The sequence below is a fragment of the Microbulbifer litoralis genome (genome assembly GCF_023634065.1).
Taxonomy (GTDB): Bacteria; Pseudomonadota; Gammaproteobacteria; order Pseudomonadales; family Cellvibrionaceae; genus Microbulbifer; species Microbulbifer litoralis.
Genome location: NZ_JALKCV010000007.1, coordinates 1 through 57,671, shown reverse-complemented (window position 1 = coordinate 57,671; position 57,671 = coordinate 1). Strand labels below are relative to the sequence as shown.

Below are 57,671 nucleotides of genomic sequence, written 5' to 3'. Positions count from 1 at the left end.
GAAATCCAGCGAGTACTCCACCCCGGTTCTGGGGCTGATCTTCCTCAAGTTCGCCGACAATAAATACGCCCTGGCGGAAGACGAAATTCTCAAGCAGCACGCCAAGCTCAAAGGCGGCCGCCGGGAAAAGGCCATCAGCGAAATCGCCATCGAGAAATGCGGCTTCTATCTGCCGGATCACGCCCGCTACGACTACCTGCTGAACCTGCCGGAAGAGAAGAACATCGCCAAGAAGATCAAAGAGGCGATGCAGGATATCGAGAAGTACAAACCGGAACTGGACGGCGTACTCCCCAAAGACGAGTACATCCCGCTGGCGCGTACCGACAAGACCCTGCCGGCGCAGCTGCTGAAAACCTTCTCCGACATCCCCCGCGACGCCTCCGGCGATATGCTGGGCAAGATTTACGAGTACTTTCTCGGCAACTTCGCCCTCGCCGAAGGCCAGGGCGGCGGCGAGTTCTTTACCCCCACCTCGGTGGTGCGCCTGATGGTGGAAATCATTGAGCCCTACCAGGGCACCGTGTACGACCCGGCCTGCGGTTCCGGCGGTATGTTTGTGCAGTCGCAGCATTTTGTGGAGAGCCACCGCCAGGAACTGGAAGCCCTCGGCGAAGACCAAGACCAGGATCAGCTGTTTGTGTACGGCCAGGAAAAGACCCTGGATACGGTCAAGCTGGCCAAAATGAACCTGGCGGTAAACGGCCTGCGCGGCGAGGTACGCCAGGCCAACAGCTACGCGGAAGACCCCTACGACGGCTTTGGCAAGTTCGACTATGTAATGGCGAATCCGCCGTTCAACGTGGACGATGTGCCGCTGGCCACCGTGGAAAAGGACCCGCGTTTCAACACCTACGGCGTGCCGCGCAAGAAGACCAAGGCCAAGAAAAGCGAGCAGGGCAAGGAGACGGTACCGAACGCCAACTACCTGTGGATCAACCTGTTCGCCACCTCCCTCAAAGACAAGGGCCGCGCCGCGCTGGTAATGGCCAACTCCGCCAGCGACGCCCGCCACAGCGAGGCGGATATCCGCCAGACCCTGATCGAGCACAACCTGATCTACGGTATGCTGACGCTGCCGTCGAACATGTTCTACACCGTCACATTGCCGGCCACTCTGTGGTTCTTCGACAAAGCCAAACAGGACGACCGCATCCTGTTTATCGACGCGCGCAATATCTTCACCCAGATCGACCGCGCCCACCGGGAGTTCTCGGAAGAGCAGATCCAGAACATCGCCATCATCAGCAAGCTGCACAAGGGCCAGCGCCGCAGCTTTGTGCGTTTGGTGGACCGCTATTTTGAGCAGGGCATGGCGCTGCTGGCGGAAAACGAACAGCAGGTAAAGCCGGTGAGCGAGCAGCTGCTGGACGTGCTGGACGACGACGCCGGCAAACTGGCGGTGCGCGAACTGGTCAAACAGTGGAAGGCCCTGGGGCGGCTGCGCGGGCATTTCGACAAGTACCGCGACGAGGTCAAGGGCAAATTCCGCATCCACAAACAGGTGAACCCGATCAACAGGGCCCAGCACAAGCTGCAGAAAAAGTTCGAGCCGTTTTTCGCCGCCCTGCACGACAACCTCAAGCAGCTGGACAAGACCGTGCGCCAGCACGAAGAGGCCCAGGCGGAAATCGCAAAAAAAGCCGGCAAACGCGGCACCAGCGACCGCCAGACCAGGCAATTAAAAGAGGCTCTGGAACTGCTGCACACCGAAGTGAAAAGTGCGGAAAGCTATTTCAAACATATCCACTGGCTGCAGGAGCGCTTCCCCAACGCCGAGTACGAAGACGTTACCGGGCTGTGCAAGCTGGCGACGCCGGAGGAAGTGAAGGAACAGGATTATTCGCTGAATCCAGGGCGCTATGTGGGCGTGGTGATTGAGGAGGATGGCAAGACCGAGGAAGAATTTTTAAGTGAGCTTCTCAAGCTAAATGAGACAATCAAAACTCTCAACAAAGATTCTAACCACTTATCAAAGATAATTAGTGACAATTTATTAGCCATCACAAATGAATAAAGCAAAAAAGAAAAACTTAACTCTAGGTGACATTGTTAGTTTTAAGCGGGGCTATGACCTCCCTCATAGGGACAGAGAGCCCGGAAATTACCCTATCATTTCATCAAGCGGGCAAACGGGGTGGCATAAATATCCAATGGCTATTGGCCCTGGGGTGGTAACTGGACGATACGGAACTCTAGGAGAGGTTTTTTATATTCCCAGCGATTATTGGCCACTAAACACAAGCCTTTATGTGGAAAATTTCAAAGGAAACAACCCCCGATTTGTTTACTATTATTTGAAAACTGTGCTGAATGAGAACTTCAACTCTGCTGGCGCTGTCCCAGGAGTTAACAGAAATTATTTGCATAAAATACGTGTTCCGCCACTACCTAAATCGCGTGAAAAAGTTGCAGCAATTTTAACTGCATATGAGGAACTGATTGAAAACAATAATCGTCGTATTGCCCTGCTGGAAAAAATGGCTGAGGAAATCTATCGCGAGTGGTTTGTGCGTTTTCGTTTTCCCGGCTATAAAAAGGAAAAGTTCGTAAAGGGAATACCTAAAGATTGGCAACTGATTAAGCTGGAAAAAGCATTCCAATTTACCGGCGGTGGTACCCCATCAAAAGAACGGAATGCTTATTGGAAAGAAGGGTCGGTTAACTGGTTTACTCCCTCAGACATCACCACCGCGAAGGGAATGTACCTGACCGAATCAAAAGACAAGCCAAATGAAGAAGGCATTAGCAATTGTTCCGCCAAGATGTTTCCAGCGTACTCAATTATGATGACCAGCCGGGCGACGATTGGTGAAATTGGCATTAACAGAACACCAGCCTGCACCAATCAAGGCTTCATCACCTGCATACCAAATTCTACATATTCACTGCCATATCTATATTTCTGGCTGAAACTGAGCAGGAGTCATTTTATATCTCTATGTGGTGGAGCCACTTTTCCGGAGCTAAATAAGGGTACCTTCAAGCGGATAGAAATCCTGACGCCTGCAGAAGAAATCATGGCTCAGTATAAAAAACTGGTCGATCCAATTTTCGATCAAATCGAGAGCCTTCTGATACAGAATGAAAATTTGACAAAAACCAAAGATATGCTACTCCCCCGCCTAATCAGCGGCAAACTCTCGGTAGAAGACCTGGATATCCAGTTCCCACCCGGCATGCGGGAAACGGGCGCGGCCTGACACCCGGGCCGCGCAAGGACAGCCAAGGAAACCCTTATGGGCGATCACATGGACGAACAGCAGATACAGCTCTACACCAGCGCCGACGGTGAGGTGCACCTGGAAGTAATCACCGAGGCCGAAACCCTGTGGCTGACCCAGGCGCAGATGGGCGAGCTGTTTGCCACCAGCACCGACAACGTCGGCCTGCACCTGAAAAATATCTACGCCGAGGGTGAGCTGCACGAGGGGGCAACTACCGAGGATTTCTCGGTAGTTCGCCAGGAGGGCAAACGCCGGGTGCGCCGCCAACTGCGGCACTACAACCTGGATGCGGTCATCTCCGTGGGCTACCGGGTCAGCTCCGCCCGCGCCACCCAGTTCCGTATCTGGGCCACCAATACCCTGCGCCAGCACCTGTTGCAGGGCTACACCCTGAACCGGCAGCGCCTGGAGCGCCGCGGCATCGAGTTTGAACAGGCAGTCAGTCTGCTGTCCCACACCCTCAGCAGCCAGCAACTGGTGAACCCGGCCGGGGAGGCGGTGCTCGGCGTGATCCACGAGTACGCCCGCAGCTGGAGCCTGCTGCAGGGCTACGACGAACAGAGCCTGGCGGAACAGAGCGACCGCCAGTCGCAGATGCGCCCGTTGCCACTGAGTGAGGCACTGGCAGCCATCGCCGAACTTAAACAAGAACTGATACACAAGGGCGAGGCCACCCCGCTCTTCGCGCAGCTGCGCGGCGACGGCCTGGCCTCGGCCCTGGCCACCATCGAACAGGGCTTTGGCGAGGAGTTGTTTTACCCCAATGTTGCCAGCCGCGCCGCCCATCTGCTCTACTTTGTGATCAAGAACCACCCGCTGGCGGACGGCAACAAGCGCACCGGCTCGTTTCTGTTCCTGTGGTATCTGCGCCGCAACCAGCACCTGCTGGCGCGACCGGTGGAGCGGATGATCAACGACAACACCCTGGTGGCGCTGGCGCTACTGGTAGCGGAGAGCCTGCCGGAACAGAAAGAACTGATGATCCGCCTGGTGGAGCACTTTGTATTGCTGAAAAAAGAGACCCCGCAAGAATAACCACAGCGGGCATTTGAGGCTGCGGAGGTAGCGGCAGCGCGAATTTGGGGGCCAAGTGGTAAAGAACTTTATCTCTGAAGACGATATCGAGCAGGCACTGCTACAGCAATTGCAGCACCTGTACGGTTTCGATGTGCTGGACTGCTATACCGCAAAGCCGGAAGACCTGAACGACGGCTCCGGGCGCAACGACAAGCGCGATGTCATTCTCACCGATCGCCTGCGCGAAGCCTGTCTCACCATCAACCCGCATATTCCCGCCGAGGTGATCGACACCCAGGTACTGCCGCGCATCGGCGACCGCCGCGCCGCCATGCACTCGCTGGCGGCGAACCGCGAGCTGGACGGTCTGATCCGCGGCGGCGTGCCGGTGGTCTATGAAGACACGGAGGGGGTAAAGCAACAGGAGCTGGTGCGGCTGATCGACTTCCACCGTCCCTCCCCCAAAGACGGCGCCAACCGGTTTCTCGCCGTTTCCCAGCTGTGGATCAAAGCCTCGGTGCAGGCCCCCAGAGCCGGCTACCGCCGTCCGGATGTGATCCTGTATGTGAATGGACTGCCGCTGGTGTTTGTGGAGCTGAAAAACTCCAATGTAAAACTGCGCTCGGCCTATGAAGACAACCTGAAGAACTACCTGCACGATATTCCCCAACTGTCCCACTGCAATGTGTTCTGCCTGCTATCCAACGGGCTGGAGACCCGGGTGGGCAGCTTTACCGCTGGCTGGGAGCATTTCTTCAGCTGGCTGCGGGTGACTGACGAAAAGGAAGCGGTGAACCGGGAAAAAATAAGCGCCGAGGGCATCAGCGTGGAGCGCGCGGTGCACGGCCTGCTGGCGCCGCACAAGCTGCTGGATTACCTGGAAAACTTTGTGCTGTTCCACAAGGAGAGCACCAAAATCATCGCCCAGAACCACCAGTTTATCGGCGTCAACCAGGCCTATGCGCGCTTCTTAAAGCGCGAAGAGCTGGACGGCAAGCTGGGGGTTTTCTGGCACACCCAGGGCTCGGGTAAGAGCTTCTCGATGATCTTTTACGTGCGCAAGATCTTCCGCAAGGTGCCGGGCAATTTCAGTTTTGTAGTGGTCACCGACCGCCAGGATCTGGACGGCCAGATCTACCGCAACTTCTTGAACACCGGCACCGTACGCGAGAGCGATGCCGCGCAGCCGGCGGATTCCGACGAGATGCGCCAGTTCCTGGGTCAGAACAAGAAGGTCGTGTTCACCCTGATCCAGAAATTCCGCTATGCCAAGGGCAAGCAGTATCCGCAGCTGTTCGACCCGCAAAAGGAGCGGCGCGAGGTGGTGGTGATCGTGGACGAGGCCCACCGCACCCAGTACAAGAGCCTGGCGGAGAATATGCGCGCGGGGCTGAAGGGCGCCCACTTTATCGCCTTTACCGGCACTCCACTGCTGGGCAAGGAGCGCAAGACCAACGCCTGGTTTGGCGGCTATGTGTCCGAGTACAACTTCCAGCAGGCCATGGAAGACGGCGCCACGGTGCCGCTGTTCTACGAAAAGCGCGTGCCGGAGATGCTGATTCAGAACGACGACCTCAGCGAGGAGTTCTACGAGCTGCTGGAGGACGAGAACCTGGACGATGCCCAACAGGAAAAACTGGAGAAGCGATTCGCCAAAGAGATGCAAGTGATCGTGCGCGACGACCGCCTGGAGACCATCGCCAGGGATATTGTCTATCACTTCCCCCGCCGCGGCTACCTGGGCAAGGCCATGGTGATCTCCCTGGACAAGTTCACCACGGTCAAGATGTACGACAAGGTGCAGGCCCACTGGAAGACGGAACTGAAACGCCTGCGCGGGCTGGTGAAGACCACGAGCAACGATATCGAGCGCGCCCGCTTCAAGAAAATCATCGCCTATATGAAGTCGGTGGAGATGGCGGTGGTGATCAGTGATCCGCTGGCGGACGAGGAAAAGTTCGAGCGCGCAGGGCTGGATATCTGCCCCCACGCCAAGCGTATCGATCAGCTGGATGCCCACGGCCACGATATCGAAACCAACTTCAAAGACCCGGAGCACCCGCTACAGCTGGTATTTGTGTGTGCCATGTGGCTCACCGGCTTCGACGCGCCCACGGTGTCGACCCTGTACCTCGACAAGCCGATGAAAGACCACACTCTGATGCAGACCATCGCCCGCGCCAACCGGGTGGCCAGCTATCGCATCCGCGGTTACAGCGGCGGGCTGATCGAGAAGAAAAACGGCGAGATCGTCGACTACTACAACGTCTTCCGCAATATGAAAAAGGCCCTGCGGGATTACGCCCAGGGTGAGGATGGCAGCGAGCCGCCGGTGCAGGAGAAATCCGAGCTGTTCCGCCTGCTGGACGACGCCATTGCCCAGACCAATGCCTGGTGCCGGGAGCAGGATATTCACTTGGCGGCCATTCTCGAAACCGACAACACCTTCCAGAATATTTCGCTGTTTGAACAATATGCCGACATTCTGCTGGGCAGTGATGCTCTGCGCAAAACCTTCTATGTCTACGACAATACCGTCTCGTCGCTGTATGAGGCGTGCAAGCCGGAGGTTCTCAGCCAGAAGCCCCGCCCGCTGATTGCCGTCATCCAGTACCTGCGCGGCGTGATTGATATGCATCTGGAACAGGTGGATATCGACCAGGTGACCGAGAAAATCTCGGAACTGCTGGATGAAAGCATGGTGGTGGAGAACGCCGACAAATTTCTGGTCAAGGAGCACCAGGCGGAATACCAGATCGTGCAAAAGGGGCGCACCTGGGACCTCAGCCGATTGAACTTCGACAAGCTGCGGGAGGAGTTTAAAGACGCCCAGTACAAGAATATTGAGATCGCCGAGCTGAAGGCATTTATCGAGGACAAGCTGCGCCAGATGATGCAGCAGAACCACACCCGCACGGACTTCGCCCTCAAGCTGCAGGAAATCGTCGACCGCTACAATGCCGGCGGCAGCTCCACCGAGAACTACTTCGAAGACCTGATGAAGTTCGCGGAGAGCATGCAACAAGAAGATGAACGCCACGTGCGCGAGGGGCTGAGCGAGGACGAACTGGAGCTGTTCGACCTGCTCAAGAAAGACAAGCTGACGAAGAAGGAAGAGCAGCGCGTCAAACTCGCCGCCAAGGACCTGATCGTCAGCCTGCTACAGGCGCACCCCAAGGTCCTGGTGCAGGACTGGTGGAAGGACGGCCAGACCCGGCAGCGGGTCAAGGCGGAGATCGAGAAAGTTCTGGATCAGGACCTGCCGGATAGCTATGGCCGTGTGGAATTCAAGGAAAAGTGCGACAAGGTATTCGATCTGGTGGTTGAATTTGCCGCTCATAAAATGAAATGGGCGGCCTGACACATTTCCCACTCGGTGATGTATACGATAAGTGTATTCGGGCAGCTCTTGCGTCGCGTCACCCGACCCAGGTTGCTATGCGCATTCGGACAAACCGGATCGGCTAAGGAGGCGTATACCAGCGCGTCATCGCGTCTCTGATGGCGGTTATTTACATTTGTCTTTTGCGTCTTTAACCGCAGCTTCTCCCTGCTGGCAAAGGCTCTTGCCTTGGCAGCGGCATCCCGTGGATCGGTTTCTCCGGCCACCGGCGTAAATTGTTTTTCTCGCTCTGAAAGCGGCTTGCTATTCGTCATCACCCGTTCCCTTCTCTGCTTTATCCATATCGCCCGAGACTAGGTCTTTAGGCTCTTTTTTGCTCAAGCCCTTCATCCTTTTCAGGTCTTTGGTTGCCTGTTGGCGAACTTCTTCAGTAGTCCATTTACGCTTTTCACGCTTGAACTTCCTGGCCGATTCCAGATCGGTGACTTTTTTAGCGCACATCAGTCAACCTCCGCATACAGGTAATCACCATTTTGGACATATTTATAGCCGAATGATTCGTAGTAGGTCCTAACCTGCTCATTCAAGGAGTGCATGATCCTGATCTGCCGAGCGTTGATCAGGCGGGCATAGATGCCGTACGCCAGTAACACGGTTTCAAAGATACCTTCCCGCTGCCCCAGATCAGCAGGGGCCGCCTCTACAACATCCAGTCGCATATGCTGGTTATGGTAGGTTGGGCGCCCCATGGACAAGCCAATCAATCGGTTGTGTTCCCAGATCGCCAGCTCGAATCGCTTTGGATATCGGAACCTGAAGATACGGTACCCTTCTTGCCAGTCCCAATCCACCTTGCGTGCGTTAGAAAGTGACCAGCGCCTGGACAAGTTCAAGGCCTCAACAGTAATCGCGCTCAGTTGAATATTATCAATATCTTGCGTACGTAAAGTTTCCACTGCGATCTGCAGTGCCTCACGCCTAAGCACATCGTACCGCTGCTCGGCATCCATGTGTGTTGCCAGCATCCTTGCCTCCTTGTCTTTCAATTGATTTGGTTAGCGTTACTTTCCCGTGTCTGGTAGTAGGCCTCCTCGCTGATGCGGTGGTACGGAATCACCTCGCGCTCGAATTCCTTGAACGCCCGGTAGACGCGCTCGAATTGCGGGTCCTCGGCCGCCGTTTCCTCCATGATCTGCGTATTGATTTCCTTGAGATAGGCCAACACCTCGTCCGGCAGGCGTCGTAGCTGTACACCGTGCTCTTCCACCAGTTCCTGCAAGGCGCGATTGTTGCGCGCGGTGTATTCGTCGAGCATATCCTGGTTGGCGTCGCGCGCTGCGCTGCGGACGATGGCCTGCAGGTCGTTGGGCAGTTTCTCGAAGGCGCTCTTGTTGACGATAAACTCGAGGATCGAGCCCGGCTCGTGCCAGCCCGGGTAGTAGTAGTAATCCGCAATCTGGTAAAAGCCGAAAGCCAGGTCGTTGAACGGGCCCACCCATTCGGTGGCATCGATGACACCGGTCTGCAGCGCGGTATAGAGTTCGCCGCCGGGGATGGTCACCGCGGTGCCGCCGGCGCGGTTCAGCACTTCGCCGCCGATGCCCGGCATGCGCATTTTCAGGCCCTTCAGGTCCTCGACGGAATTGATTTCCTTGTTGAACCAACCGGCCATCTGCACGCCGGTGGAACCGCCGGCCATGGGGATCAGGTCGAAGGGCGCATAGAGTTCCTGCCACAATTCCATACCGCCGCCGTAGTGCAGCCAGCCATTCATTTCCTGGGCATTCAGGCCGAAGGGCACGGCGGTGAAAAACTGCGCGGCCGGCACTTTGCCTTTCCAGTAATAGGCGGCGCCGTGGCCGATCTGTGCGGCCCCCTCGGAGACGGCACCGAATACACCCATGGCGGGTACCAGCTCGCCGGCACCGTAGACCCGAATTTTCAGGCGGCCGCCGGACATGGCCTCGACTTTCTCCGCAAAGCGCACCGGTGCGCTGCCCAGACCGGGGAAATTCTTCGGCCAGGTGGTGACGAGTTTCCACTCGAAAGTTTCCCGATTGCTGCCCTCGGCAAAGTGCTGGGCCGGCCCGCGGGAGGCCATGGAGACCACCAGCGCACCGAAGGTGATGACCAGCAGGGCGAGCAGGCCGAGGATGACGGCGGGGTACCAGTTGGTTGTTCTTTTCATCTAAGCCATCTGTTGTCTTTCAATATATCGTGGAGTACTTCACTGGTTCAGTATGCTCATTGCGGCTTGTAAGTTGCCAGTTCAAGTTGCAACTTCACGTATTCATAGAGCTCCGCCACATATCCGAATTTTAGTGCCACTAAAAATCCAATGCTGCAGAAGATCATCAAGGGCACTAGCACTGTGCTGAGTCGGCTCAAAGGCGCGACCTCCAGATAGGCCACCTGCCCAGTCCTAGGATGGACTCTTGCATTTACCAGATCACCAACCCGATATTTCTTCGTCAAGTCCCATTCGTAATTCAGATCCGGAAACAGGTCATGCCCGCGCAGTGCAGGAGTTTCCGATCTGTACGATTTGCCGCAAAACTCGTACTCAAATGCGATCACTGCTTCGATCACTCTTCGCCCCTCCACATCCAGCTGATTCAGCAGGCGCGAATGGATTATTTTTGCAGCAACGGTCGGCCAACTTTGAAAGTTTTTCCTGAACTTCAGATAAATGATTGTCTGCAGGAAACCGGCAGCCATTAAGAATAGTGGGATTAGTATCGAGAATAACTTGAAAAGCATCGTTTATTTTGACTATCAATGGCAGGCTTGGCGTCCGCAAGCGGAGCTGGAGCTCCGCGCACCCAGGTCCCGAGTCCCGAGTCCCGAGTCCCGAGTCCCGAGTCCCGAGTCCCGAGTCCCGAGTCCCGACGACATTAAAGCGGCTGCAGTTTGGCCATGGCAACGACCAGCCACTTGCTGCCGGCATCGTCGAAGTTGACCTGCACACGGGTGCGGGGGCCGTTGCCCTCGAACTGCACCACGGTGCCCTCGCCAAATTTTTTGTGTTCGACGCGGCCGCCCAAAGCCAGCGGCGGCAGGTCGTCGAAATCCGGCGGCGGATCCGAAAGGTCGCCGACTTTTCCCCATTTGTTTTCTGCAAAACCGGGTTTAAACAGCGGCCGCGAGATCTCGGTTTTCAGCCGCACCTCGTGTACCAGCTGCGCCGGTATCTCGCTGACAAAGCGCGACGGTGTATTGAAATTCTCGGTGCCGAACAGGCGGCGACTCTCGGCGTAGGTGATGTACAATTTCTGCATCGCGCGGGTAATGCCCACGTAGCAGAGGCGGCGCTCCTCCTCCATGCGGCCGGGTTCCTGCGCCGACATCTTGTGCGGGAACAGGTTTTCCTCCACGCCGGCCATAAATACCAGCGGGAACTCCAGCCCCTTGGCGGAGTGCAGGGTCATCAGCTGCACCGCGTCCTCGAACTCGTCCGCCTGACCCTCGCCGGCATCCAGCGCGGCGCTGTCGAGGAACTGGTCCAGCAGCGGCCGCTCCTCTTCATTCTGCTCGTCTTCCGGCAGCACGGCGCCGTCGAAGCCGCGGCAGGCGGTCACCAGTTCCTGCAGGTTTTCCACCCGCGTCTGGCCCTTCTCGCCCTTTTCCTTGCCGTGGAAATCCAGCAGGCCGCTGGTCTCGATCACATCCTCGGCGATCGCATCCAGCTCTCTGTCTTCGGCATTCGCGGCCAGGTGATTGACCAGGTCGAGGAAACTCTGCAGCGCGTTGCCGGCGCGGGCGGCCAGCACCCGCTGCTGCTGCATCTGTTTGGCCGCCTGCCACAGGGAGCAGCCGTGCTCGCGGGCGAAGCTGCGCACGGTCTCCACGGTGCGCGCGCCGATACCGCGGGTGGGTGTGTTCACGACCCGCTCGAAGGCGGTGTCGTCGTCGCGGTTGGCGATCAGGCGCATATAGGACAGCGCGTTCTTGATCTCCATGCGCTCATAGAAACGCTGGCCGCCGTAGATGCGGTAGGGCACCTGTTCGCGCAGCAGCGCCTCCTCGAGGACTCGCGACTGGGCGTTGGAACGGTACAGGATAGCGACGCTGTCGCGGCGGTTGCCGTCGCGCACCCACTCCTGGATGCGCTCGACGATAAAACGCGCCTCGTCCTGCTCGTTGTAGGCGGAATAGAGCGCGATCGGCTCGCCTTCCTCGCCCCGGGTCCACAGCTCCTTGCCCAGGCGGCCGCTGTTGTGGGCAATCACCGCGTTGGCGGCATCCAGGATGGTGGCGGTGGAGCGGTAGTTCTGCTCCAGGCGCACCGTCTGCACTCCGGGCATATCGCGCTCGAAGTGCTGGATATTCTCGATCTTCGCACCGCGCCAGCCATAGATGGACTGGTCGTCGTCGCCGACGGCGGTGATGCGGCTCTGGTCGCCGGCCAGCAGCCGCAGCCAGGCGTACTGGATGGTGTTGGTGTCTTGGAACTCGTCCACCAGGATATAGGGGAAGCGGCGGCGATAGTGGGCCAGTATGGCGTCGTTGTCCCGCAGCAGCTCGTGGGCGCGCAGCAGCAGCTCGCCGAAATCGACCAGGCCGCCGCGCTGGCAGGCCTCCTCGTAGGCGAAATAGATACGCACCATGGTCTGCAGCCACAGGTCGGCGCCGGCCTGGATATACTGTGGCCGCAGGCCCTCGTCTTTCTGGCCACCGATCCACCACTGGGTCTCCCGCGGCGGCCACTTTTTCTCATCCAAGCCCAGGTCGTTCTGCACCCGCTTGATCAGGCGCAGCTGGTCGTCGCTGTCCAGGATCTGGAAATTCTGCGGCAGCCTGGCTTCCTGCCAGTGCGCCTTCAGCAGCCGGTGCGCGAGGCCGTGAAAGGTGCCCACCCACATGCCGAAGGTGTTCACCCCCAGCAGTTCCTCGATGCGCGCGCGCATCTCGCGGGCGGCCTTGTTGGTGAAGGTCACTGCCATGATGGAGTAGGGCGAGGCCCCTTCCACCTGCATCAGCCAGGCGATACGGTGCACCAGTACACGGGTCTTGCCGGAACCGGCGCCGGCCAGTACCAGTTGGTTGCCCGGCGGCGCGGCCACGGCCTCGCGCTGGGCGTCGTTGAGGGGGTCTAGAATCTGAGAAACGTCCATGGGTGGCGATTGTACCAGAGCTGGCGGGCGTTACCTGTGTAAATAAACAGGTTTTGGGACTCGGGACTCGGGACTCGGGACTCGGGACTCGGGACTCGGGACTCGGGACTCGGGACTCGGGACTCGGGACTCGGGACTCGGGACTCGGGACTCTCAGGCAGGGTGCGCCGTGCGCACCGTCCCGATCAAGCTCAAAAAGAACATCCAAGCCAGATGCAAAGGCCCTACTGGCGGGGGTTGTTTGTGAAACGATTGCCGATGAGGCTGTTGAGCAAACAACCCCCGGCAGCAGGGCCGACCCGTCATCCGCTTACGGGGTTCCTAGGCCGCATCCCCCGGATCGGCGCTCGCCAGCACACGGCCTAGCGGCTAAACTGCGTTTCCGGAACAGAGTAAGGAAGTCCCGTGAAACCGGCGGAAGTCACGCAGAAAATCAGCGAACAGCTGTCCTCCATGCGCAAATCGGAGCGCAAGGTGGCCGAGTATATCCTCGCCAACCCGGATGAGATCATCCATATGCGCATCGTCGACCTGGCCACCGAGGCCCAGGTCAGCGAGCCGACGGTGGTGCGCTTCTGCCGCGCGGTGGGCTGCTCCGGCTTCCAGGAGTTCAAGCTGAACCTGGCCCAGCAGCTGGCGTCGAGCCCCAGTTTCGGCCAGATCGCCGTGACCGAGACCGACACCATCGCCGAGTACAAGCGCAAGGTGTTCGACTCCACGGTCGATACCCTGCTGAATGTGCGCGACAAGATCGACGCGCGCGCGCTGGAGGCGGCCGTGACCGCCATGGCCGCCGCCCGGCGGGTCGAGTTCTTCGGTTTCGGCGCCTCCGGGGCCGTGGCCATCGACGCCCAGCACAAATTCTTCCGCCTGCAGCTGGCCGCCGCCGCCCACTCCGACCACCATATGCAGAATATGTCCGCCATGTCGATGGAGCCCGGCGATGTCGTGGTGGCCATCTCCCAGAGCGGCCGCACCAAGGCGTTGCTGCGCTCCATGGGTATGGCGCGCGAACAGGGCGCCACCGTAATCGGCCTGGCGCCCAGTGGCTCGCCGGTGGCCCGGCAGGCCAATATCCCGCTGGAAGTGGACGTGGAAGAGGATATCGAGGTCTACACGCCGCTGTCCTCGCGCATCGCCCACCTGGTGGTGATCGACGTGCTCGCCATCGGCGTGGCCCAGCGCAAGGGCCCGCAGTTGCAGGAACACCTGCTGAAACTCAAGCAGGGGCTCTACACGCTGCGCGAAGACAAACACTGACGTCATTATCTTTTAACGCCACTGGTATATCCTGCGGCGCGTCGCTACCATTGCGCGCCCGCGATACCGGGCCCAGCCATTACAGTCGCCCGATCGCCCCCTCTCTCCCGGCGTTTTGCCGCGCTGTACCAGAGCCCGATTTATGAACCCTTTGTCCATTCCCGCCGACAAGACACCGCCGCGCTGGCTGGCCGTGTGGCTGGCGGCACTGGTGGCGCTGACCCCGTTTTCCATCGACAGCTACCTGCCCGCCATTCCGGCCATGGCCGACGCGCTGGATACCGCCGTGGCGCGGGTACAGCACTCGGTATCCAGCTTCCTGCTCGGCTTCGCCGCCGGCCAGCTGCTCGGCGGACCACTTTCCGATCGCTGGGGGCGGCGCACCGTGGGCACCATCGGCCTCGGGATCTATATCGCCTCGTCGACGCTGGTGCTGTTCGCCACCCATGTGGATCACCTGATCGCGCTGCGCTTCCTGCAGGCGGTTGGCGGCGGTTTCGCCACAGTGATCTGCGCGGCGATCGTGCGCGACCTGTACAGCGGGCGGCAGGCCGCCGGAATCATTTCCCTGATCAGCACCATGATGCTGGTGGCACCGCTGATCGCACCGGTGATCGGCTCGCTGCTGCTGGCCGCCGGCGGCTGGCAGAGCATCTTTATTTTCCTGCTGGCCTACGCCGCGGCAATGCTGTTGCTGGTGCGGATGCTGCTGCCGGAAACGGTGTCGCGCTTCTCCCGCGCCCGGCGCCAGCGGGGCCCCAAGCGCGACCTGGTACGCAACTACCGGCTGGTGCTGGGCAGCCGCCGCGCGCTGGGCTTTCTCGGCGCCCAGGCCTGTGTCAGCGGCGCCATGTTTATCTATATCACCACCGCGCCCTTCGTGTACATGGAGTATTTCCGGGTGCCGGCGGAACAGTTTCCGCTGTTTTTCGGCACCTGTGTGCTGGGCCTGATCGGCATGGTGCAGGTCAATATCCGCCTGCTGAAGGTCTTTGAGCCGCGCAGTATCCTGCTGGCCGGCATCGGCCTGCAGCTGTTTGGCTGCAGCCTGTTGCTGATGGGCACCCTGACCGGGGTGAAGGAGATCTGGCTGTGGATGGGGCCGCTGGTGCTGGTGGTCGCGTGCATCGGTATCACCGGCCCCAATGCCACGGCCTGCTTCCTGGAATTCTTTCCGCGCGTCAGCGGCAGTGCCAATGCACTCTACGGCGCCACGCTGTTTATCACCGGGGGACTGCTGGGCGGTCTCGTCAACGGGTTGCACACCGGTACCCTGGTGCCAATCGCGGCCTCAATGCTCGGCTGTGCGACCACCGCGCTGCTGTCGGCGCTGTTTATTGCCCGCGCGCGGGAGCCGATCGCGGTGGAGCCGGCGCCGGCCCGCCGGCGCCAGGCTCCGGCCTGAGTCACTGCAGCCCCTCCTCGCGCAGCGCCCGCTGCACCCCCGGGCGCGCCTCCATACGCTTGCGAAAAGCCTCCAGTTTCGGCCAGCGGTCGGTGGGAATATTCTGTTTTTCCAGCCAGCTGAAGACGGTGTAGAGGTAGGCGTCGGCGACACTGAAGCCGTCACCGAGCAGGTAGTCGTGCCCGAATTGCGCCTCGATAAAATCGAAGCGCCTGCCGACGATTTTCCTCGCCCGCGCCTTCTCCTCATCGGCACCGTTCCAGAACAGCGGCACGAACGCCTTGTGCACCTCGGTGGAGATGTAGTTCAACCACTCCAGCAGCCGGTAGTGGGCCAGGGTGCCATACTCCGGGGCCAGCTCCCGCTCCGGTTTCTGCTCGGCGAGAAACTGCACGACGGCCGGGCCCTCGGTCAGCAGTTCGCCGCCTTCCAGCTGCAACACCGGTACATAGCCCTTGGGATTGATCTCGGTAAAGTCGGCACCGCTCTCGGTCCTGTGCTCGCCGAGATCGACCTTGACCAGCTCCAGGTCGATGCCGGCCTCACAGGCGACAATATGCGGGGACAGGGAACAGGCGCCGGGGGAATAGTAGAGTTTCATTGACGGCCTCTCAGACGGGGTTCGCGACTCCCGGAAGTATAGGCCTACTCACCGATAATCTTGACCAGCACCCGCTTGCGCCGACGGCCGTCGAATTCACCGTAGAAGATCTGCTCCCAGGGGCCGAAGTCCAGCCGGCCATCGGTCACCGCCACCACCACCTCGCGCCCGAACAACTGCCGCTTGAGGTGGGCGTCCGCATTGTCCTCGCCGGTATCGTTGTGGCGGTACTGCCCGATCGGACCGTAGGGCACCAGATCGTCGAGAAAGCGCTCGAAGTCGCGGTGCAGGCCCGGCTCGTCGTCGTTGACAAATACCGAGGCGGAAATATGCATGGCGTTTACCAGGCACAACCCCTCGCGGATACCGCTCTGGTCCAGCGCGGCCGCCACCTGTGGCGTGATATTGATAAATTCCGTGCGTTTTTTTGTATCGAACCACAGTTCGCGGCGGAAACTGTTCAATTTATCTTCCTCCCGATTGCAATATGCTGGCGTTGCATTTGAACCAAGCAACTGTCGCAAGGGAGGATGACATGCTGTGCAAATCCGGCAACATCTGGCTGCTTGCCGCTTTCCTGTCTTTCAGCGCCGCGGCAGAACAACCGACACAGGCAACGCCCGCCCCGGACAGTGCCGCTGATGGGGCGGACACGCAGCGCAAACTGTTCGAGGCGCAGCTGCGGTTGGAGGAAAAAGTGATCGCGGCGATCGAGGATTCCAGCGATGCCGCGCGCGCCTTCGGGCAACTGCTGACGGCCGGCGACCGCCGGCGCCTGCAGTCGGGCTGCTCATCCCTGGCCCGCAACCCGGACAACACCCGCGCCCGACACCTGCTGCAGGACTATATCGAGCGCCACCGCGACCAGCGGCCGCAGGTGATCACACGCTATTGTTTCGGGCCCAGCCTGCGCCAGCTACAGCAGGAAGTCCGCGCCACCCGGCGCGCGCTGCAGCAGCGCCCGGCGACGGCCGCCAATGACAGCGGCTTCGATTTCCGCCTGCAGCGGCTGCAGCAGGCGGCCGGGGGCGAGCAGCGACGCTACGCGGCGATCCGCAAGTTGATGCTTGCAGGCAACTAGTGCGCTGTGCGGGAAGTTCGCGAGCTTCCCGCACAGCACACTTGCCGTCAGCCGCGCCCGTGCGGCGCGGAATAATCCAGTTCCGGCCCCCTCGGCACTATGCCCGTCGGGTTGATGGTGTCGTGGCTGGCGTAGTAATGGGTCTTGATATGGTGGAAATCCACGGTTTCCGCCACCCCCGGCCACTGGTACAGCTCGCGGGTATAGCCCCACAGGTTCGGGTAGTCCGCCAGCCGCTGTTTGTTGCACTTGAAGTGGCCGTGGTAGACGGCGTCGAAACGGATCAGCGTCGTGAACAGGCGCCAGTCCGCCTCGGTGACGCGGTCCCCGGTCAGGTAACGGTTGTGGGCCAGGCGCTGCTCCAGTTGCCCGAGGGTGCCGAACAGCCGTTCGTAGGCGTGTTCGTAGGCGTCCTGGCGCGTCGCAAAGCCGGCGCGATAGACGCCGTTGTTGATATTGTCGTAGACGATTTCATTGGTCGCTTCGATATCGCCGCGCAGTGCCTGCGGGTAGTAATCGTCGTCGTTGCCGGTCAGGCCGTTGAAGGCGCTGTTGAACATGCGGATGATTTCCGCCGACTCGTTGCTGACCACGCCGTTGCGCTGCTTGTCCCACAGCAGCGGCACGGTGACGCGACCGCTGTAGTCGCTGCGGTTGCGGGTATAGAGCTGGTGCAGGTAGCTGGCGCCGTAGAGCGGATCGCCGCTGCTGCCCTCGTCTTCGTTGAACGTCCAGCCGTGCTCGCGCATGTAGGGGCTCACGACAGAGACACCGATGTAGTCCTCGAGTCCCTTGAGCTTGCGGAAGATCAGCGTGCGGTGCGCCCAGGGGCAGGCGAGGGACACATACAGGTGGTAGCGACCCTTCTCCGCCGCGAAGCCGCCCTCACCGCTGGGGCCGGCACTGCCGTCGGCGGTGATCCAGTTGCGCAGCTGCGCCTGCTCGCGGACGAACTCGCCCTCGCTTTTTTCCGTGTCGTACCAGCGGTCCTGCCACTGGCCGTCGACCAGTAAACCCATGGGGCCTCCAAGAAACGTTTATTGAAATGGGAAGCAGCGCGGGCGGAGGCCCGCGCCGGCGATCGATGCGTCGATCAGTGCTTGCGTCGCAACAGATGGTCCAGGCTGATACGGCCGGCACCCGCGCAGGTCAGGATCAGGAAGCCGCCGGCGATGCTGACGTTCTTCATGAAGTTGATCATCTGGCCCTGGTCGTCCGGCTGGTAGTGGAACAGGAGGGCCGTCAGCAGGCTGAACAGGGCCAGGCCCAGCGCCGCCCAGCGGGTCAGGAACCCGAACAGCACCGCCAGGCCGCCGCCCAGTTCCACCAGGATCACCAGCGGCAGCAGCATGCCGGGCACGCCCATGGATTCCATATAGCCCTGGGTGCTCTCATAGCCACCGATCTTGTTCCAGCCGGCCTGGATGAAGATGGCCGCTATCAACAAACGACCGAGCAGTTTGGTGAGATCGCAGAAGATACCGTTTGTCATCGCTGAACCCTCGGTTGGGAAATCGCCGAATCAGTCCGACATTGATAGCGAAACTCCCCCCAGTGTAGTGCCGGGAATAACAGAGAAAACCGCAAAAATTCGCCGGAAACATTCGATTATTTGAAATCGTGCCGGCATAGGGCGCGTCGCGGGCTATTCAAACGGGCCCAGGCAGTCCCGCAGGACGCCGACCAGGAAGTTGGCCGCCGGGCCACAGCGATCGGCATCGGCATAGACCAGATAGACGGTGACGTCCCGCTCCCAGGGTTCCGCGGTGGGCAGCGGCAGCAGCCGGTCGGCGGACAGGGGTTCGCGGATCCGGGTCTCCGGCAGCCAGGCAAACCCCAGGCCGCGCTCGATCAGCTCCACCGAAGTCTGTACGTTGGTGACGGTGATGCGCTGGTCGGAGCCGAGCCAGCCGGCGTCCTGGCGATTCTTCAGCGCCGAATCCCGCACCACTATCTGCCGGCAGGTCTTCAGGTCCTCGCGCGCCACCGGCCGGCCGAGGTGGTGCAGCGGGTGCCGCGGGTGGGCCACCGGCACAAAGCGCACGCGCGCGAGCGGTTCGCCGACAAAGCCCTGGGGCACCTGCGCCGTGAGGATGAAATCCGCCTGCTGCTGTTGCAGCAGTTCCTCGGCGCCGGACAGCACCGTCTCGCGCAGCTCCAGGCGGGTATGGGGAAATTCGTCGGCAAAGCGCTCGATGGCGTTGAACAGGCACTCGTAGTCGAACAGCACATCCACCGCCAGGGTCAGCACCGGTTCCTCGCCGCTTGCGAGGCTGGCGGCGATCGATTCCAGCGACTCCGCCTCGTCCAGCAGCCCCCCGGCGCGGGCCAGCAGGATCTGCCCGGCATCGGTCAGCTCGGCCTTGCGCCCGCGCACCTCCAGCAGCGCCACGCCGAGGCTCTCCTGCAACTTGTGCACCGCGTGGTTGATGGAGGACTGGCTCTTGTGCACCGCCTGGGCCGCCTGGGAAAAGCCGCCGTGCTCCACCACCGACTGAAACATCCGCCACTGCTCCAGGGTTACCTTGGCCATTCGCACTCCTCGATATTGTTGTGATTGGTCTGCACCGCGCGAAAGATATATAGCGCAACCGGTCTATGAATTCGAATAAAGCTGGCAATTTTTTGCCATTTTTTATCGAAATCATCGGCTTATACTGCGAGCAAGATCACGAATGGAGGTGTCCATGCACAAGCTTGAACTGCGTCCCGGCGCCCGCCCCATGGTCCGCGGCGTCGCCAGCACGGCTTCCGCCGACGGCGCCGGCGTCAAGATCCAGCGCGTGGCCGGTTTCCAGAGCCCGGACTTCAGCCCCTTCCTGATGCTGGACGAAATCCGCTCGGAGAATGCCGACGACTATATCGCCGGCTTTCCGCCGCACCCACACCGGGGTATCGAGACGCTGACCTATATGCTGAACGGTGAATTCGAGCACCGCGACCACCTGGGCAACCGCGGCGCCGTCTCTTCCGGCGGTGCCCAGTGGATGCGCGCCGGGCGCGGCATCGTGCACTCGGAAATGCCGGCACAGGCCGAAGACGGCCGCGGCGGCGGTATGCACGGCTTCCAGCTGTGGATCAATATGGCCGCCGCGGACAAGATGTCCGACCCCACCTGGCGCGATATCCAGGCGGCGGAGATGCCGGAACTGGCGCTGGACGATCGCGGCTCACTGGTCCGGCTGATCGCCGGGCGCTGGCAGTTCGACGGCGCGGAGCGGAGCGCACCGCTGACCGAGGCGGCCGCCGACGCGGCGGTGGCGGATATCCGCCTGGCGGAAAACGCGGAGCTGGAACTGCCGCTGCCGGCGGACCACACCGCGCTGGTGTTTGTCTACCGCGGCGCCCTCGAAACCGAGCGCGGCACCATCAACCGCGGCAATCTGCTGCGGTACGGCGACGGCGAGTTCCTGCAGTTGCGCGCCGGCGACGATGGCGCCGGGCTGCTGTGCCTGCACGGCGCGCCGCTGGGCGAGCCGGTGGTGCACTACGGGCCCTTCGTCATGAACAGCCGCGAGGAGATCGAACAGGCACTGAGGGATTACCAGGCGGGCACACTGACGGACAGATAGGAGTTGCGGGAGTGTCCGGGCTCTCCCGCTCTCCGTCTTCAGGACTACGCCGACAACCGCGATTCCGCGGCGAATTGGAACAGTATCATCCACTACCCAACGAATTATCCAACCGGAAGGTGGGCCCGGCCGGCCCGTCTTGTCAGGCGCCACCGAATCGTTACAATGCGCACCACAACCCCGAGGGAGCCGGCCTGATGTGCCTTCATGGGCGGCCCCTGCGCGAACCCGTTGCCCAATACGGGCCCCTTCTTCCCGACAATCGAGCAGGCTCTGCGCGACTACAATAACGGCACACCAACCGACTGATAGTCCTGAATTTTCCCGTGGCAGTGGCCATTGGCCGCGATCGATTCGGCGGAATTTCCCGTCCCCCGATCGCGGCCGGCGGCCGCCCCTCGGGGAGAGATCCCGTCAAACCGAGAAGTGAGGCCGCACGCGCAGTATGGAAGTCTATTACACCTTTTGTTTTCTCGCGGCGGTGTCCGTGTTTCTCGGCTTCCTCAATCAGTATGTACTGCGCGCCCAGGCCACCATCGCCATCACCGCCGGCGCCCTGGCACTGTCGCTGCTGGTCACCGGGCTGGGCAAGATCGGGATACTCGACCTGCGCGACTGGGCCGACCAGTTGCTGCCGCTGATGAACCTGGAGGACCTGCTGCTGAAGGGCGTATTGGGCTTCCTGCTGTTCGCCGGCAGCCTGCATATCGACTTGCTGGCGCTGCGCAACCAGAAGCTGGAGATCGGGCTGCTGGCGGTTGTCGGCACGCTGATCTCCACCTTCGTCGTCGGCGCCTTGCTCTACTGGTTTCTGCAGTTTATCGGCATGCCGGTCAGCTTCGTCTACTGCCTGCTGTTCGGCGCGCTGATTTCCCCCACCGACCCCATCGCCGTGCTGGCGATCATCAAGAGCCTGAAGGCACCGGAACAGGTGTCGATCCAGGTGGAGGGCGAGTCCCTGTTCAACGACGGTTTCGGCATCGTCGTATTCACGGTGATCTACGCGCTGGCCTTCGAGGGCGGCGAGCCGACACTGCCGGCGGTGGTCGAGTTGTTCGCCGTGGAAGCGCTGGGCGGCGTGGCACTGGGGTTGGCTATCGGCGGCCTGTTCCACTGGCTGATCTGTTCCACCGACGACCACAGCCTGGAGCTGCTGCTGACACTGGTGATCCCCACCGCCGGTTTTGCGCTGGCCAATATCATCGGCGTCTCTGGCGCCCTGGCGATGGTGGTGAGCGGCATCATCATCGGCAACTTCACCCGCGAGCGGGGCTTCTCCCGCGTCAGCCAGCACGAGCTGGACAACTTCTGGAGTATCACCGAGGATTTCCTCAACGGCCTGCTGTTCCTGCTGGTGGGGCTGTTCCTGATCACCATCGACTTCCGCAACTTCGACTACCTGCTGATCGCAGCCGGCATCGTAATCGTGCTGCTGGCGCGGGTGGTGGCGGTGGGCGTGCCCTTCACCCTGCTCAAGCGGCGCCGCAAATACCACCCCTACACGGAACGCATCCTGATCTGGGGCGGGTTGCGCGGCGGCCTGGCGCTGGCGCTGGCGATGTCGATCCCCGCCGGCCACGCAATGATCCAGGGGCAGGACCTGCGCCACCTGTGGGTGGTAATGACCTACGGCGTGGTACTCTTCTCGATCGTGGTGCAGGGCTCCACCATCGCACCGCTGATCCGCCGCTCGCGCGATATCGCCGAACCCGAAGGGGTTGTCGAGACGGCCCGCTAGACCCAATACCAACGACAAAAAACGACATGGAAGAATCCGGTTTCCTGCTGCAGGCCGTCACCTACCTGGCCGCGGCCGCCATCGCCGTTCCCATCGCCACGCGCCTGGGGCTCGGCTCCGTACTCGGCTACCTGCTCGCCGGTGTGGCCATCGGCCCCTACGCGCTCGGCTTCGTGGGCGATACCAGCGAAGAGATGCACGTGGCCGAGTTCGGTGTGGCGCTGATGCTGTTCCTGATCGGCCTGGAAATGCAGCCGAAAAAGCTGTGGCAGATGCGCGGCGCCATTCTCGGTACCGGCAGCGGCCAGCTGGTGGCCACCGCGCTGGCGGTGGCGGGGCTGGCGATGCTGCTGTTCGACCACGCCTGGCGCGCGGCGCTGGCCGTCGGCCTGATTCTGGCCCTGTCCTCCACCGCCATCGTGCTGCAGTCACTGACGGAAAAGGGACTGCTGAAAACCGAGGGCGGCCGCGGCGCCTTCTCGGTGCTGCTGTTCCAGGACATCGCCGTGATCCCGATACTGGCACTGCTGCCGCTGCTGGCCGGCACGGCGCCGGATTCGCACCAGGAGGGCCTCAGCGGCTGGTACTACGGTGCCGCCGTGATCGGCACCATGCTCGCCTTCGGTATTGCCGGCCGCTACCTGCTGGGCCCACTGCTGCGGCTGGTGGCCGGCAGCCAGCTGCGGGAGATGTTCACCGTCTCCGCGTTGCTGATCGTGCTGGCGGCGGCTGCGGTCATGAGCTGGCTGGACCTGTCGCCGGCACTGGGCACCTTCCTCGCCGGGGTGATCCTGGCGGAGAGCGAGTACCGCCATGAGCTGGAAGCGGATATCGAACCCTTCAAGGGCCTGCTACTGGGGCTGTTCTTCATCGCCGTGGGCGCCAGCCTGAATTTCAACCTGATCGCCCAGTATCCGCTGTTGCTGCTGGGACTGGTGGTGCTGCTGGTACTGGTCAAATTCGCGGTCCTGTTCGCCCTGGCGAAGGTGGTCGGTATCTCCCGCGGCGAGGACTGGCTGTTTGCACTGTCGCTGGCGCAGGCGGGGGAATTCGGCTTCGTGCTGGTGTCCTTCGCCGCCAATCACCGGGTCTTCGACAGCACCACCGGCAACCTGCTGCTGGCGCTGATCGCGCTGTCGATGGCACTGACACCGATACTGCTATTGTTCTACGAGCAGTTTATCCTGCCGCGCTATATGCGCGGCGATACCGGCGAGGCGCGCGAGGAGGAGCCGCCGGTGGATTCCGGCTCGCCGGTGATCATCGTCGGCTACGGCCGCTTCGGCCAGATTGCCGGCCGCCTGCTGAACGCCTGCGGCTTCGAGACCACGCTGCTGGAGCGCAACGCCGAGCAGCTGGACCTGGTGCGCCGCTACGGCATCCAGGCCTATTACGGCGACGCCTCGCGCGAGGACCTGCTGCGCGCCGCCGGCGCCCGCAACGCGCGCCTGGTGATCCTGACCCTGAGCGACCAGGCCGCGTCGCTGGAGATAGTGACGCAGATCCAGAAACACTTTCCGCACCTGACCATCCTGGCGCGGGCGCGCAATCGCATGCACCAGTACGCGCTGATGGAAGCGGGCGTGAAGCATATCTTCCGCGAGACGGTGGACTCGGCACTGGAAATCGGTGAAAAGGCCCTGGAGCTGCTGGGCCTGAGCAAGCTGCAGGCGCGCCGCGCAGCGCGCAAGTTCAAGCAGCACGACCGGCGCATGCTGGAAAAGCTGTTCCCCTACTGGCGCGACGAATCCCAGCATATCGCCAAGACCCGCATCTACCGCGAGCAGCTGCTGCAGGCGCTGCGCGAGGACCGGCGCGACCGGGACCTGCACCTGGATCACCACTGGGACCAGAACTCCAAGCCCGGGATGTGAGTCACTCCCGCGAGCGCAGGCTGGCCTCCGCCAGGTCCACTTCCAGCACCAGCTTGCGGTGCAGCTCGTCGTCGATACGGTGCTCGAAACGCAGTTCGAACAGCCGCACCCGCTCCGCTGCCAGCGCCTCCATCCGGTAGTAGCGCTCGGTGCGCGCCATGGCCTGGATGCGGTCGTCGCCAGCGCCGTCGCCACTGGACAGGCGGCGCCGGTAGCGGTCGAGCAGGTAGTCCAGCGCCTCCCGATGCAATATCGTGTCCCCGTCCCCGCTATCGATCTCTTCGCCAAGGGCTTCCAGCCGCGCAATCGCCGCTTCCACCGCGGCCGCGCGCGCACCCAGCTCATCGCCGGTTTCATCCAGGTACGGCGTGGCCGGCAGTCGCCGCACCAGTGCCGGCAGGGTGAAACTGGCCAGCAGCAGCGACAGCAGTATCACCCCCATGGCGATCACCACGGCCAGCTCGCGCGCCGGAAACGGCGAGCCGTCCGGCATCAGCAACGGCAGCGACAGTACCCCGGCCAGGGTGATGGCACCGCGCACCCCGGCAACGGAGACCACGCTGACCAGCAGCAGGCGCCCGCGACTGTCCAGCGCGCGGTTGAGCCGCCGGGAAAAGAACAGCGGCACCCACACCCAGAAAAAGCGCAGCACCAGCAGTGCCGCGGTTATCGCCGCCACGTAGATCAACAGTGTGCCGCCGCCGGCGACCTCACTGTGGCGCACCTCGCCCAGTTCACCGGTGCCGATATTCACCAGCTGCTCACCCAGCAAGACGAAGATGATGCCGTTCATCACCGCCTGCACCGTGTTCCAGACCGCGCGCCGCTCCATCCGGGTGCTGGACAGCTCGGCGCCGTGCAGATTGACGTAGTGGGTGGCGATGCCCGCCGTTGCCGCGGCCAGGATACCGGAGCCGCCCAGGTGCTCCGCCGCCAGGTAGGCGGCAAAGGGTACCAGCAGGCTCACCAGTATCTGCACGCCGGTATCCTCGCCGCCGAAACGCGCCAGCCAGCGCAGTGCATAGCCGCACAGGAAGGCGACACCGGCGCCGATGGCGACCCCGGCCAGCGCGACCCAGAAAAATCCCAGCGCCGTCTGCGCCAGGGAGAAGCTGCCGGTAACGGCCGCCGCCACCGCAAAGCGGAAGAAATCCAGCCCCGAGGCATCGTTCAGCAGCGCCTCGCCCTCGAGGACATGCTCCAACCGCGCCGGCATCGGCGCGTCGCCGCGCACCGCGGACACTGCCACCGGGTCCGTTGGCGCCAGTATCGCCGCCACTGCGAAGCACACCGCCATCGGCATCGACGGCACCAGCCAGCTGATGAAAAAACCCATGCCGACGACGGTGAAGACCACCAGCCCCACGGCCAGGGTCAGGATCGGTTTCAGGTCGCGGAAGAATGCGCCCTTGGGAATGCGCCAGCCATCGAGGAACAGCAGTGGCGGGATGAACAGCAGGAAAAAGATCTCCGGATCCAGTGGAATCCGCACATCGAGCGCCGCGGCGAGGAAAGCGCCCACGGCGATCTGCACGATCGGCAGCGGCAGGCGCAGCGGCGCCACCCGGGCGAGAACCGCGCTGACCGCCACCGCCAGCAACAGCACCAGGGCGAGGACAACGTAGTGCATCGCAGCATCCCCTTCAGGGCGCAGCCCTGTCGGGCGCGTCCGGACCGCGCCGGCCGCCGAACTGCTGGCGCAGGTAGTCCACCAGTGCCGCCAGCTGCTCCCCGCTCAACTGGCGCGCGAATCCCGGCATCAGGATGGCACCCTGTCCGATATCCCGCCTGACACCGTGCAGTATTGCCTGGCGCAGGTTGTGATCGCTGTGGGCACCGACGGTGGAGTTGTGCACCAGCGAAGGGTAATAGCCATCCTCGCTGCCGGTGCCGTCGGCACCGTGGCAGCTGGCACAGAGGCCCAGGTAGAGCCGCGCGCCGTCCACATCCTCACCGATGTCACTGGCCAGGGGTTTGCCGCGCAGTGCAATCACACTCTGCGATGGCTGCCCCTGTCGCTGGCGCGGCCCGCCCCCGTCGCTGCGCACCGCCGGAATCGCGCGCAGGTAGGTGGCGATCGCATGAATATCCTCGTCGCGCAGCCTGGCCAGGCTGTTTTCCACCGCCTCGGCCATGGGACCACCGGCCTGGGCCAGGCGGTTTACATGGCCGCTTTTGAGGAACTGTATTAGTTGCGCTTCGGTCCACAGGCCGATGCCACTGTCGTCGTCCGGGGTAATGTTGTAGGCCTGCCAGCCCGCCAGCACCGGCCCGCCGGCCAGGTAGTGGTTTCCCTGCTCACTCAGGGACTTCTCCTGGAAACCGATGCCCCGCGGTGTGTGGCAGGTGCCGCAGTGGGCCAGTCCCTGCACCAGGTAGGCGCCGCGATTCCACGCTTCCCCGCGATCCGGATCCACTTCGTAGGGGCCGGATTCCAGGTAGAGCGTATTCCAGGCCTTCAGCGGCCAGCGGGCGCTGAGCAACCAGGGGATATCGTTGTTGCGGTTGGGCTCGGCCTGCGGCTCGACACCGTGCATGAAGTAGGCGTAGAGGGCGCGGATATCCCGATCGGTGATCCTGGCATAGGAGATGTAGGGCATGGCCGGATAGAGGTTGCGGCCACCTTTGCTGACACCGCGGCGCAGGGCGCCCTCGAACTCCCGCAGGCTCCAGTCGCCGATGCCGTGCTCGGCATCCGGTGTGATATTGCTGGAATAGATAGTGCCGAGCATCGGCATTTCCATCGGGTAGCCGCCGGCGAAGGGCCTGTCGCTGTCCGATGTGTGGCAGGCGGCGCAATCGCCGGCGATGGCCAGGTAGCGGCCGCGGTCGATCAGCTCGGCATCGTCGAATTCGTCGGTTTGCGCCACGGCCGATGTGAGAAACAGCAAGAGAACAAGCGCGGGGGCACCGATACCTCCGTAGGAGACCGCCTTCAGGCGAACGGCAGTTGGTGACGATTCGCCTGCGGGCAGGCTCCTACAGCTCGGCTCCCGGAAGATCGACATTCACACCTCCCCCTCGAGCAGATCCGCCAGCCGCAGTGCCAGCGCGGCGATGGTCAGGGTCACATTGACGGTGCCCACCGTGGGCATCACCGAACTGCCGGCGATAAACAGGTTGGGGTGGTCGAAACTGCGGCAGTCGGCATCCACCACCGAGTCCTCGGCGCGACTGCCCATGATGGTGGAACCGGTGATGTGGTTGTTGGGGGCGAAGTGATCGTCGAACACCACCTGTTCACCGCCCAGGACCCGCGCAATTTCGGCGTAGAGCTGGCGGGTGTGGGCGGCGCTGCGCTTGACGTAGTCGTCGATGCGGTAGGTGATTTCCGGCTGTGGGATGCCGAGCGCATCCCGCTGGTCGCGGCTCGGCCTTATGCGGTTTTCCGGCAGCGGCAGTATCTCGTGGAAGCTGGTGAAGGTGACCGAGCGCGCGGCGCGATCGCGCAGCTGCTCGCGCAGGGCGAGCACATCGGTGCCGACCCTGTCGGGATCGGCGAACAGCTTGTCGGCCTCGCCGTCGACGGTGGAGATATTCCACAGGTTCAGCTTCTTGCCGGCGTAGTGACGGCGAAAATCGCCGTCGCGGTAGCCCACCAGCGATGTCATCTCCTGGGGGCCACGGCCGGGCCATAGGCGCTCGTCACCGTAGAAATGCACGCCGGTACCCGGGTGGTCCATCAGGTTGCGGCCCACCATGCCGGAGCGGTTGCCGACGCCATCGGGGTGATCGCCACCGGTGGACATCAGCATCAACTTGGGTGTTTCGATGCCGTTCGCGGCCAGTACAAAACACTTCGCCCGCACTTCGTGCTCGTTGCCATCGGGATCCAGGTAGTGGGCAGCGGCGATCCGGTCGCCCTCGGTCTGCAGCCGGTGCACCACTGCGTTCTCGACCAGCTCGGCGCCGTTCTGCTCCGCCTTGTCCACATGGAAGATGCCGTTGTACATGGCGCCGATCGGGCAGATGGGCATGCAGTTGTTGTTGCCACAGCAGGTGGGGCGGCCGTCGTAGGGCCGGCTGTTGCGCGCCGCAGGTTCGGTCACCACCTTCCAGAGGGGATTGTGGCCGTTCAGGCGCCGCTTCACCTGCGCATCGTTCCAGGACAGCGGCAGCGGGCGCATGGGATAAGGCTGCGCGCGCGGCGACCCCAGGTCCTCGTCGTCCGGCCCCCAGACCCCCAGTGCCAGCTCCGCGCGCTGGTACCAGGGCTCCAGTTGGTCGTAATCGATCGGCCAGTCGCGGCCCACGCCGTAGAGGCTGGCGACCCTGAAATCGTTGGGCAGAAAGCGCCAGCAGTTGGCCGCCCAGTGCCAGGTGGTGCCGCCCACGGCGCGGATGTACTGGGAGTCGAACTTGTGCTCGCCCTTGAAGATCAGGTAGTTGTTGGCGGCCGCGCCATACTCCGGGTGTGGCGCCCAGGCCGTCGAGCGGTAGGCCCGCATGAAATCGGTCTTGTCCACCTGGTTGCGGAAACGCTCGACGGTCTTCCAGCGCGGCACCCGCGGGCCCGCTTCCAGCAGGACGACCCGCTTGCCCGCCGCTGCCAGTTGGTTGGCCACCAGCGCGCCGGCCACGCCCGACCCCACCACCACCAGGTCCGCTTCCCTGCGCGCCATCTCAGTGACCTCCTTCCGGTGGCTCGCCCCAGAAACCCGGCCGCGCGCGGCAGTAGGTGCGCACCGGCATCACGTCGGCCACGACCCGGTACTTGAGGGCCTTTTCATAGGTCACCAACTGGTCGCCCACCACGCCGCGGAACCAGGCGGCGATCGCCGGGCCCGCCAGTGCGGATGCCGCCAGTTCCGCGCCGTTTTGCGCCGCCGCGACCCGGCGGCTGAAACCCTGGTCGCCGTTGTTCAACGCCACCAGCAGGCGCGCACCCACGCGCTTGTCCAGCGGCAGCTGCAACGGCGCCAGCAGGCTGTCCGACAACTGCATGAATTTGTTCAGGCGGGTGGCGGCGGCCGCGGGCGGCACCAGGGCCGGGGACAACAGGGCACCGATGCCGAGGAAGAGCTGGGTGCGCAGGAAACGCCGACGGGAAATCGGGTGCAACTGGAGACTCGCTGTAAATCGTGGGTTTACAGCGAGTATAGGCAGAGCCGCCTGTGCCCGGCCGGGCCACAGCCGGGGCAGGAGCGCTAAAGCTGCGCCGGGGACGCTATTCGAACATGTCCGGCTGCTCGGCCGTGATCACATCGTAGAGGGGCTGGAAACTGAACAGGCCCGCCAATTCGGTACCCACCACGGCGCGAGTGCGGATGGCCACTTCCGGCTCGATCAGCCTGGGCTCGCCGGCCGCCTCCGCCAGCAGTTGCGCCTGGCAGCTGCGCTCCATGGTGATATACCACCAGGCGGCTTCATCCACAGACTTACCCACAGTCAGCAGGCCGTGGTTCTGCAGGATCAGTGCCTTCTTCTGCCCCAATGCCCGCGCCAGAGCCTCGCCTTCGCCCATTTCCAGCACCACGCCGGAGAAGGTATCGAGCAGGCCGTGGTCGCCGAAGAAGGCACAGGCATCCTGGGTGATCGGGTCCAGCAGGCGGCCCAGTGAGGACCAGGCCTTGCCGTGCAGCGAATGGGCGTGGGCGGCGGCCACCACTTCCGGGCGCAGCTTGTGGATATGGCTGTGGATAGTAAAGGCGGCACCGTTCAGGTAGCCGTCGCCATCCACAACCTCGCCCTTGTGGTCCACGAGCAGCAGATCCGACATTCTGATCCGTTTGAAGGACACCCCCATCGGGTTGACCCAGAAGTGATCCTCCAGCTCCGGGTCGCGCACGGTGATATGGCCGGCGACGCCTTCGTCGAAACCGAATTTGCCGAACAGGCGGAAGGCGGCTGTCAGTTTTTTCTTGCGCTCCTCGCGCACCTGCTCCGGGGGCTGGGCGCTGTCACCCATCAGCACGCTGACGTCGCCGTTCATTACCGCGGCGCTGGTATCCGCTGCTTCTATTCGCGTTTTTTCTGCAGTGGTCATCCTCCGGCCCTCTCATCGTGTCATCGTTGTTAAGCCGAACGACCGTTATAGCACGCTGCCAGTCGCGCGGGCGAGGGCGGGCGCCAACTTTGGCAACGGCCGCAGACAGCGGCGCCGGCGCGGCTGGCGGCAACCACTGACTTACCGGTCCCCCTGGCCGGCGCCCGAACCCTTGCGTGTGATCGGCGCGATCGTACCGAAATGGTCACCCGCCCGAAAAAAACCGGCACGGCAACAACCGCAGGCCCGTTGTAAAAATTGCCAGCCACGCAGCGGACAATCACTGCAACCGCCGTTGCTTTTACCCGCGAAAAATAGTTCCAGGCAACGGACAAAAATTTTATTTTCTTGATGGTCATCAAGGTTTGATCAATTTTCCAGAACTCAGAAATATGGCGGCAGTCAGAAAGACCAGCACAGCGAAAAATATACAGAAGGAGGTTAACGCACCCGTTTTTTTGTTTGTAATCAGAGGAGAGCAGAAATGAGAAACGTTATTTCACTGACTTTCGCCTCGGGTATTTCACTGATCGCCGCAGGTTCCGCCCAGGCGTACGCCGAGAACGAAAACGGCCTCTATCTCGGCGCATCCTACGGCTATATGAAAGCCAGGGATGCGGAAGAATTTGAAGACGACAATGATATCGGCCGGCTTGTCATCGGCAACCAGTTCAACCGCTATTTCGCCATCGAGGGCGCCTATATCGATTTCGGTGAATACGGTGGGCGATTCGCCAGTGCCGATACGGACGGCTACAGCCTGGGGGCAAACTTTACCCTGCCGCTGAGCGAAACCTTCGGCCTGTATGCGCGCGGCGGCCAGCTGTGGTGGAACAGCGATTACGACGTGGCCGGTTTCGGTGGCGATGCGGACGGCAGCGAACTGTTTTACGGCGCCGGCGCCAAAATGGCGCTGTCAAAGAATGTCGACATGCGCCTCGAATACACCCGCTATAACGTCAACTTCGATACCGACGAGCTGGGCGCCGCCGCGGAAATTGACGAACTGGATACTGACCTCGACTACGCAAACGTTACCCTGCAGTACAATTTCTGAGTAACAGGGCCCGGCCATTCGTATGGCCGGGTTTTTCCGCGTTGCGGGATAAAATCTAGAAGTTCGCCTCCAGGCGCAGAGTGGCGAGGCGCGGTGCACCGAGGACCATCGAGGAAGAGCCGGTATTGGCGGCCGATACATATTCCTCGTCCAACAGGTTGGTGACCGTCAGGTAGGCCCCGAGATTTTTCCACTCATAACCGGTGCGCAGGTTCACCAGCCAGCGGGCATCGTTTTCCGGGTCGAAATAGGGGCTGTCCGGCGCAAAACCGCGGCCGTATGGATTGGCAAGCGCCAGTGACTCGGCCTGGTAGTTGGCGTTGGCATTGAACAAAAAGCCACTGTCGCCGCGATAGGTAACCCCCAGGTTGGCGGTGTGCTCCGGGGCACCGCCGAAATCCCGTCCGGACAGGTCGAAGGTGCCGGACGGCAGCACCACCACGAATTCGTCGAACTCGGTATCGGAGTAACCGAAGCCGGCATTGCCGCTCCAGTGCTCGTTCGCCTGGTAGAACAGCTCGACCTCCAGCCCCCGCACGGTGGACCGGCCGGAGTTGACGGTTTCGTTGTCGAAGGTGTTGCCGGACAGCTGGACGTTCACCTGCTGGTCTTCCCAGTCGAGGTAGAACAGGTTGGCGTTGGCCGCCAGGCGCCCGCCCATCCACAGGGAGCGGAAAGACAGCTCGTAGTTCCAGGTGTATTCCGGGTCGTACACGTAGGTGTAGTTCTGCGCGATATTGCTGCCCACGCCGCCGGAGCGGTAGCCCTTCTGCGCGATCAGGCTGGTGGACATATCGTCGCTCCAGTGCCAGGTCGCGCCCAGTTTCGGCAGCACCGCACTGAAATCGTCTTCCACCAGCGGTTCGGTGCCGGAGGCATCCGCGGCCATGGCGAAAAAGGCGCCGTTGATGCCGGTAATGAGCTGCTGTAGCGCCGGGTCGAGTGCATAGTCCGCCGGGTTCGGCATGGCATCGTCATTGGCAATGGCAATCTGCGTATCCGCCTCGTTGGCCTGGGATTCGCGGTCGTAGCGCAGCCCCGCCAACAGGTCGAGGCGGCTGTTTACGGAATAGGTGAGGTCCGCAAATATGGCCTGGGATTCCACCTGCTGCAGGGTCAGGCCGTAGGTATCCAGGATGACCGGTTCGAGCCCCGCGTACAGCGGCAGCACCGAGTCAACCACCGTTTCGGGCAGCCCAAAACCGTAGATCAGGGTTTCGCGCAGGCCCAGTTCTGCCTGGGTCATACTGCGGTTGCCGGAATAGACGTCTTCCACGTCAAGATCCGAGTAGTAGGCGCCGATCACACCGCTCAGGTTTTCGTAATCGAAGTTGAACAGGAATTCCTGGCTGAACGTTTTATCCTCGCGATCGTCCACCAGGGTCTGGGCCGGCTCCGGGCCGACATCGCCATCCCATTCGTAGCCGTAGTAGACGTCGCTATAGGCGCTGGTGGAGGTGAAATCCCAATGCTCCCCCAGCTCATAGCCGAGCTTCAGGACCGCCATATCGCTTTCGGTGAACTCGTGGGTGGGGTCGTTGAAGGTGGTCTCGCGGTTTTCGAACGGATCGCCGGCACCGGGATTGATCCATTTCACCCCGTTGTCGGTTTCGCTGCTGGTCAGGGTCAGCAGCGCGCGCAGCCCGGGCAGGGCCGCCGGCTCCGCCAGCACTTTCAACCGCAGGGTCTGGTCGCGCTCGAAATCGCTGTTTTCGCCGCGAGTGATATTGCGGTTGAAGCCGTCGAAGTCCCTGTCTTCCGCGGCGATGCGGAATGCCAGCTGGTCTTCGATGATGGCACCACCAAAAGCCATCGCCTTCTCTTCGCGGCCCTCTTCACCGGCGCCGAGGCGCCCCCTGAAAGTCCAGTCGTAAGTGGGGTCGACGGTGTTCATAACGATGGCGCCGGCCAGCGCATTGCGACCCTGCAGCGTGGACTGGGGCCCGCGCAGTACTTCCACCTGTTGCACATCCCAGGTGGAAAAGCCGCCTTCCTGGATGGCGCGGTAGGGCAGTACCGCGCCGTCCGAGTAGACGCTGGTCAGGTAGCTGTTGCCACCACCGGACACCGTGAACGCATTGATGCCGCGGATACTGAAATCGGAACCCAGGGCGCCGGCCACATTCGGCGTACGCTCCAGTACGTCGTACAGGCCGTTGATATTCTCTTCCACGATATTTTCGGCCGTTACCACCTTCACGCTGGCCGCAGTGTCCTGCAGCGAGCGCTCGGTCTTCTGACCCACAACCATCACTTCTTCCAGGCTCCGTTGGCCCGTTGTTTCCTCGGCAATGGCCGCCAGGGCGAAGGAAGAGGACATACCGAACGCGATGGCCCGGCGCAGGGGGTTGGCTGTGAAACGGCGGGATACGCGGGCTGCGATATACCTGGTTGACATGGTCGGCTCCGTGCGGCGTTGGTTCAGGATAGATTGACTGGCACCCTTGTCATTCGAATGACTTTCCGAACTTTTGTTTGTTTTGAGCGCTTTTTGTCCGCTGTTCGTGAATTTTCAGGCGCCCACTGGGTTATTGAAGGCGGCAGTGATATTATTTGGAAATCTTAATGATAACAATTCTTAACTTGTATTTTCTTGCAGAATCGTACCCGCAATGAATGACCAACTGCTGAAACTGCTGGCCGCGACACTGGTATTCGGCGGCTGCCTGCTCGCCTACCTGGCTTCGCCCCGCCAGCGCCTGCTGTCCAGGCCCGTTGCACACAAACCCGCCTGGACGCTGTTTGCGGCCAGCCAGGTGCTGGCGGGCGCAATGCTGGCCACAATCTACCCGCCCGTGTCTGCGATATTGCTGCTGCTGACGCTGGTGATGTGCTTGTGGCTCGCCCTGGTACTGGCCTCGGCACACCTGGCCGGGCGACCACTGCTGGTGGGCTCGATGGGCCTGGTTCTCTTTTCCCTGATCATGGTGAGCGGATAAATGTGGCCTAAAACAATCGCGGGGTTTTTCCTCGGACTGCTCGTGTCCACCAGCCTGGTACTGAACCTGAAGCTGCTGCCGGTCGATGTGGACACGCGCCTGCTCGCGGGCCTGCTGCTGGCTTTCGTATTGTGGGGAGCGGTGATGACCTACTGCTACTACGCCAACTCCATCGGGCGGGCCAGCCTCAACTGCACAAAGTTGCTGGCGGTTTCCGCGGCCCTGAACGCCATCGTGCTGTTTACCAACACCTGAAGACCCGGAATCGGGAAACCAATGCGGGATGTCCCATCAATGAGTGAAAAAAATGCCGGTATCAAAAACCTGATCGAGGCTCACAGCTGGCTCGGTGTCATCATTTCCGTGGCCCTCTTTATTGTTTTCTGGGCCGGCGCCATCGTGCTGTTTCACCACGAAATCCAGGCCTGGGCGCAAGCGCCGCACTTCGCCGTAGACCGCGATGCCGAAGACATGCCCATCGAGGAGATAGTGGCGAAAAAGCTCGGGGAGCATCGGCTCGACAACGAGGAACACCTGACGATCGTACTGGCCGACGATCACCACCCCTACCACCAGTTCTATATCGACCTGCTGCCGGAAGAGGGTTACGAGGGCCCGGAGCAGGTGGCCAGGCTGCTGGTACACCCGAAAACCGGCGAGACACTGGCGAGCCTGGACGATTTCTACCTGGCGGATTTCCTGCTCAAATTGCACTACGACCTGCGCCTGCCCGGCGGTATGTACCTGGTGGGCGTGGTCACACTGATCTTCCTGGTACTTATTTTTTCCGGGGTCTACATCCACGCGCGCAAGCTGATCAGCAACTTCTTCCTCTACCGGGAGAAAAGCAGACGCAACAAGCTGCTGGACATGCACAACGTCATCGGCGTGATGAGCCTGCCATTCGGCCTCATGTACGCGGTGACCGGGGTCATCTTCAATATTTCCATCATCTACCAGATCGCGTTTGCACTGTTTCTGTACCAGGGCGACCAGAACGCCATGCTGGAGGACGCCGGCTATACGATGATCACCGAGAAGCCGGCCGGCGAGGCGCTGGATATGCAGCCCGCCTTTGATTACGCGCGCTCCCTGGAGCGGCAGACCGGCGCGGCCGTCACCATGCTGCGCTTCTACAACTACGGCGACAGGAACGCCGTGATGCAGACTTACGCCGCCGATGAAACCCGCTTCGCCCAGACCAATGAACAGTACTACCAGGTGCGCGATGGCAACCTGCTCAGCCGGCGCGACAGCGAACACCCCAATGCCGTACGCAGTGGCCTGGACGTGATTGCCGGACTGCATTTCGGCAATTTTGCCGGCATCGACCTGCGGATACTCTACCTGCTGCTGGGCCTGGCGGTGGCGGCAATGATCCTGGTGGGCAACCTGCTGTGGCTGGACAAGCGCGCGCTGCAAAAAAACGTCGGCCCGCGCGGTATCGGCCTGGTGGCCAACCTGACCCTGGGTGGCTGCGGCGGCGTGGTGTTGGCCACGGCGGCGGCCTTCCTGGCCGAGCGGCTGATGCCATTGGGATTGGAGGGACGCGGCGACTGGCTGGCGCGGATCTTTGCCGCCGGGCTACTGCTGTCGGCTATCGGCGCCTTTGTGGTGGCAAACAAACGCCTGTTCCTGCGTATCCTGCTGTGGATAACGTCGGCGCTGCTGGCTGTGACCGTTATCGCGGACTGGGCGCTGTTTGCCGGCGACTGGGGGGGATACGGGTCGGTGGTACTCGGCGTTCAACTGGCACTGTTGATCGCGGCAGGGGTCGGCCTGTGGATAGCGCGCTTGCTCGGGCGCACCCCGCCGCTGGCAACGGATGTCCAGGCGGACGAGCCGCTGCCGTTGGCCGGCAGTTGAAACATCGACAGCCGGCGGGAGCCGGTTCCATCAGCCCGCCTCACCCAACGCGGCCAATCGTTGCCTGAGGGCGGCATTTTCCGCCTCCAGCTCTACCAGGCGGGCCTGCAGGGTCTCCAGCTCGGAGGCGGGGATCTCCACCTTGCGGGCGGCCTCGCCAATGGCCGCAGAAGAACCGCCGGAAAACAGGTGGGTATAGCGGGACTCCCGCCTGCCCGCCTCCCGCGGCAACATGGCCACCAGCGGGCCTTTCGCGTGCTCCTCCAGGCTTTTCAGCGCCGCCTCGACCTCGTCGATTTTCTTGAAGGCGTGCATCCGGCTCGCGCGCGAGCGCAGTTCCCCCGGTGTCTGTGGCCCGCGCAGCATCAGCTCGCAAAGTACTGCCTGCTCCCCCGGGTCCAGTTGCAGATCGCTGAACTCGGTATTGCAGAAACGGTGCTGGTACTTCTCCACGCGACCGGATCGATCGTCCACCATCACCACGCCGGCGTCGATCAACTGGCGCAGCAGATCGATCACCGCCCGCTCTGACAGCTGCAGCACCGGGTTGCGGTTGCTCTTCTGGTTGCAGGCCACCATCACCGCGTTGGCACTGAGCGGGTAGTGGTCCGGGGTGGTAATGGATTTTTCGATCAGGACGCCGATTGCGCGGATTTCATTGGGGGTATAGTCCTGCTTCATTGCCTCTTCCCTGGATTTACGAACGGCGGATTGGCCGGGCGCCGCTACAGTCTAACCCACTAGCGGGCAGCCTTGGCATCTAACGGCGGCCGTTGACCAGGGATCATTGAGTCAGTCGCCCGCCTCCAGTTCATCCAGCACCTCCAGCGCCACCGCCGATGCGGACAGGGCCCGCGGGAAGCCGGCATAGGCGGCGGCATGCAGGATGATCTCCAAGACCTGCTCCCGATCCAGGCCACAGCGATACCCGAGTTCGACATGGGCCCGCATCGCCAGATCTCCTCCCAGGGCAGTGATCACCGACAGCGCGACAATCTCCCGTTCGCGGCTGTCGAGCTGGGGCCGGGGGTGCAGACTGCCATAGATGAATTCCACAACCAGGCGCTGCAGGTCCGGGTTGGCCGGTATCGCCCGATCCATTTTTTCATCCAGGTCCGGCACCACTTCGCTGAGAAATTCCAAACCGCGCCGGAAAGCGGCATCGCTGGCAGCGGCGCGGTCGACGACATCCTGATCTGAGCTCATGGTTATTTCTCCCCACCTGTTGTCGATACCGCCAGACGGACATTCATTCCGAACTGGGTATTGCCGGCGGCGTCCTCTGATACCAGGGCAAAATCCATCGCCCCTTCGCGCAGGCAGCTCAGCCGCGGGCTTTCCCCGACGCCAACGGCGCCCTTGCACCAGAAACCGAGGCGCTGCACGTAAAAATCACTGATATCGGGAAAGGCTTCCAGCAACCCGACCATGTTGTCGCCCAGGATGGATACCGGGCAGAGAGGACAACCGTCAAAATGGCCGGCAAAGTCCGCCGCCGTGCATCTTCCAAGCCGCGCCTCTGTACGCGCCTCCCCGGCGGAATACCGCACTCCTTCCAGGCGACGTCGTGGATCCCGGTAGGGATTTCCCTGCGGCAGCGGAGTATCGGAGCGCCCCCCCATGGAAGCGAAAAAAGCGGCTTCCTCCAGCACCAGATAGCGACAGCGCAGCGTCGAGTACAGCTGCCCGTGGCAGGTGCGACACTCCACGACTGCCGTCACCATCTGCCGCGCGGAAATCTCGCCTTCGGTCCAGGCAGCAAGCAGGAACTCTTCGCTGTGAGACAACAGGTCCTCCACCGGCGTCCACCGGTATTCGCCTTTTACGGCAAGGTAATAATGCTTGCGCCGGACGGGGTTCCGGTGTGCCGCCGCCAGGCATCCCTGCACCGCCATGATCCGGGCGGTTTCAGAAGTACTGAGCGTATTGGTTTCGCGGTAACGCTGCTGCTGGCGGCGGCAGATGCCGAAAACACGCTCATCGTCGGCAACGATATGCTCGACCGACACATAGGGGCGCGTCTCGCCGATCAGTTCGAGCAGATAGGCGGCATCCCGGCGCGCGGAAGGCCGGTTTCCGCTACGGTTGATTTCACTCTCGGTCTCGGCAACCACAGTCATCGTGTCCCCCCGCCAGCGATGGCAATCGCAAGCTGATTCCGTTCGTGCGGGCCATTGCGACCGCGCTCCGGATTTCACACTGTCGGGATCACCGGGCAAAAACAAGAGAGGCGTAAAAGGCTTCGGCAATCCGCTAAATGCTGAGCATTTCCGGCCGCAGAGCACGCCGGGCGTGTGGGGCGGGGAGGGGCAGAGCTGGGCGCTTTGGCGCAGCGAACTGTTACCTAACTTTGCGAGCGGCCCACTAAGCGCGGCCGGAGAAAATGGCCAGCAATGCCGCCGCTGCCAGAAGGGCGGAAACCGCGAAGATCGACAGGGGCCAGCAAATGGCCGCTTCGCGGATATTGCGCAGCACTACCATTGCCAGCACCGCCAGCGCAACCGCGGCAAGCAGACCATAGGCGATGCCGAAAATTATCCACAGCGGAGACTCCCGGTACTCCACGGTCGCGCCCAGCGCCGAACCGAGCAACACCATCGCCAGCCACAACAGGCCGACCCGGCGGCTGTAGAAGAAGCCCTGCAGCACCAGTGCCGCCAGTGCACAGACGGCGACCAGGGACAGTACAACTGCGCTGATTACCAGCATCGGACGCATCCTTTGTGGATAAAATGTGGATAATGTCGGACTACTTTATCCACATATCACTCACACAAAGTTACTCCACCCCCGGCCGTTTTGCCAGATTGCGGCGCCGTTGAGCCGATAGGCGGTACGGCTCAGTTGTCCGCGGGAGGTGGCAGATCCGGCAGTGTGTCACCGCGGTGCCAGTCCCAGATTTCGCTGGTTCTCCCCTTGAGGTCCATCTGTTTTTTCTGCATTTCCAGGTAGAGTTTGCGGGTTTCCTCATAGCCCGCGATCCGGGTACTGAGGATCCTCGGCCGAAGGAATACCATCAGGTTGGTTTTATCCACCGTCTTGTCGGTGGAGCGGAACAGCCGGCCTATACCGGGAATATCCCCCAGCAGTGGCACCCTAGATTTGGTTTCGGTGACCTTGTCTTCCATCAGGCCCCCGAGCACCAGTATGGCGCCGTCATCTATCAACACCTTGGTGTGTATCTCGCGTTTACTGGTGACCAGATCCGCCGCCTCCCCGGAGGATGACAATACATTTTCAACTGTCTGCTCGAGTTCGAGGGTGACGGAATTGTTGTTGTTCACCCTGGGCGTGACCGTCAGGGTCGTGCCCACATCCTCGCGCTGTATGGTGGTAAAGGGATCGCTGTCGCTGCCGGACGTCAATGTCTCGCCGGTGACGAAGGGGACATTCTGCCCCACCAGTATCTCCGCCTCCTCGTTGTCCAGGGCCATGATGGTGGGCGTGGAGAGAATATTGGCGTTGCTCTCGGTAGCTACCGCATTGATGGCCGCCGTGAGATTGTCGCCACTGATAAAGCCCAGGTTCAGGCCACTGCCTATCAGGGATTCCGTCGCCAGGGACAAGGGGTTGGTCACCGTGATTTCATTGCCATCGTCGTCATAGGTCGTGGTCTCCGCGGCGGAGTTATCGAAGCCGGCAACGGCCCCACTGTCGCCGCCCGCCAGCCAGCTGATGCCGAGGCTGTTGCCATTGCTTTCGCTTACCTCCACGATCAGCGCTTCGATCAGGACCTGGGCGCGGCGCACATCCAGCTTGGCCACCACCCCCTTCATCTCCTCCAGTAGCGAAGGCGGTGCCGTCAGCACCAGCGAGTTCAGCGCTTCATCGGCCTGGATGCTCACTTCCACATCGGCGACCTGCTGGTCTTTCTCAGCTTTCTGGATACTGCCACTCATGCCTTCGAGGATAGGCTTCAGGTCCACCGCCTTGGCGTACTGCATGTAGATCACCGCGGTGTTGCCATTTCCCGAGAGGGGCTGATCCAGTTGGCCGACGATTTTTTTCAGCTGTTGGCGGGTCACCGGATTGCCGGTCAGCAGCAGGCTGTTGGAGCGTTCGTCCACGGCGATTCGCAGCGGCTGCGCCGCATTACCGGAATCGGCATTGCCACCGGATTGCAACAGGCCGCTCAATACCTCCTTTACTTCCCTGGCGGAAGCAAACTGCAGCGGCACCAGTTCAATATTGATGCCCCCGGTGCGGTCCAGCTGGTGAACCAGGTGCACTATCTCATCGATATTCGCCGCGCGCTCGGCAAGAATCAGGGTATTGGTACCCGCATCCGCGGCCAGGTGGCCGGTCTTTGGAATCAGCGGGCGCAGCAGGGCAACCAGTTGTGCGGCAGAAATGTTTTGTACTTCGATCGTCCGCACCACCAGGGATTCCGGCGATACGTCGACAGAGCCATCCACCACCGGAATTCCCTGTTGCCCGGCGAGGGCTTCCGGCACCACCTTCAAGGTGTCGCCCTGTTCGATCAGGGCGAAGCCGTTGACCTGCAACACCGACATGAAAATCCTGAAAGCCTCTTCGCGGGTCATGGGATCGCCGGCGACCACCGTGACCCGGCCTTTCACATTGGGATGCACGATAATGCTCTTGCCGGTGAAATCCGAAGCCCAGTCGATCAGGTCATAGATATCGGCGTCCTGCAAGGACAGGGTCACTTCTTCACGACTCTGTGCCTGCATTTTCCCGGCGCTCTCCGAGCGCTCTGCAGGTTGCTTCGCATAGACCGCAACGGAAACCATCGCCAGCGACCCCAGGCTGATGGGAAACAGAAGCCAATAGAAATTTTTTCGCAGCCCGATACGCAACCGGTACCCGCCCTCGAGACCGGTGCGCTCCATCGCTGCAACAAGACGCGCTTTCACCCGCTTTGCCGCCAACATGGGAAAACCTCTTCAACCGCGGTAAGAGTACATACCGCCACGCGCTTACAGACGTCGGTTGTTCGGGTTTGTTCATGTAAAGGTTCTTTACGTTTGTAAGGATCTGTTGAGGGGCTGGTCGGAGGTAGTGTGGGCAACGGAACACAATGATCGACACAGTGCGGGCGGGCAGAAAAAGTTTCTACAATTGCGCTTCAACCGTTGGCTTTAACGCAAACAATAGATTAGTGCCGAGGAATGACAGTGAATGGAAGGCATTGGCGGCTTTAGAGCGCAATGGCGGTTTCCGTAAAAACCCGGGCGAGGAAAACGCAACCCTGCAGCTGGCGGAATCAAACGTTGAATCGCCAGTCCGCAGGAGTTTTCAAAAAGGAATTACTCCACCGTCACCGACTTGGCCAGGTTCCGCGGCTGGTCGACATCGGTCCCTTTCAGCAGTGCGACATGGTAGCTGAGCAGCTGCAGCGGCACCGTGTACAGGATCGGCGCCAGGCTCTCCGGTGCTTCGGGCACTTCCACTACCGTCAGGCCCGGCTCGCTGTGGAAGCCGGCTTTGGGGCTCGCGAACACGAACAGCTCGCCGCCGCGGGCGCGGACTTCCTGCAGGTTGGATTTCAGTTTTTCCAGCAGTTCGTCGTTGGGGGCCACCACCACCACCGGCATATCCGCATCCACCAGCGCCAGCGGCCCGTGCTTCAGTTCGCCGGCCGGGTAGGCCTCGGCGTGAATATAGGAGATCTCCTTCAGCTTCAATGCACCCTCGAGCGCGATCGGGTACTCGACGCCGCGACCGAGGAACAGCGTGTGGTGCTTCTCGGCGAAGGCCTCGCTGGTGACCTGCACGCGGCTGTCGAGGCCGGTGAACTGTTCCATCAGTTGCGGCAGCCTGTGCAGGGCATCCACCAGTTCCGCCTCGCGCTCCGCCGGCAGGCCGTTGATCCTGGCCAGGGCGATACAGAACAGTTGCAACGCGACCAGCTGGGTAGTGAAGGCCTTGGTGGAGGCGACGCCGATCTCCGGACCCGCCTCGGTCATCAGCGACAGTTCCGACTCGCGCACCAGCGAGCTGTTGGGCACATTGCAGATGGTCAGTGAGGCGAGATAGCCGAGTTCCCCGGCCTGGCGCAGTGCCGCCAGGGTGTCGGCGGTCTCGCCGGACTGGGAGATGGTAACGAACAGGGTACCCGGGCGCACGGCGGCCTTGCGGTAGCGGATCTCGCTGGCCACCTCGACCGAGCAGGGCACACCGGCCCAGTCCTCCAGCCAGTAGCGCGCCACCAGGCCGGCGTGATAACTGGTGCCGCAGGCGACGATCTGCACCTGTTTCACTTCCGGCAGTATCTCGTTTGCGCGCGCGCCCAGTGCCTGGGCCAGTACCGATTTCTCGCCGATACGGCCGGCCAGCGTGGCCTCCACCACTTTCGGCTGCTCGAAAATCTCTTTCTGCATATAGTGGCGGTAGCGGCCCTTGTCGGCGGCATCGTGGCTGCCGTTCAGTTTGTGCACCGGGCGGCTGACCTCCTCGCCGTTGCTGTCGCGCACGGCGATACCGGCAGTGGTGATCTCGGCAATATCGCCCTCTTCGAGGTAGATGAAGCGGTCAGTGACCTGGCGCAGGGCCATGGTGTCCGAGGCGATAAAATTCTCCTCGATGCCGATACCGATCACCAGCGGGCTGTCGGAGCGGGCGCAGACCAGCGCATCCGGTTCATCGGCGCTGATCACACCCAGCGCGTAGGCGCCGTCGAGTTGCTCGATGGCGGCGGTGACCGCAGCCTGCAGGTTGCGGCCGCCCGCGGCCAGCGAATGGATCAGGTGTACCACCACCTCGGTATCGGTATCGGACGCAAACTTGTAGCCTTTGTCTTCCAAATCCGCGCGCAGGGCCTGATAGTTCTCGATAATGCCGTTGTGTACCAGCGCGATATCGCCGGATCTATGCGGGTGGGAGTTGTGGTCCGACGGTGCGCCGTGGGTGGCCCAGCGGGTGTGGGCAATGCCCAGGCGGCCGGCGGCCGGGGCATCGCCCAGCCGCGCCTCCAGGTCGGCGACCTTGCCCTGGCTCTTGCGCAACTGCAGCTGGCCGTCGCCATCCAGCAGGCAGACGCCGGCGGAGTCGTAGCCGCGGTACTCCAGGCGCCGCAGGCCTTCCAGCAGAATTTCACTGACATTGCGCTGGGCCAGCGCGCCGACGATTCCACACATATTTCTCTACCTCTGTTATCTGAATTCCGGTGCAGGCCGGAAATCAAGTGTCTCGTAACGAATCAAACGCGCCTCGGGGCAACTTATGCGTAAGCGCTCACTTCGGCACAGATCACCCGCACCCCCAGCCGCTCGAGCCGGGCGCGGATGTCGTCGTCCAGGTCGCTGTCGGTGACCAGCGCGTTGACCCGCTCCCAGGGCAACTCCAGGTTCGGGATGCGGCGGCCGACCTTGTTGGACTCCGCCAGCACCACCACCTCACGCGCGACCTCCGCCATGATCCGCGACAGGCCGATCTGCTCGTTGAAGGTGCAGGTACCGCGTTCCAGGTCGATGCCGTCGGCGCCGATAAACGCCTGGTCGAAGTCGTAGCCGCGCAGCACCTGCTCGGCCACCCGGCCCTGGAAGGCCTCGAAATGCGGGTCCCAGGTGCCGCCGGTCATCAGCAGCGTGGGCTCGTTCTCCAGTTCGCGCAGGGCGTTGGCCACGTGCAGCGAGTTGGTCATCACCACCAGGCCGCGCTTGCGCTCCAGCTCCGGAATCAGTGCCGCGGTGGTACGGCCGTAATCGATCACCATGCGGTGGTGGTCCGGGATCAGCGCCGCCGCGGCGCGGCCGATGGCGCGCTTGACCTCGGACGGCGCCTCTTCGACCACCAGCTCCCGCGGCACCGGGATGGCGCCGCCGTGGCGGCGCAGCAGCAGGCCGTGGTTCTCCATCGCCGTCAGATCCTTTCGTATCGTAACTTCAGAGGTTTCGAACTGGCGCGCCAATTGTTCGACACTGGCTTCGCCGGCTTCGTTCAGCAGGGCCAGGATCTGGTGGCGGCGTTGCAGGGTGTTGCGTTTCGACATGGATTAACAAGTTTCGATTTGAAACTTAACAATAGCAAATCGAAAGCGGAATTCACAATGGGGATTTGAGCTGACGGGGGAGCCCCCGGATTCCGCTACGCTCCATCCGGGCTACGACAATCCACTCCGCTATCCGATCGGGTAGGGAGATCAGCGTGACAGGCCCTCCATCAGGGCCTTGAGAAAGCGCGCCAGTTCACCGCCGGTGACGGCCCGATGATCGGCGCTGATGGACAGGGGCAGTAGCGGGCGCACCGCCGGTTTGCCGTCGACGACGACGGCGCCGTCGCTGATGCGCCCGGCACCGACAATGGCCACGGTGGGCGGCATTACCACCGGCGTCGCATAGCGGCCGGCCAGGGCGCCGAAGTTGGACAACAGGATAGTGGCGCCCTGCAGGTCCTCGCGGGCAATGCCGGTTTCGCGGGCCCGCCGCTTGTAGTCCTCGACCTGATCGAGCAGCTGTTCATCGGAACGACCGGCGACATCTTTCAGGACCGGCACGAACAGGCCGCGCGGGGAATCCACCGCCAGGCCGATATTGACCGCGTCCGATGCCGCCAGCCGCTCATTTTCGTAGCGCGCGTTCAGGTTTGGCTCCGCCTCGCAGGCGGCCTGCAGCGCGCGGATCAGCCGCAGGGTGGCGGGCTGCTCGCCCCACCAGGCGGAGATATCCACATCGTCGCAGAGTGTCATCGGCGCCACCGAATCCCGCGCGCGGCTCATGGCCAGCGCCATGGCGCGGCGGGCCGGGGCCATTTCCGCCGATGCTCCCGCAGCCGGTTCTTTCGTTTTTCTGGGCTCTTTGTCCTGTTTTTCCCGTAACTTCGGTGACTTTCCCGAAGTTTCTGCCAGACCCCGTACCTCGGCGGCGGTAAAGCGCTCGCCGACCGGTTCGCGATCGGCCAGGTCGACCCCCAGGCGCCGGGCCAGTGCTCGCACGGCCGGTGTGGCCAGCCGGCACGGCACCGGGGTTGGGGCGGTTTCCCGACCCAACACCTCGGTGCTGCGCTGGATTTTGCCGACCACGGTGCCGGAATCTCCCGACTCCGGGCCCCCGGCGGTTTTTCCCCGATCGCCGGTTTTATCCACAGCCTTCTTCGCGCCTGTGGATTTCTCATCGGCGAAGGCGACCAGCGGTTTGCCTACCTCGACGGTATCGCCCTCGGCGGCGTAGAGCTTCTCGACGGTGCCGGCGCGCGGGGAGGGCACCTCCACCAGCGCCTTGGCAGTCTCCACGGTGACCAGGCTCTGGTCGGCGGCGATGCGATCACCCTCGGCCACATGCCACTCGCGGATCACCGCGTCCGGCAGGCCCTCGCCCAGGTCCGGCAGTTCGAACAGCTTCACCGGCCACCTCCATTGGGATAATCCAGCGCCGCGCGGGCGCCGGCGAGAATCCGCTCCACGTCCGGCAGGTAGCAGTCCTCCAACTGGTAGTAGGGCATCACCGTGTCGTAACCGGTGACGCGCTGTACCGGCGCCCGCAGCAGGTCGAAGGCGTAGTCGTTGATCTGCGCGACAATCTCGGCGCCGAGACCGCCGGTGCGCGCCGCTTCGTGCACCACTGCGCAGCGGCCGGTTTTTTCCACAGAGTCGACAATACTGTGGATATCCAGTGGTTTCAGCGTGGCCGGATCGATCACTTCGGCCTCGATGCCCTCTTCGGCCAGTTGCTCGGCCGCGGCCAGCGTCTCCTTGAGTGAGGCGCCCCAGCTGACCAGCGTGATATCGGCGCCCTCGCGCAGCCGGAAACAGCGGTCCAGCGGCAGCGCCTCGCCGCTGTCCGGCACTTCCTGCTTGGCCGCGCGGTAGATGCGCTTGGGTTCCAGGAACAGCACCGGGTCCGGATCGCGGATCGCCGCCAGTAGCAGGCCGTAGGCGCGCGCCGGCGAAGAGGGCACCACCACCCGCAGGCCGGGGATATGCGCGAACAGTGCCTCGGTGCTCTCGGAGTGATGTTCCGGCGCATGGATGCCGCCGCCGTAAGGCGCGCGGTAGACAATCGGGCAGCTCAGGCGACCGCGGGTGCGGTTGCGGAAGCGGGCGGCGTGGCTGAGGATCTGGTCCAGGCCCGGGTAGATAAAGCCCATAAACTGGAACTCCGCCACCGGCCGCAGCCCCTGCGCGGCCATGCCCACGGCGATACCGGCAATCATGGTTTCCGCCAGCGGCGTATCCAGCACCCGCTCGGCACCGAATTTTTTCTGCAGGCCCTCGGTGGCGCGGAAGACACCGCCGTTGGCGCCCACATCCTGGCCGAATACCAGCACCCGCTCGTCTGCAGCCAGTTCGTACGCCAGCGCCTGGGTGACCGCCTCTAACAGCGTGATCTCCGCCATCAGCGCGCTTCCCCGCGGGCAGCCAGTTCGTCGTACTGTTCGTAGAGGGCTTCCGGCAGTTCGGCGTAGAGGTGATCGAAGATGGCCGTGGGCCTGTCTTTTGGGCAATCGCTGTAGGCCCTGACCTCCCGCTCCAGGATTTCCGCCAGTTCCCGCTGCAGCTCGGTTTCCGCGTCCCCGTTCCAGTGGCCTTCGGATTCCAGGAAGCGCGCCAGCCGCGCCAGGGGCTCGCTCTTTTCCGCCTGCGCCAATTCTTCCGGTGGGCGATAGCGGCTGGCGTCGTCGGCGGTGGTGTGGTCGCAGAGGCGGTAGCTCAGCGCCTCGATCAGCGTCGGTCCCTCGCCGCGGCGGGCGCGCTCGGCGGCATCGGCCACCGCCGCGCGCACGGCAATCACATCGTTGCCGTCCACCTGCAGGCCGGGAATGCCGGCCGCCACGGCCTTCTGGGCGATGGTTCGCGACGCCGTCTGGGCGCCGCGGGCCACGGAGATGGCCCATTGATTGTTGTTGATCACAAACACCACCGGTAGCTTCCAGACACCGGCCAGGTTCAGCGCCTCGTAGAAATCGCCGCGGGATGTGGCGCCGTCGCCGGCGCTGGTGACGGCCACCCGGGGCGGTTCGTCGAAGTGTGCGTTTTTGTATTTCAGCGCAAAGGCGATGCCGGCGGCGTGCAAGAGCTGGGTGGCGATCGGGATACACAGCGGCAGGTCCCGCGGCGCGTGTTCGAAGCACTGGCCGCGCTCGTCGCCGCCCCAGATGGCGAGGATTTCCTCTATCTGCACGCCGCGCTCCAGCAGCGCGCCGGTTTCGCGGTAGTAGGGGCAGTAGACATCCTCGCTATCCATTGCCGAGCCGGTGCCGACGCCGATGGCCTCCTGGCCGAGGCTGGAGGGGTAGGTACCCAGGCGGCCAGTGCGCTGCAGTTTCACCGCGCGGTCGTCCACCAGGCGCGCCAGTGCCATCTGCCGGTAGAGCGCCTGCAGCATATCCGGCGTGGCGAAGTCGGGCAGTTCCTGGGTGGCGCGGCCCCGATCGTCGAGATATTGCAGATGGGCAATATCGAAGGACGCGACCAGGTGCATTCTGGGTTTGTGCATCGGGATTTTCCTTTTGGCCCCGATGGAGAAGTGTAATGGACGGGCGGCGCGTGGCCGTTTGGATAGGGTGGGTTATGCCGCCGGATTTCTCATCGGGCGAATCTTGGTGTGCGGATTAGCAGGCTCAGTGGCGGCCCTGCTACCGGGAGCACCTTGTGGGACACGCCGTGCATCCATCCCTGGAGGCTTGTCTGCGAGGTCCCTCTCGCAGACAGTCCCACAAGGTGCTCCCGGTATCAGGACCTTCGCATCGGCATTGGTTTTTCTTGGCCATATGAATAGTTTGATAAGAACAGCGAGGTCAACGCGAAGGCCCTGATGCCGGTGGCTGTTCGCGGGACCGTATGAGACAGGGACGTCGATTACGAGCGTACAGGGATGTATTCACAGGGGGGCGCCCAGCCCGTGTCCCGCGAACAGCCACCGGCAGCAGGGCCGCCCCCAAGCCTGCTTACAACTTCAAATTGAAGTGCCCCGATCAACACGGGATTGGCCCCACATCCGGATTCAGAAACTGGTATCAGGATTTCTTGGTGGGGCGCTGCCAACCACTGATGTTGCGCTGCTTACCGCGGGCCACGGCCAGTTCGTCAGTGCTCACTTCGCGGGTAATGGTGGAGCCGGCGCCAACGGTTGCACCGGCGCCCACTTTGACCGGCGCCACCAGCGCGGTATTGGAGCCGATAAAGGCGCCGTCGCCGATCTCAGTGGTGGATTTGTTCACGCCGTCGTAGTTGCAGGTGATGGTGCCGGCGCCGATATTGACGCCGTCGCCGACGATGGCATCGCCGACATAGGACAGGTGATTGACCTTGCTGCCGCGACCGATCTGCGCCTTCTTGGTCTCGACGAAGTTGCCGACCTTCGCGCCATCCGCCAGATGGGTGCCCGGGCGCAGGCGTGCGAAGGGGCCGATGGTGCAGGCCTGGCCCACCTCGGCGTCCTCGATAATGCTGTTGGCCTCGACGCGGGTACCGTCCGCCAGGCGGCAGTTTTTCAGCAGGCAATTGGGCCCTATCTGCACATCCTGGCCCAGCACCACTTCACCCTCGAATACGCAATTGATATCGATGGACACATCGGTGCCGCACTCGAGGCTGCCGCGCACATCGATACGCGCCGGATCCTGCAGGGTCACGCCGGCGTTCATCAGCGCCAACGCGCGGTTGTGCTGCAGGGCGCGCTCCAGTTGCGCCTGTTGGGCGCGGCTGTTGACACCGGCCACCTCCAGCGGATCACTGGCGCGCACGCCGGTGACGGCGATGTCCTCGCTGACCGAACGCGCAATCACATCGGTCAGGTAGTATTCTCCCTGGGCATTGTCGTTGGACAGCTCCGGCAGCCACTCGGATAGCAGGTCGGCGGGCGCGGCGAGTATGCCAGTGTTCACTTCGCGGATCGCCAGGGTATCCGCATCGGCGTCCTTTTCCTCGACAATCGCCTGCACGCGGCCGGCGTCGTCGCGCACGATGCGGCCGTAACCGGCCGGGTTCGCCATCTCCACCGACAGCAGGGCGGGACCCTTGTCGGACGCCGACAACAGCGACTGCAATGTGCCGGTCTTGACCAGCGGCACGTCGCCATAGAGCACCAATACCGTGGCGCCGCGACGGAAGTTCGGGATCGCCTGGGCCACCGCGTGGCCAGTGCCCAACTGCTCCGTCTGCTCGACGAATTGCACACCGCTGCCGGCAAACTGCTCGCGCACGCTCTCCGCACCGTGGCCGATCACCACCGTGATCTCCAACTCTCGGTCACGACCCAGCTGTTTGGCGGACTCGATGACGCGGCCCAGCATGGGCACACCGCCAATCGGGTGCAGTACCTTGGGCAGGTCGGAACGCATGCGGGTGCCTTTGCCGGCGGCGAGAATGACGACATCGATACTCATGGAAACTCTTTTTTGCGCTGTTTGTTCAAGAATGGCTGCGAATTGTGGCGACTTCGCGCAGTGACCACAAGAAGGAACCTCAAGTTGGCGTGCAGTAAATCCGATTGCCTGCGGCTAGAATGATCCGATCTCACGGGGAGTAAAAAGTTTTGCAAACAGGTCTGGAAACGGCTTTGGAAACAAGGGGACTCTGGCTGTCGATTGTCGGCTGCCTGCTGATGGCCGCACTGGGCTTCGGTTTCGCCCACCTGACCGGCTCCGAGGCCATCTTCCTCGACGGGGTCTTCTCGCTGGTCAATTTCGTCATGTCGCTGGTGATGCTCAGTGTCTCGCGACTGATCCGCCGCAGCGCCGACCGGCGCTTTCCGTTCGGCTACGCCAGTTTCGAACCGGCCTTCAATGTGCTGCAGAGTATGGTGATCCTGGGCGTGATGCTGATGGCGCTGTCCTCGGCTGTGGCCGCACTCTACCAGGGCGGCCGCTCGCTGGAGGCGGGCGTGGCGACCTTCTATGCAGCCATAGCCAGTGCCGGTTGCCTGGCAGTGCACCTGGTCTTGCGGCATATCGCTCGGGTCACCGGCTCGTCGCTGATCGAGGTGGACGCCTTCGCCTGGCTGATGGACGCCGTTCTCAGTGGCGTGGTGCTGTGCGCCTTCGCATTCGTGTGGCAATTCGGCGAGCTGCTCGGCGACCAACTGCCCTATGTGGACGCGTGGATGGTCATCGGCATGGTGGCGGTGATGCTGCCGGTACCGGCGCGGATACTGTACCGCAACCTGATGGAGGTGCTGCTGGCGGCGCCGTCATCAAGGGTTCAGCGGCAGATCCGCAGCGCCTTCGCCGAGGCAATGCAGGATATCCCGGGCCGCCGCTGGTCCCTGAGCATGACCAAGACCGGCCGCTCCCTCTACCTGCACGCGCGCATCCTGGTGGACGACGCCTACCGCGGCGCGCCGGTGGAGCAGGCGGATGCCTGGCGCGAGACGCTCACCGAACGCATGGGCGAGTTCGTGCACGAACAGGAATTCGACGTGGTCTTCACCACCGATCCCGACTACCTGTGAGCTCCCGTATTTCGCTTCCGTTTACCTCACCAAGCCGACAATCGACGCAACTGGATTGCCGCCTGGCGTCAAAGCGGTTAGTTTGACGCGCGCAATTCGATCAGTTGCACAGCTTATCCACAACTTATAAAGACTCGAAAAACCGCCGGCCCACAAGGCACGGCAGGGGGATCTCCAATGACGACTATCAAGCAGGCAGGCATCTGCCGCCGGCTGCTGGGGCTGTCCGCGCTGGCGCTGGCCATGCCACTGTCCGCGCTGGCAGCACCCGCGACGGAAACGACAGAAGAAAAGAAAAAGACACCCGCAGCGGAAACCAGCAACAAACAGCAGGCGGAATCCTGGGATGTGAACCGGCCTCCCTACGCATTCAAGCCAATTAACCTCGACACCACCGAAACCACCTGGAGCAACCTGGATATCAGCCCCGACGGCGACACCATCGTCTTCGACATGCTCGGCGATATCTACACGATGCCGGTGTCCGGCGGCGAGGCCGCGCCGCTGACCAACGAGATCGCCTGGAATATGGAGCCGCGCTTCAGCCCCGACGGCGAATCCATCGTCTTCGTCAGCGACCGCGACGGCGCCGACAACCTGTGGATCATGGACCGCAATGGTGAAAACCTGCGCCAGTTGACCGAGGAAAAGGAACACCTGGTGCACTCGCCGGCCTGGAGCCCGGATGGCCAGACGCTGGTGGCGCGCAAGGGCTTTATGTCCGGCCGCAGCATTCCCGCCGGCGAGATCTGGATGTACCACTACGGCGGCGGCGAGGGGCGCCAGTTGAAGGCGCGCCTGGGCGGCGAGATCGCGCAGAAGAATATCGCCGACCCGGCCTTCTCGCCGGACGGCCGCTATATCTACTACTCGATCGACACCACGCCGGGCACCCGCTGGGAGTACAACAAGAACGCGACCCAGCAGATCTTCGCCATCAACCGCTACGACCTGCACGATGGCAAGGAGGAGACCTTCGTGTCCGGTCCCGGCGGCGCCATCGCGCCGGTACCGTCGCCGGACGGCGAGCGGCTGGCCTTCGTGCGCCGCCAGGACGACAAGACGGTGCTGTTTTTGAAGGACCTGACTACCGGCCTGGAGACCCCCGTCTACACCGAACTGGAGCGGGACCTGCAGGAGACCTTTGGCTCCCACGGCAACTATGTACAGTACGACTGGATGCCGGACGGCGAATCCCTGATCGTCTGGTCGAAAGGCAAGTTCCAGCGGATCGCCGCCGATGGCAGCGGTAGCGAGGAAATCACGGCGCATATCCGCGTCGAAAAGCAGGTCGCGGACGCTGTGCGCTTCCCGGTGGACGTGGCGCCGGAAACCTTCGACGTGAAGATGATCCGCTGGGCGCAGAAATCCCCGGACGGCGAGCAGATCGCCTTCCAGGCCCTGGGCAGGATCTATATCCAGGATGTGGACAGCGGCGAGCGCCGTCGGCTGACGCGCCAGGATGACGACTTCGAGTTCTACCCCAGCTGGTCCCGCGATGGCCGCCGGATCACCTACGTGACCTGGAATGATAAAGGGCTGGGCCATGTGCGCGTGGTCTCTGCCCGCAGCGGCCGCGGCGAGAATATCACCCGCGAGCCGGGCCTGTACGTGGAGCCGTCCTTCTCCCCCAGTGGCGATACCGTGGCCTTCCGCCGCTTTACCGGCGGCTACCTGCTGAGCCCGGAGTACTCGCTGGAACCGGGAATCTACCTGGCGGACGCCGATGGCGACTGGCAGCGCCGGCTGGTCAAGTCCGGCTACGAGCCGCACTTCGGCGCCACCGACGAGCGTATCTATTTCTCCGACCACGGCGACAACAAGCGCCTGCTGAAAAGTGTCGATGTGCACGGCAAGGACGAGCGCCAGCACCTGCACGGCGAGGAGATCACCTCCTTCCGCCTGTCCCCCGACGGCCGCTGGGTGGCCTTTACCCAGGACTTCAAGGCCTATGTGGCGCCGTTTATGCACACCGGCAAGGCCGAGGCCATAGGTCCGCAATCAAAGGCCGTGGCGGTAACCCGGGTGTCGGCGCACGCCGGCGAGAACCTGCACTGGTCCGCCGACAGCCGCACCCTGGGCTGGGCCCACGGGCCGAAACTCTACGAGCGGCAATTGAAAGATGCCTTCGACTTCGTCGCCGGCGCGCCGGATAAGCTGCCACAACCGGTGGCCGAGGGCCTGGACCTGAGTTTCAGCCAGGCATTTGCCAATCACGACCAGTTGATCGCGCTGACCGGCGGTACCGTGGTCACCATGCGCGATGCGGAAAACAGCCGCGAGGTGATCGACAACGGCACCGTGCTGTTCCGCGGCAACCGCATCCTGGCCGTGGGCGCGGCCGGCGAGGTGGAAATCCCGGTGGGCACCAAACGCATCGATGTCAGCGGCAAGACGGTGCTGCCGGGCCTGATCGACGCTCACGCCCACGGCGCCCAGGGCCGCGAGGAAATCATCCCGCAGCAGAACTGGAACCTCTTCTCCAGCCTGGCGTTCGGCGTCACCACCATTCACGACCCGTCCAACGACAGCAGCGAGATTTTCTCCGCAGCGGAAATGCAGAAGGCCGGCCTGATCACCGGCCCGCGGATCTTTTCCACCGGCACCATCCTCTACGGTGCCAAGGGCCCCGGTTACCGCGCCAAGATCAACTCGCTGGAGGATGCCCAGTTCCATGTGGAGCGACTGCAGAATATGGGCGCCATCTCGGTGAAGAGTTACAACCAGCCGCGCCGCAACCAGCGCCAGCAGGTACTGCAGGCGGCGCGCGAACGCGGCATGATGGTGGTGCCCGAAGGTGGCGGCAAATACCAGCACAATATGACCATGATCGTCGACGGTCACACCGGCCTGGAGCACTCGCTGCCGATTGCCAATATCTACTCGGACGTGCAGCAGTTGTGGGGCCAGACCCGGGTCGGCTACACGCCCACCTTCGTGGTGGCCTACGGCGGCCTCACCGGCGAGTACTACTGGTACGACCGCACCGAGGTGTGGAAGAACAAACGCCTGACGACCTTCACGCCGGACTTTATCGTCGAGCCGCGCTCCATCCGCCGGCCGACGGCGCCGGACAACCACTACAACCATTTCGAGGTGGCGAAGCACGCCAAGCAGCTGCGCGACCGCGGCGTGACCGTGCATATCGGCGCCCACGGCCAGCGAGAGGGCCTCGGCGCCCACTGGGAACTGTGGATGATGGAGCAGGGCGGCTTTACCCCCTGGCAGGCCTTCCGCGCCGGCACTATTGACGGCGCCCGTTACCTGGGCATGGACGGCGATATCGGCAGTATCGAGCCGGGCAAGCTGGCGGACCTGATCGTCGTCGACGGCAACCCACTCGAGGACCTGCGCCAGTCGCAAAATATCACCTACACCGTGATCAACGGCCGCGTGTTCGAGGCGCAGACCATGAACGAGCTGGACGCGGAGGCGCGGCTGGCGTTCTTCCACGAGCGGCTGCCGGTCAGCGCCATGCCGGCGCCGACCGCCGAGGCCATCCAGGCCAAACAGGAGCGCCACCACTGGGTGCACTGACCGACAAGCATTTCGGGAACCGGAATCCAGGGGCCGGCGGATACCCTATGTGTCAGGGTAGTTGTCGCCGGCTCTTTTATTGCCGGTTGGCGATATAGCCGTACTTCACCAACCCGACAAATACCGAACCGCCGATGGCGTTGCCCACGGTCGCGATGGACAGGAAGCGCAACACATCCATTGGGCCGACGCCGTTGTCGGTGCCGAACCAGGCGCTGAAAATGGCCACCGCGCCGGCGATACAGTGCGCCAACCCTCCGAGGCCGATGACGAAGGTGATGACGGTGATCACGACGATGCGGCCGATGGTGTCGGTGGAGGAGGCCACCACCCAGCCCAGCAATCCCATCAGCCAGCCGGCAAATACCGCTCCCAGAAACAGGGCATCGGCGCCGTCGGCGGTCATCTTGTCGCTGTAGTAGTCGAAGGCGGCACCGTCGATATGCTGGCTGACGGCAACGAAGCGCACAAAAATCAGGCTGAAAACCAGCGCGCCGATCATATTGCCGCAATAGATCACCGACCAGATGCGCGCCAGGTCTGTCCACTTCTGCTGGCCGTCCAGCACCGGCAGGATGGCCAGGGTCGTATGCTCGGTAAACAGGTCGGCGCGGCCGATAATGACCATCACAAACCCGATCGGATAGCTGAGGGAGATGATGAAGTGCAGCAGCTGGCCGCCCACCAGATCGTGGAAGTGGGTATAGAGCGCCGCCATCAGGAAAAAGCTGAAACCGATTTCCAACCCGGCGGCAATGGACGACAGCAGCAGCGAGCGGTTGTCCCGTTCGTACTCGTGCTGACTGGCCTGCATCTGCTCCTGCAGAATTTCCCGGTCGTTCTTCGGCCTGTCGGATTCGCTGGACATGATCTCTCCGTGCTGGCGGCGACAAAACCCCTGCCACTCAGGAAAGATTAGTTGTCTCTGTGCGAGCCGATACTGCGCGAAATCCCGGATCAGCCGTTGCGGATCATATCCTCGATCCAGGTGCGCACGCGCCGGGCCTCGGCCTCGCCGGCATCCACGGCCTCCGCCGCGCGGGAGAACTCCAGCCCGCCGATACTGCCGACCTTGGGCATGACCAGCACATCCGGCGGCGACCCCATCATGCGCGTGCGCTTGTGGCGCCGCTCGAGAATATCCATGGCCTGGGACATGGTGTCGAACATGCCCGGGGAGACGGCGCGGCTTTTGCCGCGAAAGCCGGGGAACTGGGACAGCTGCTCTTTGCCCTGTTCCAGCCAGCGGCCCAGGCTGATGGCAGTGTGGTCGCCGCTGTCCGCTTCCGCCGCGTAGTCGTCGTCGGTTTCGGTGGGCTCATCGGCGTTCTCGCTGACCACGGCCTTGACCTGGCCCTGCTGCCGGTCCATCAGCGGCGCGCCGTCCTCGGTGACATCGACGGCGATGACACGGGTGGCACCCATGGCGCGACACACATCCACCGGCACCGGGTTGACCACCGCGCCGTCCACCAGCCAGCGCCCGGACAGGGATTTGGCCGACAGCAGGCCCGGTATCGAGCAGGAGGCGCTGACCGCGTCCTGCAGGTTACCCTGCTGCAACCAGATCTCCTGGCCGGTGTGCAGGTCCGTGGCCACCGCGGTCAGCGGCAACGGCAGCTCCTCGAGATTCCGGTATTCAAGAAGGCCTTGAACGGTTTGGTGCCGCCCAGCACCCCGCCGCTCAGTGTCCAGTTGATATCCAGCAGCGAAAAGACTTTCCAGTTGTCCAGCAGCCGCACCCACTCCTCCAGCCTGTCCAGGCAGCCGGCGGAATAGGCCGCGCCGACAAAGGCCCCCATGGAGGTACCGGCGATCACGTCCGGGCGAATGCCCATTTCGTCCAGGACCTTCAGCACGCCGATATGCGCGAAGCCCTTGGCGGCGCCGCTGCCCAGGGCGAGCCCGATGCATGGGGTGGCAGGGGAGCGGGGACTGGCGTTCTTGAATGACACGGGTGCAAATACCGGCTCGAAGATTGTGAAAATAAGGCAGTGTTCAGCCGGCGTCAGCCGTTTCGCCGGCACTGTCTCCCTGTTGGAGAATCGCTTCCGCCCGCGCGCGCACCTCGGCCGAATGGGACCAGGCCAGCACCCGTTCGAGAAAGCCCCTGGCGAGTGCCCGCTTACCGATTGCCGCCAGGTAAAAACCGATGGCGCTGTTCAGGGCGAGGTGGTCGGGCTCGTACTGGTAGGCGGCCATCATGGTCCTGACCGCTGCGTCCTTGTCCCCCCGGTGCTGGTGCGCTGTCCACAGGTAGCGATAGGCCGGCAGATGTCGCGGATCCTGCTCCAGCGCCAGCCCGGCGTATTCTACCGCGCCCCGATAGGCCTGTTCATCCCATTCGCCGGCGGCCAGGCGCCGCTGCAGCCGGTTCAGGTACAGGCGGGACACCTTGGTGGCGGTGTGGTGGCTGAGCCGGCCCAGTCCATCGACATCCTCGAGCAGCTTGTCGCCGGGCTCGAAATCCTGCCGATGGTCCCCGAGAACGGCGATGGCGGCGCGATTCTCCTGCCAGCCGGGCGCGTATCGCTCCGACTGCTGCAGGTACTCCAGCGCCAGGGGCTCGTTGCCCTGGTCCTGCGCCTGTTGTGCCAGCAGGTAGAGGTGCTCGTTGTGCCCCAGGGCCCGGCGCGGAATGGCGTAGTCGTATTCGGGAACATCGAGGCGGAAACCGTAGATATCGTCGCGCATGTAGTCCTGCAGCTCGCGCTCCATGTGATCGATGGGCGTACCGAAGAAGTCTTCAAACACCGTCTCCGGATCCGCACCGTCGGCCACTGCATTCAGGTAACGGCTGTTGGCGGTTTTGTAATCGGGATTGCCGGCGTGCATGCCCAGCTGCACGTAGTGGGTAAACAGCCAGGCGGTGGCGTAATAGTTGTTCCAGTAGCGCCGGCCGTCCCGCTGCAGATCCGGTTTCAGCAACGCGCGCAGGCCCAGCGGGCGGCTCCCGGCTCCGGCCCAGGCGCCGAGCCGCCAGTGCGGCACACCGCCAATCACCACCACATCATCGCGCAACTCGGCACTCGCCAGCAGTTCGGCAAAGCCCTCGGAATACCAGCGGGGATAGGTGATTGCGCTGCGCTCGCGCATCAGGTGGTGCACATATTCGTGAAACATCAACCCGGAATCGGAGATACCGCCGGCGTCCTGGCGGGAAAAGATCACCGGACCGCCCCAGGTCTCGCGGTAGAAACCGGCAATATTGTCCCGGTCGGCGAACTTGCGGAACTCCCGCGCACTGTCGAAATGGTAAACCCGGAGCTTGCGGTTTTCCGGCCTCTCCTCCAGGCCGGTAAAGGAGAGCGCCGCCCGGCGGAAGCGCTCCAGGTCCCGCATCATTTCGTTGACCCGCCGCTCCGGGACGTCGGAATAGACGGTGAAGTTATCGGACTTGTATTCGTACCAGTCACCGGCGGTGGACAGTGGCGAATAAATAACCACAGCCACCAGCAGTGTGAGCAAGGGGCCTGTATTGCGCATACGACAACCTGACTTTGTCCAATACCGCTCAGGATACAGGGTTCGCCGCGGCCTGGGGACCGGATGTCATACTTCTCAGGGTATTTGCCGGAGCTCCTCCGCGAGAGGGGGGCATGGCACCCTGATCATCGGGCCCGCCTGAAACCGTTCGACGTAATCCACACACTTGGGGGCCTCCGGGGCGCCGAATCATATTACTGGGAAATGCTCAGATATT

The 57,671-nt window shown here is 62.6% G+C and carries 48 protein-coding genes (1 of these 48 running past the window's edge); 16 read left to right on the top strand and 32 right to left on the bottom strand.

Going from position 1 to position 57,671, the window contains the following annotated elements:
• The 4 genes in view from MWN76_RS11970 to MWN76_RS11955 are tightly spaced (at most 55 nt apart) and all read left to right on the top strand, a layout consistent with a single transcriptional unit that may run on beyond the window.
• Positions 1 to 2,017, top strand: partial view of a type I restriction-modification system subunit M gene (locus MWN76_RS11970; protein WP_250461658.1) — the 3' portion only. The gene continues 77 nt to the left of window position 1, outside the view; 2,017 of the gene's 2,094 nt are visible here — the last part of the coding sequence; the start codon falls outside the window, past its left edge; it ends in the stop codon at positions 2,015 to 2,017.
• A complete protein-coding gene (locus MWN76_RS11965) occupies positions 2,010 to 3,203 on the top strand; it encodes a restriction endonuclease subunit S (protein ID WP_250461657.1) in 1,194 nt (397 codons plus the stop codon). The genes MWN76_RS11970 and MWN76_RS11965 overlap by 8 nt, the downstream gene beginning before the upstream one ends.
• Before the next feature lie 36 nt (positions 3,204 to 3,239).
• Positions 3,240 to 4,262 carry a virulence RhuM family protein/type II toxin-antitoxin system death-on-curing family toxin gene (locus tag MWN76_RS11960; protein ID WP_250461656.1) on the top strand — a complete coding sequence of 341 codons (1,023 nt, stop codon included), beginning with the start codon at positions 3,240 to 3,242 and terminating at the stop codon, positions 4,260 to 4,262.
• Between the two features lie 55 nt (positions 4,263 to 4,317).
• Positions 4,318 to 7,605: a type I restriction endonuclease subunit R gene (locus MWN76_RS11955; protein WP_250461655.1), complete on the top strand. Its 3,288-nt coding sequence runs from the start codon at positions 4,318 to 4,320 to the stop codon at positions 7,603 to 7,605.
• Here MWN76_RS11955 and MWN76_RS11950 read toward each other — a convergent pair.
• The 6 genes from MWN76_RS11950 to uvrD all read right to left on the bottom strand — a co-directional run bounded on the left by MWN76_RS11950 (position 7,581) and on the right by uvrD (position 12,701).
• Positions 7,581 to 7,901: a hypothetical protein gene (locus MWN76_RS11950; protein ID WP_250461654.1), complete on the bottom strand. Its 321-nt coding sequence runs from the start codon at positions 7,899 to 7,901 to the stop codon at positions 7,581 to 7,583. The genes MWN76_RS11955 and MWN76_RS11950 overlap by 25 nt on opposite strands.
• The gene (locus tag MWN76_RS11945) at positions 7,891 to 8,088 is read right to left on the bottom strand and encodes a hypothetical protein (protein ID WP_250461653.1); all 198 of its coding nucleotides are present in this window, start codon (positions 8,086 to 8,088) and stop codon (positions 7,891 to 7,893) included. The genes MWN76_RS11950 and MWN76_RS11945 overlap by 11 nt, the downstream gene beginning before the upstream one ends.
• Positions 8,088 to 8,612, bottom strand: coding sequence for a hypothetical protein (locus MWN76_RS11940; protein ID WP_250461652.1), 525 nt, complete (start codon positions 8,610 to 8,612; stop codon positions 8,088 to 8,090). Before MWN76_RS11940 ends, MWN76_RS11945 begins: the two co-directional genes overlap by 1 nt.
• A 17-nt stretch (positions 8,613 to 8,629) precedes the next feature.
• Entirely contained in the window at positions 8,630 to 9,775 is a 1,146-nt protein-coding gene (locus tag MWN76_RS11935; RefSeq protein WP_250461651.1) for a TRAP transporter substrate-binding protein, read from the bottom strand.
• Between the two features lie 56 nt (positions 9,776 to 9,831).
• Positions 9,832 to 10,305 (bottom strand): DUF3592 domain-containing protein, encoded by a 474-nt coding sequence (locus MWN76_RS11930; protein WP_250461650.1) that lies wholly within the window; start codon positions 10,303 to 10,305, stop codon positions 9,832 to 9,834.
• Positions 10,306 to 10,481: 176 nt separating this feature from the next.
• On the bottom strand, positions 10,482 to 12,701 hold the full coding sequence (gene uvrD / locus MWN76_RS11925) for a DNA helicase II (protein ID WP_250461649.1): 2,220 nt from the start codon (positions 12,699 to 12,701) through the stop codon (positions 10,482 to 10,484).
• 405 nt (positions 12,702 to 13,106) lie between these two features.
• Here uvrD and hexR point away from each other — a divergent pair, with 405 nt between their 5' ends.
• Positions 13,107 to 13,961 (top strand): transcriptional regulator HexR, encoded by an 855-nt coding sequence (gene hexR / locus MWN76_RS11920; protein ID WP_250461648.1) that lies wholly within the window; start codon positions 13,107 to 13,109, stop codon positions 13,959 to 13,961.
• A 142-nt stretch (positions 13,962 to 14,103) separates the two neighbouring features.
• The gene (locus MWN76_RS11915; RefSeq protein ID WP_250461647.1) at positions 14,104 to 15,366 is read left to right on the top strand and encodes a multidrug effflux MFS transporter; all 1,263 of its coding nucleotides are present in this window, start codon (positions 14,104 to 14,106) and stop codon (positions 15,364 to 15,366) included.
• 1 nt (position 15,367) lies between these two features.
• On the opposite strand, the gene gstA is transcribed toward MWN76_RS11915, so the two are convergent.
• A complete protein-coding gene (gene gstA / locus MWN76_RS11910) occupies positions 15,368 to 15,967 on the bottom strand; it encodes a glutathione transferase GstA (RefSeq protein WP_250461646.1) in 600 nt (199 codons plus the stop codon).
• 44 nt (positions 15,968 to 16,011) lie between these two features.
• Positions 16,012 to 16,431: a secondary thiamine-phosphate synthase enzyme YjbQ gene (locus MWN76_RS11905; RefSeq protein ID WP_250461645.1), complete on the bottom strand. Its 420-nt coding sequence runs from the start codon at positions 16,429 to 16,431 to the stop codon at positions 16,012 to 16,014.
• 71 nt (positions 16,432 to 16,502) lie between these two features.
• Between MWN76_RS11905 and MWN76_RS11900 the strand changes: the two genes are divergently transcribed.
• On the top strand, positions 16,503 to 17,048 hold the full coding sequence (locus tag MWN76_RS11900) for a hypothetical protein (protein WP_250461644.1): 546 nt from the start codon (positions 16,503 to 16,505) through the stop codon (positions 17,046 to 17,048).
• 47 nt (positions 17,049 to 17,095) lie between these two features.
• On the opposite strand, the gene MWN76_RS11895 is transcribed toward MWN76_RS11900, so the two are convergent.
• The 3 genes from MWN76_RS11895 to MWN76_RS11885 form a co-directional block, all read right to left on the bottom strand.
• Entirely contained in the window at positions 17,096 to 18,067 is a 972-nt protein-coding gene (locus tag MWN76_RS11895) for a glutathione S-transferase family protein (RefSeq protein ID WP_250461643.1), read from the bottom strand.
• 74 nt (positions 18,068 to 18,141) lie between these two features.
• Positions 18,142 to 18,540, bottom strand: coding sequence for a DoxX family protein (locus MWN76_RS11890; RefSeq protein WP_250461642.1), 399 nt, complete (start codon positions 18,538 to 18,540; stop codon positions 18,142 to 18,144).
• 153 nt (positions 18,541 to 18,693) lie between these two features.
• Entirely contained in the window at positions 18,694 to 19,581 is an 888-nt protein-coding gene (locus MWN76_RS11885; protein WP_250461641.1) for a LysR family transcriptional regulator, read from the bottom strand.
• Between the two features lie 154 nt (positions 19,582 to 19,735).
• Here MWN76_RS11885 and MWN76_RS11880 point away from each other — a divergent pair, with 154 nt between their 5' ends.
• From MWN76_RS11880 to MWN76_RS11870, 3 genes are all read left to right on the top strand, one after another.
• Positions 19,736 to 20,620, top strand: a complete 885-nt coding sequence (locus MWN76_RS11880; RefSeq protein WP_250461640.1) for a pirin family protein — start codon at positions 19,736 to 19,738, stop codon at positions 20,618 to 20,620.
• Positions 20,621 to 21,065: 445 nt separating this feature from the next.
• Positions 21,066 to 22,358: a cation:proton antiporter gene (locus MWN76_RS11875; protein WP_250461639.1), complete on the top strand. Its 1,293-nt coding sequence runs from the start codon at positions 21,066 to 21,068 to the stop codon at positions 22,356 to 22,358.
• A 26-nt stretch (positions 22,359 to 22,384) separates the two neighbouring features.
• Positions 22,385 to 24,232 (top strand): monovalent cation:proton antiporter-2 (CPA2) family protein, encoded by a 1,848-nt coding sequence (locus MWN76_RS11870; RefSeq protein WP_250461638.1) that lies wholly within the window; start codon positions 22,385 to 22,387, stop codon positions 24,230 to 24,232.
• Between the two features lies 1 nt (position 24,233).
• Here MWN76_RS11870 and MWN76_RS11865 read toward each other — a convergent pair whose 3' ends face one another.
• The 5 genes from MWN76_RS11865 to MWN76_RS11845 form a co-directional block, all read right to left on the bottom strand.
• Positions 24,234 to 25,862, bottom strand: a complete 1,629-nt coding sequence (locus MWN76_RS11865; protein ID WP_250461637.1) for a Na+/H+ antiporter — start codon at positions 25,860 to 25,862, stop codon at positions 24,234 to 24,236.
• Between the two features lie 13 nt (positions 25,863 to 25,875).
• Entirely contained in the window at positions 25,876 to 27,240 is a 1,365-nt protein-coding gene (locus MWN76_RS11860; RefSeq protein WP_250461636.1) for a cytochrome c, read from the bottom strand.
• Positions 27,241 to 28,854 (bottom strand): GMC family oxidoreductase, encoded by a 1,614-nt coding sequence (locus MWN76_RS11855; RefSeq protein WP_250461635.1) that lies wholly within the window; start codon positions 28,852 to 28,854, stop codon positions 27,241 to 27,243.
• Position 28,855: 1 nt separating this feature from the next.
• The gene (locus tag MWN76_RS11850; protein WP_250461634.1) at positions 28,856 to 29,293 is read right to left on the bottom strand and encodes a sorbitol dehydrogenase family protein; all 438 of its coding nucleotides are present in this window, start codon (positions 29,291 to 29,293) and stop codon (positions 28,856 to 28,858) included.
• Positions 29,294 to 29,399: 106 nt separating this feature from the next.
• Complete coding sequence (locus tag MWN76_RS11845) at positions 29,400 to 30,218, bottom strand: class II aldolase/adducin family protein (protein ID WP_284500423.1); 819 nt, start codon at positions 30,216 to 30,218, stop codon at positions 29,400 to 29,402.
• 484 nt (positions 30,219 to 30,702) lie between these two features.
• On the opposite strand from MWN76_RS11845, the gene MWN76_RS11840 reads away from it, so the two are divergent.
• On the top strand, positions 30,703 to 31,275 hold the full coding sequence (locus MWN76_RS11840; RefSeq protein ID WP_250461633.1) for a porin family protein: 573 nt from the start codon (positions 30,703 to 30,705) through the stop codon (positions 31,273 to 31,275).
• Between the two features lie 55 nt (positions 31,276 to 31,330).
• Here the strand turns inward: MWN76_RS11840 and MWN76_RS11835 are convergent, their stop codons facing one another.
• Entirely contained in the window at positions 31,331 to 33,673 is a 2,343-nt protein-coding gene (locus MWN76_RS11835) for a TonB-dependent receptor (RefSeq protein ID WP_250461632.1), read from the bottom strand.
• A gap of 214 nt (positions 33,674 to 33,887) precedes the next feature.
• On the opposite strand from MWN76_RS11835, the gene MWN76_RS11830 reads away from it, so the two are divergent.
• From MWN76_RS11830 to MWN76_RS11820, 3 genes are read left to right on the top strand one after another with little or no spacing between them, the layout of a single operon-like run.
• Complete coding sequence (locus MWN76_RS11830) at positions 33,888 to 34,214, top strand: hypothetical protein (RefSeq protein WP_250461631.1); 327 nt, start codon at positions 33,888 to 33,890, stop codon at positions 34,212 to 34,214.
• Entirely contained in the window at positions 34,215 to 34,469 is a 255-nt protein-coding gene (locus MWN76_RS11825; RefSeq protein ID WP_250461630.1) for a hypothetical protein, read from the top strand. It abuts the gene before it with no gap.
• Between the two features lie 39 nt (positions 34,470 to 34,508).
• Positions 34,509 to 36,080: a PepSY-associated TM helix domain-containing protein gene (locus MWN76_RS11820; RefSeq protein ID WP_250461629.1), complete on the top strand. Its 1,572-nt coding sequence runs from the start codon at positions 34,509 to 34,511 to the stop codon at positions 36,078 to 36,080.
• A gap of 30 nt (positions 36,081 to 36,110) precedes the next feature.
• Here the strand turns inward: MWN76_RS11820 and MWN76_RS11815 are convergent, their stop codons facing one another.
• From MWN76_RS11815 to glmU, 11 genes are all read right to left on the bottom strand, one after another.
• Entirely contained in the window at positions 36,111 to 36,761 is a 651-nt protein-coding gene (locus MWN76_RS11815; protein ID WP_250461628.1) for a YceH family protein, read from the bottom strand.
• Between the two features lie 111 nt (positions 36,762 to 36,872).
• Complete coding sequence (locus tag MWN76_RS11810; protein WP_250461627.1) at positions 36,873 to 37,286, bottom strand: carboxymuconolactone decarboxylase family protein; 414 nt, start codon at positions 37,284 to 37,286, stop codon at positions 36,873 to 36,875.
• A 2-nt stretch (positions 37,287 to 37,288) separates the two neighbouring features.
• Positions 37,289 to 38,329 carry a hypothetical protein gene (locus MWN76_RS11805; protein WP_250461626.1) on the bottom strand — a complete coding sequence of 347 codons (1,041 nt, stop codon included), beginning with the start codon at positions 38,327 to 38,329 and terminating at the stop codon, positions 37,289 to 37,291.
• Positions 38,330 to 38,444: 115 nt separating this feature from the next.
• Positions 38,445 to 38,789, bottom strand: coding sequence for a hypothetical protein (locus tag MWN76_RS11800; protein WP_250461625.1), 345 nt, complete (start codon positions 38,787 to 38,789; stop codon positions 38,445 to 38,447).
• Positions 38,790 to 38,920: 131 nt separating this feature from the next.
• Complete coding sequence (gspD, locus tag MWN76_RS11795; RefSeq protein WP_250461624.1) at positions 38,921 to 40,975, bottom strand: type II secretion system secretin GspD; 2,055 nt, start codon at positions 40,973 to 40,975, stop codon at positions 38,921 to 38,923.
• A 375-nt stretch (positions 40,976 to 41,350) separates the two neighbouring features.
• Positions 41,351 to 43,180 (bottom strand): glutamine--fructose-6-phosphate transaminase (isomerizing), encoded by a 1,830-nt coding sequence (glmS, locus tag MWN76_RS11790; protein WP_250461623.1) that lies wholly within the window; start codon positions 43,178 to 43,180, stop codon positions 41,351 to 41,353.
• An 83-nt stretch (positions 43,181 to 43,263) separates the two neighbouring features.
• Entirely contained in the window at positions 43,264 to 44,034 is a 771-nt protein-coding gene (locus MWN76_RS11785) for a DeoR/GlpR family DNA-binding transcription regulator (protein WP_250461622.1), read from the bottom strand.
• Between the two features lie 150 nt (positions 44,035 to 44,184).
• Entirely contained in the window at positions 44,185 to 45,384 is a 1,200-nt protein-coding gene (locus MWN76_RS11780; protein WP_250461621.1) for a dihydrolipoamide acetyltransferase family protein, read from the bottom strand.
• Positions 45,381 to 46,376 carry an alpha-ketoacid dehydrogenase subunit beta gene (locus MWN76_RS11775; protein ID WP_250461620.1) on the bottom strand — a complete coding sequence of 332 codons (996 nt, stop codon included), beginning with the start codon at positions 46,374 to 46,376 and terminating at the stop codon, positions 45,381 to 45,383. Before MWN76_RS11775 ends, MWN76_RS11780 begins: the two co-directional genes overlap by 4 nt.
• On the bottom strand, positions 46,376 to 47,476 hold the full coding sequence (gene pdhA, locus MWN76_RS11770) for a pyruvate dehydrogenase (acetyl-transferring) E1 component subunit alpha (RefSeq protein WP_250461619.1): 1,101 nt from the start codon (positions 47,474 to 47,476) through the stop codon (positions 46,376 to 46,378). Before pdhA ends, MWN76_RS11775 begins: the two co-directional genes overlap by 1 nt.
• A 520-nt stretch (positions 47,477 to 47,996) precedes the next feature.
• Positions 47,997 to 49,367, bottom strand: coding sequence for a bifunctional UDP-N-acetylglucosamine diphosphorylase/glucosamine-1-phosphate N-acetyltransferase GlmU (gene glmU, locus MWN76_RS11765; protein ID WP_250461618.1), 1,371 nt, complete (start codon positions 49,365 to 49,367; stop codon positions 47,997 to 47,999).
• Between the two features lie 173 nt (positions 49,368 to 49,540).
• Between glmU and MWN76_RS11760 the strand changes: the two genes are divergently transcribed.
• Positions 49,541 to 50,431 (top strand): cation diffusion facilitator family transporter, encoded by an 891-nt coding sequence (locus MWN76_RS11760; protein ID WP_250461617.1) that lies wholly within the window; start codon positions 49,541 to 49,543, stop codon positions 50,429 to 50,431.
• Between the two features lie 177 nt (positions 50,432 to 50,608).
• A complete protein-coding gene (locus MWN76_RS11755; RefSeq protein WP_250461616.1) occupies positions 50,609 to 53,968 on the top strand; it encodes an amidohydrolase family protein in 3,360 nt (1,119 codons plus the stop codon).
• Between the two features lie 76 nt (positions 53,969 to 54,044).
• Here MWN76_RS11755 and MWN76_RS11750 read toward each other — a convergent pair whose 3' ends face one another.
• The 4 genes from MWN76_RS11750 to MWN76_RS11735 form a co-directional block, all read right to left on the bottom strand.
• Entirely contained in the window at positions 54,045 to 54,836 is a 792-nt protein-coding gene (locus MWN76_RS11750) for a formate/nitrite transporter family protein (protein ID WP_250461615.1), read from the bottom strand.
• A gap of 89 nt (positions 54,837 to 54,925) precedes the next feature.
• Positions 54,926 to 55,582 (bottom strand): patatin-like phospholipase family protein, encoded by a 657-nt coding sequence (locus tag MWN76_RS11745; RefSeq protein ID WP_250461614.1) that lies wholly within the window; start codon positions 55,580 to 55,582, stop codon positions 54,926 to 54,928.
• Positions 55,573 to 55,923 carry a patatin-like phospholipase family protein gene (locus MWN76_RS11740; protein WP_250461613.1) on the bottom strand — a complete coding sequence of 117 codons (351 nt, stop codon included), beginning with the start codon at positions 55,921 to 55,923 and terminating at the stop codon, positions 55,573 to 55,575. The genes MWN76_RS11745 and MWN76_RS11740 overlap by 10 nt, the downstream gene beginning before the upstream one ends.
• A gap of 43 nt (positions 55,924 to 55,966) precedes the next feature.
• A complete protein-coding gene (locus MWN76_RS11735) occupies positions 55,967 to 57,454 on the bottom strand; it encodes a tetratricopeptide repeat protein (RefSeq protein WP_250461612.1) in 1,488 nt (495 codons plus the stop codon).
• Positions 57,455 to 57,671: the final 217 nt, after the last annotated feature.

Bases quoted from the DNA above. Each gene is read 5' to 3' on its own strand.
- MWN76_RS11965 (WP_250461657.1), top strand. From the start codon at position 2,010: ATGAATAAAGCAAAAAAGAAAAACTTAACTCTAGGTGACATTGTTAGT.
- MWN76_RS11960 (WP_250461656.1), top strand. From the start codon at position 3,240: ATGGGCGATCACATGGACGAACAGCAGATACAGCTCTACACCAGCGCC.
- MWN76_RS11950 (WP_250461654.1), bottom strand. From the start codon at position 7,901: ATGACGAATAGCAAGCCGCTTTCAGAGCGAGAAAAACAATTTACGCCG.
- MWN76_RS11945 (WP_250461653.1), bottom strand. From the start codon at position 8,088: ATGTGCGCTAAAAAAGTCACCGATCTGGAATCGGCCAGGAAGTTCAAG.
- MWN76_RS11940 (WP_250461652.1), bottom strand. From the start codon at position 8,612: ATGCTGGCAACACACATGGATGCCGAGCAGCGGTACGATGTGCTTAGG.
- MWN76_RS11935 (WP_250461651.1), bottom strand. From the start codon at position 9,775: ATGAAAAGAACAACCAACTGGTACCCCGCCGTCATCCTCGGCCTGCTC.
- MWN76_RS11930 (WP_250461650.1), bottom strand. From the start codon at position 10,305: ATGGCTGCCGGTTTCCTGCAGACAATCATTTATCTGAAGTTCAGGAAA.
- uvrD (WP_250461649.1), bottom strand. From the start codon at position 12,701: ATGGACGTTTCTCAGATTCTAGACCCCCTCAACGACGCCCAGCGCGAG.
- MWN76_RS11915 (WP_250461647.1), top strand. From the start codon at position 14,104: ATGAACCCTTTGTCCATTCCCGCCGACAAGACACCGCCGCGCTGGCTG.
- gstA (WP_250461646.1), bottom strand. From the start codon at position 15,967: ATGAAACTCTACTATTCCCCCGGCGCCTGTTCCCTGTCCCCGCATATT.
- MWN76_RS11900 (WP_250461644.1), top strand. From the start codon at position 16,503: ATGCTGTGCAAATCCGGCAACATCTGGCTGCTTGCCGCTTTCCTGTCT.
- MWN76_RS11895 (WP_250461643.1), bottom strand. From the start codon at position 18,067: ATGGGTTTACTGGTCGACGGCCAGTGGCAGGACCGCTGGTACGACACG.
- MWN76_RS11890 (WP_250461642.1), bottom strand. From the start codon at position 18,540: ATGACAAACGGTATCTTCTGCGATCTCACCAAACTGCTCGGTCGTTTG.
- MWN76_RS11885 (WP_250461641.1), bottom strand. From the start codon at position 19,581: ATGGCCAAGGTAACCCTGGAGCAGTGGCGGATGTTTCAGTCGGTGGTG.
- MWN76_RS11880 (WP_250461640.1), top strand. From the start codon at position 19,736: ATGCACAAGCTTGAACTGCGTCCCGGCGCCCGCCCCATGGTCCGCGGC.
- MWN76_RS11875 (WP_250461639.1), top strand. From the start codon at position 21,066: ATGGAAGTCTATTACACCTTTTGTTTTCTCGCGGCGGTGTCCGTGTTT.
- MWN76_RS11870 (WP_250461638.1), top strand. From the start codon at position 22,385: ATGGAAGAATCCGGTTTCCTGCTGCAGGCCGTCACCTACCTGGCCGCG.
- MWN76_RS11865 (WP_250461637.1), bottom strand. From the start codon at position 25,862: ATGCACTACGTTGTCCTCGCCCTGGTGCTGTTGCTGGCGGTGGCGGTC.
- MWN76_RS11860 (WP_250461636.1), bottom strand. From the start codon at position 27,240: ATGTCGATCTTCCGGGAGCCGAGCTGTAGGAGCCTGCCCGCAGGCGAA.
- MWN76_RS11855 (WP_250461635.1), bottom strand. From the start codon at position 28,854: ATGGCGCGCAGGGAAGCGGACCTGGTGGTGGTGGGGTCGGGCGTGGCC.
- MWN76_RS11845 (WP_284500423.1), bottom strand. From the start codon at position 30,218: ATGACCACTGCAGAAAAAACGCGAATAGAAGCAGCGGATACCAGCGCC.
- MWN76_RS11840 (WP_250461633.1), top strand. From the start codon at position 30,703: ATGAGAAACGTTATTTCACTGACTTTCGCCTCGGGTATTTCACTGATC.
- MWN76_RS11835 (WP_250461632.1), bottom strand. From the start codon at position 33,673: ATGTCAACCAGGTATATCGCAGCCCGCGTATCCCGCCGTTTCACAGCC.
- MWN76_RS11830 (WP_250461631.1), top strand. From the start codon at position 33,888: ATGAATGACCAACTGCTGAAACTGCTGGCCGCGACACTGGTATTCGGC.
- MWN76_RS11825 (WP_250461630.1), top strand. From the start codon at position 34,215: ATGTGGCCTAAAACAATCGCGGGGTTTTTCCTCGGACTGCTCGTGTCC.
- MWN76_RS11820 (WP_250461629.1), top strand. From the start codon at position 34,509: ATGAGTGAAAAAAATGCCGGTATCAAAAACCTGATCGAGGCTCACAGC.
- MWN76_RS11815 (WP_250461628.1), bottom strand. From the start codon at position 36,761: ATGAAGCAGGACTATACCCCCAATGAAATCCGCGCAATCGGCGTCCTG.
- MWN76_RS11810 (WP_250461627.1), bottom strand. From the start codon at position 37,286: ATGAGCTCAGATCAGGATGTCGTCGACCGCGCCGCTGCCAGCGATGCC.
- MWN76_RS11800 (WP_250461625.1), bottom strand. From the start codon at position 38,789: ATGCTGGTAATCAGCGCAGTTGTACTGTCCCTGGTCGCCGTCTGTGCA.
- gspD (WP_250461624.1), bottom strand. From the start codon at position 40,975: ATGTTGGCGGCAAAGCGGGTGAAAGCGCGTCTTGTTGCAGCGATGGAG.
- glmS (WP_250461623.1), bottom strand. From the start codon at position 43,180: ATGTGTGGAATCGTCGGCGCGCTGGCCCAGCGCAATGTCAGTGAAATT.
- MWN76_RS11785 (WP_250461622.1), bottom strand. From the start codon at position 44,034: ATGTCGAAACGCAACACCCTGCAACGCCGCCACCAGATCCTGGCCCTG.
- MWN76_RS11775 (WP_250461620.1), bottom strand. From the start codon at position 46,376: ATGGCGGAGATCACGCTGTTAGAGGCGGTCACCCAGGCGCTGGCGTAC.
- pdhA (WP_250461619.1), bottom strand. From the start codon at position 47,476: ATGCACAAACCCAGAATGCACCTGGTCGCGTCCTTCGATATTGCCCAT.
- glmU (WP_250461618.1), bottom strand. From the start codon at position 49,367: ATGAGTATCGATGTCGTCATTCTCGCCGCCGGCAAAGGCACCCGCATG.
- MWN76_RS11755 (WP_250461616.1), top strand. From the start codon at position 50,609: ATGACGACTATCAAGCAGGCAGGCATCTGCCGCCGGCTGCTGGGGCTG.
- MWN76_RS11750 (WP_250461615.1), bottom strand. From the start codon at position 54,836: ATGTCCAGCGAATCCGACAGGCCGAAGAACGACCGGGAAATTCTGCAG.
- MWN76_RS11735 (WP_250461612.1), bottom strand. From the start codon at position 57,454: ATGCGCAATACAGGCCCCTTGCTCACACTGCTGGTGGCTGTGGTTATT.